Annotated in this window: 57 protein-coding genes and 1 riboswitch (1 of these 58 running past the window's edge); of the genes, 48 read left to right on the top strand and 9 right to left on the bottom strand. The window is 35.9% G+C overall.

Annotated features, from left to right (window positions below):
• The 3 genes in view from comGC to comGA are tightly spaced (at most 18 nt apart) and all read right to left on the bottom strand, a layout consistent with a single transcriptional unit that may run on beyond the window.
• On the bottom strand, window positions 1-134 hold the 5' portion of the coding sequence (gene comGC / locus HNQ94_RS13430; protein WP_174494678.1) for a competence type IV pilus major pilin ComGC. The gene continues 178 nt to the left of window position 1, outside the view; 134 of the gene's 312 nt are visible here — the first part of the coding sequence; its start codon is at window positions 132-134; the stop codon falls past the left edge of the window.
• An 18-nt stretch (window positions 135-152) separates the two neighbouring features.
• Window positions 153-1229 (bottom strand): competence type IV pilus assembly protein ComGB, encoded by a 1077-nt coding sequence (gene comGB, locus HNQ94_RS13425; RefSeq protein ID WP_174494679.1) that lies wholly within the window; start codon window positions 1227-1229, stop codon window positions 153-155.
• A complete protein-coding gene (gene comGA / locus HNQ94_RS13420) occupies window positions 1171-2181 on the bottom strand; it encodes a competence type IV pilus ATPase ComGA (protein ID WP_174494680.1) in 1011 nt (336 codons plus the stop codon). Before comGA ends, comGB begins: the two co-directional genes overlap by 59 nt.
• A 208-nt stretch (window positions 2182-2389) precedes the next feature.
• Between comGA and HNQ94_RS13415 the strand changes: the two genes are divergently transcribed.
• From HNQ94_RS13415 to HNQ94_RS13400, 4 genes are all read left to right on the top strand, one after another.
• Window positions 2390-2896, top strand: coding sequence for a shikimate kinase (locus tag HNQ94_RS13415; RefSeq protein WP_174494681.1), 507 nt, complete (start codon window positions 2390-2392; stop codon window positions 2894-2896).
• A 40-nt stretch (window positions 2897-2936) separates the two neighbouring features.
• Window positions 2937-3128: a YqzE family protein gene (locus HNQ94_RS13410; protein ID WP_174494682.1), complete on the top strand. Its 192-nt coding sequence runs from the start codon at window positions 2937-2939 to the stop codon at window positions 3126-3128.
• A 117-nt stretch (window positions 3129-3245) separates the two neighbouring features.
• Window positions 3246-4172, top strand: a complete 927-nt coding sequence (locus tag HNQ94_RS13405) for an ArsR/SmtB family transcription factor (protein ID WP_174494683.1) — start codon at window positions 3246-3248, stop codon at window positions 4170-4172.
• On the top strand, window positions 4169-5458 hold the full coding sequence (locus tag HNQ94_RS13400) for an MFS transporter (RefSeq protein WP_174494684.1): 1290 nt from the start codon (window positions 4169-4171) through the stop codon (window positions 5456-5458). Before HNQ94_RS13405 ends, HNQ94_RS13400 begins: the two co-directional genes overlap by 4 nt.
• A gap of 37 nt (window positions 5459-5495) precedes the next feature.
• Here the strand turns inward: HNQ94_RS13400 and HNQ94_RS13395 are convergent, their stop codons facing one another.
• Together HNQ94_RS13395 and HNQ94_RS13390 are read right to left on the bottom strand one after the other, a co-directional pair.
• Entirely contained in the window at window positions 5496-6314 is an 819-nt protein-coding gene (locus HNQ94_RS13395; protein ID WP_174494685.1) for a YqhG family protein, read from the bottom strand.
• Entirely contained in the window at window positions 6292-7959 is a 1668-nt protein-coding gene (locus tag HNQ94_RS13390) for a DEAD/DEAH box helicase (protein WP_174494686.1), read from the bottom strand. Before HNQ94_RS13390 ends, HNQ94_RS13395 begins: the two co-directional genes overlap by 23 nt.
• Window positions 7960-8127: 168 nt before the next feature.
• Window positions 8128-8217: riboswitch (glycine riboswitch) on the top strand.
• Window positions 8218-8367: 150 nt separating this feature from the next.
• Here HNQ94_RS13390 and gcvT point away from each other — a divergent pair.
• From gcvT to gcvPB, 3 genes are read left to right on the top strand one after another with little or no spacing between them, the layout of a single operon-like run.
• A complete protein-coding gene (gcvT, locus tag HNQ94_RS13385) occupies window positions 8368-9471 on the top strand; it encodes a glycine cleavage system aminomethyltransferase GcvT (RefSeq protein ID WP_174494687.1) in 1104 nt (367 codons plus the stop codon).
• A gap of 19 nt (window positions 9472-9490) precedes the next feature.
• Window positions 9491-10840: an aminomethyl-transferring glycine dehydrogenase subunit GcvPA gene (gene gcvPA, locus HNQ94_RS13380; RefSeq protein WP_174494688.1), complete on the top strand. Its 1350-nt coding sequence runs from the start codon at window positions 9491-9493 to the stop codon at window positions 10838-10840.
• Complete coding sequence (gene gcvPB, locus HNQ94_RS13375) at window positions 10833-12305, top strand: aminomethyl-transferring glycine dehydrogenase subunit GcvPB (RefSeq protein ID WP_174494689.1); 1473 nt, start codon at window positions 10833-10835, stop codon at window positions 12303-12305. Before gcvPA ends, gcvPB begins: the two co-directional genes overlap by 8 nt.
• Before the next feature lie 109 nt (window positions 12306-12414).
• On the opposite strand, the gene HNQ94_RS13370 is transcribed toward gcvPB, so the two are convergent.
• The gene (locus HNQ94_RS13370) at window positions 12415-12705 is read right to left on the bottom strand and encodes a YggT family protein (protein WP_174494690.1); all 291 of its coding nucleotides are present in this window, start codon (window positions 12703-12705) and stop codon (window positions 12415-12417) included.
• A 171-nt stretch (window positions 12706-12876) separates the two neighbouring features.
• Between HNQ94_RS13370 and HNQ94_RS13365 the strand changes: the two genes are divergently transcribed.
• Entirely contained in the window at window positions 12877-13830 is a 954-nt protein-coding gene (locus HNQ94_RS13365; protein WP_174494691.1) for a calcium/sodium antiporter, read from the top strand.
• A 148-nt stretch (window positions 13831-13978) separates the two neighbouring features.
• On the opposite strand, the gene HNQ94_RS13360 is transcribed toward HNQ94_RS13365, so the two are convergent.
• Window positions 13979-14353, bottom strand: coding sequence for a rhodanese-like domain-containing protein (locus HNQ94_RS13360; RefSeq protein WP_174494692.1), 375 nt, complete (start codon window positions 14351-14353; stop codon window positions 13979-13981).
• Window positions 14354-14805: 452 nt separating this feature from the next.
• Between HNQ94_RS13360 and HNQ94_RS13355 the strand changes: the two genes are divergently transcribed.
• The 3 genes from HNQ94_RS13355 to HNQ94_RS13345 all read left to right on the top strand — a co-directional run bounded on the left by HNQ94_RS13355 (window position 14806) and on the right by HNQ94_RS13345 (window position 18906).
• Window positions 14806-17370, top strand: a complete 2565-nt coding sequence (locus tag HNQ94_RS13355; protein ID WP_174494693.1) for a vitamin B12-dependent ribonucleotide reductase — start codon at window positions 14806-14808, stop codon at window positions 17368-17370.
• A 138-nt stretch (window positions 17371-17508) separates the two neighbouring features.
• A complete protein-coding gene (gene mntR / locus HNQ94_RS13350) occupies window positions 17509-17940 on the top strand; it encodes a transcriptional regulator MntR (protein WP_174494694.1) in 432 nt (143 codons plus the stop codon).
• 75 nt (window positions 17941-18015) lie between these two features.
• A complete protein-coding gene (locus HNQ94_RS13345) occupies window positions 18016-18906 on the top strand; it encodes a patatin-like phospholipase family protein (protein ID WP_174494695.1) in 891 nt (296 codons plus the stop codon).
• A 37-nt stretch (window positions 18907-18943) separates the two neighbouring features.
• Here the strand turns inward: HNQ94_RS13345 and HNQ94_RS13340 are convergent, their stop codons facing one another.
• The gene (locus HNQ94_RS13340; RefSeq protein WP_174494696.1) at window positions 18944-19315 is read right to left on the bottom strand and encodes an SA1362 family protein; all 372 of its coding nucleotides are present in this window, start codon (window positions 19313-19315) and stop codon (window positions 18944-18946) included.
• Window positions 19316-19670: 355 nt separating this feature from the next.
• Between HNQ94_RS13340 and HNQ94_RS13335 the strand changes: the two genes are divergently transcribed.
• From HNQ94_RS13335 to HNQ94_RS13195, 29 genes are all read left to right on the top strand, one after another.
• Entirely contained in the window at window positions 19671-20204 is a 534-nt protein-coding gene (locus tag HNQ94_RS13335; RefSeq protein WP_246199915.1) for a YqhR family membrane protein, read from the top strand.
• Window positions 20205-20260: 56 nt separating this feature from the next.
• Window positions 20261-20707, top strand: a complete 447-nt coding sequence (aroQ, locus tag HNQ94_RS13330) for a type II 3-dehydroquinate dehydratase (RefSeq protein WP_174494697.1) — start codon at window positions 20261-20263, stop codon at window positions 20705-20707.
• 1 nt (window position 20708) lies between these two features.
• A complete protein-coding gene (locus HNQ94_RS13325) occupies window positions 20709-21770 on the top strand; it encodes a M24 family metallopeptidase (RefSeq protein ID WP_174494698.1) in 1062 nt (353 codons plus the stop codon).
• Window positions 21771-21791: 21 nt separating this feature from the next.
• Window positions 21792-22349 carry an elongation factor P gene (gene efp, locus HNQ94_RS13320; RefSeq protein ID WP_174494699.1) on the top strand — a complete coding sequence of 186 codons (558 nt, stop codon included), beginning with the start codon at window positions 21792-21794 and terminating at the stop codon, window positions 22347-22349.
• A 221-nt stretch (window positions 22350-22570) separates the two neighbouring features.
• A complete protein-coding gene (gene spoIIIAA / locus HNQ94_RS13315; RefSeq protein ID WP_174494700.1) occupies window positions 22571-23545 on the top strand; it encodes a stage III sporulation protein AA in 975 nt (324 codons plus the stop codon).
• Window positions 23490-24002, top strand: coding sequence for a stage III sporulation protein SpoIIIAB (gene spoIIIAB / locus HNQ94_RS13310; RefSeq protein ID WP_174494701.1), 513 nt, complete (start codon window positions 23490-23492; stop codon window positions 24000-24002). Before spoIIIAA ends, spoIIIAB begins: the two co-directional genes overlap by 56 nt.
• A gap of 24 nt (window positions 24003-24026) precedes the next feature.
• On the top strand, window positions 24027-24251 hold the full coding sequence (spoIIIAC, locus tag HNQ94_RS13305) for a stage III sporulation protein AC (protein WP_174494702.1): 225 nt from the start codon (window positions 24027-24029) through the stop codon (window positions 24249-24251).
• 4 nt (window positions 24252-24255) lie between these two features.
• A complete protein-coding gene (gene spoIIIAD / locus HNQ94_RS13300; RefSeq protein ID WP_174494703.1) occupies window positions 24256-24645 on the top strand; it encodes a stage III sporulation protein AD in 390 nt (129 codons plus the stop codon).
• A 22-nt stretch (window positions 24646-24667) separates the two neighbouring features.
• Window positions 24668-25843: a stage III sporulation protein AE gene (gene spoIIIAE / locus HNQ94_RS13295; RefSeq protein WP_174494704.1), complete on the top strand. Its 1176-nt coding sequence runs from the start codon at window positions 24668-24670 to the stop codon at window positions 25841-25843.
• 15 nt (window positions 25844-25858) lie between these two features.
• Complete coding sequence (gene spoIIIAF / locus HNQ94_RS13290) at window positions 25859-26467, top strand: stage III sporulation protein AF (protein ID WP_174494705.1); 609 nt, start codon at window positions 25859-25861, stop codon at window positions 26465-26467.
• Complete coding sequence (spoIIIAG, locus tag HNQ94_RS13285; RefSeq protein WP_174494706.1) at window positions 26464-27087, top strand: stage III sporulation protein AG; 624 nt, start codon at window positions 26464-26466, stop codon at window positions 27085-27087. The genes spoIIIAF and spoIIIAG overlap by 4 nt, the downstream gene beginning before the upstream one ends.
• A gap of 19 nt (window positions 27088-27106) precedes the next feature.
• Window positions 27107-27694, top strand: coding sequence for a SpoIIIAH-like family protein (locus HNQ94_RS13280; protein ID WP_311771631.1), 588 nt, complete (start codon window positions 27107-27109; stop codon window positions 27692-27694).
• Between the two features lie 723 nt (window positions 27695-28417).
• Complete coding sequence (gene accB, locus HNQ94_RS13275; RefSeq protein WP_174494707.1) at window positions 28418-28921, top strand: acetyl-CoA carboxylase biotin carboxyl carrier protein; 504 nt, start codon at window positions 28418-28420, stop codon at window positions 28919-28921.
• Between the two features lie 13 nt (window positions 28922-28934).
• On the top strand, window positions 28935-30290 hold the full coding sequence (accC, locus tag HNQ94_RS13270) for an acetyl-CoA carboxylase biotin carboxylase subunit (protein ID WP_174494708.1): 1356 nt from the start codon (window positions 28935-28937) through the stop codon (window positions 30288-30290).
• Between the two features lie 77 nt (window positions 30291-30367).
• A complete protein-coding gene (locus HNQ94_RS13265; RefSeq protein WP_174494709.1) occupies window positions 30368-30769 on the top strand; it encodes an Asp23/Gls24 family envelope stress response protein in 402 nt (133 codons plus the stop codon).
• Window positions 30770-31417: 648 nt separating this feature from the next.
• Window positions 31418-31804, top strand: a complete 387-nt coding sequence (gene nusB, locus HNQ94_RS13260; protein ID WP_174494710.1) for a transcription antitermination factor NusB — start codon at window positions 31418-31420, stop codon at window positions 31802-31804.
• A gap of 14 nt (window positions 31805-31818) precedes the next feature.
• Window positions 31819-32664 (top strand): bifunctional methylenetetrahydrofolate dehydrogenase/methenyltetrahydrofolate cyclohydrolase FolD, encoded by an 846-nt coding sequence (gene folD, locus HNQ94_RS13255; protein WP_174494711.1) that lies wholly within the window; start codon window positions 31819-31821, stop codon window positions 32662-32664.
• Window positions 32665-32762: 98 nt separating this feature from the next.
• Complete coding sequence (gene xseA, locus HNQ94_RS13250) at window positions 32763-34124, top strand: exodeoxyribonuclease VII large subunit (RefSeq protein WP_174494712.1); 1362 nt, start codon at window positions 32763-32765, stop codon at window positions 34122-34124.
• The gene (locus tag HNQ94_RS13245) at window positions 34105-34341 is read left to right on the top strand and encodes an exodeoxyribonuclease VII small subunit (RefSeq protein WP_174494713.1); all 237 of its coding nucleotides are present in this window, start codon (window positions 34105-34107) and stop codon (window positions 34339-34341) included. The genes xseA and HNQ94_RS13245 overlap by 20 nt, the downstream gene beginning before the upstream one ends.
• A gap of 5 nt (window positions 34342-34346) precedes the next feature.
• The gene (locus tag HNQ94_RS13240) at window positions 34347-35225 is read left to right on the top strand and encodes a polyprenyl synthetase family protein (RefSeq protein ID WP_174494714.1); all 879 of its coding nucleotides are present in this window, start codon (window positions 34347-34349) and stop codon (window positions 35223-35225) included.
• A gap of 754 nt (window positions 35226-35979) precedes the next feature.
• Window positions 35980-36582 carry a hypothetical protein gene (locus tag HNQ94_RS13235; RefSeq protein WP_174494715.1) on the top strand — a complete coding sequence of 201 codons (603 nt, stop codon included), beginning with the start codon at window positions 35980-35982 and terminating at the stop codon, window positions 36580-36582.
• Window positions 36583-36598: 16 nt separating this feature from the next.
• Window positions 36599-38488 carry a 1-deoxy-D-xylulose-5-phosphate synthase gene (gene dxs / locus HNQ94_RS13230; RefSeq protein WP_174494716.1) on the top strand — a complete coding sequence of 630 codons (1890 nt, stop codon included), beginning with the start codon at window positions 36599-36601 and terminating at the stop codon, window positions 38486-38488.
• Window positions 38489-39310, top strand: coding sequence for a TlyA family RNA methyltransferase (locus HNQ94_RS13225; RefSeq protein ID WP_174494717.1), 822 nt, complete (start codon window positions 38489-38491; stop codon window positions 39308-39310).
• A gap of 99 nt (window positions 39311-39409) precedes the next feature.
• A complete protein-coding gene (ahrC, locus tag HNQ94_RS13220; protein WP_174494718.1) occupies window positions 39410-39859 on the top strand; it encodes a transcriptional regulator AhrC/ArgR in 450 nt (149 codons plus the stop codon).
• 25 nt (window positions 39860-39884) lie between these two features.
• Window positions 39885-41618: a DNA repair protein RecN gene (recN, locus tag HNQ94_RS13215; RefSeq protein WP_174494719.1), complete on the top strand. Its 1734-nt coding sequence runs from the start codon at window positions 39885-39887 to the stop codon at window positions 41616-41618.
• 264 nt (window positions 41619-41882) lie between these two features.
• Window positions 41883-43151: a SpoIVB peptidase gene (gene spoIVB, locus HNQ94_RS13210; RefSeq protein ID WP_174494756.1), complete on the top strand. Its 1269-nt coding sequence runs from the start codon at window positions 41883-41885 to the stop codon at window positions 43149-43151.
• Window positions 43152-43370: 219 nt separating this feature from the next.
• The gene (gene spo0A / locus HNQ94_RS13205) at window positions 43371-44159 is read left to right on the top strand and encodes a sporulation transcription factor Spo0A (RefSeq protein ID WP_174494720.1); all 789 of its coding nucleotides are present in this window, start codon (window positions 43371-43373) and stop codon (window positions 44157-44159) included.
• Window positions 44160-44303: 144 nt separating this feature from the next.
• Window positions 44304-45047 carry a CBS domain-containing protein gene (locus HNQ94_RS13200; RefSeq protein WP_174494721.1) on the top strand — a complete coding sequence of 248 codons (744 nt, stop codon included), beginning with the start codon at window positions 44304-44306 and terminating at the stop codon, window positions 45045-45047.
• A 294-nt stretch (window positions 45048-45341) separates the two neighbouring features.
• Window positions 45342-46700, top strand: coding sequence for an aspartate kinase (locus HNQ94_RS13195; RefSeq protein WP_174494722.1), 1359 nt, complete (start codon window positions 45342-45344; stop codon window positions 46698-46700).
• A gap of 44 nt (window positions 46701-46744) precedes the next feature.
• Here the strand turns inward: HNQ94_RS13195 and HNQ94_RS13190 are convergent, their stop codons facing one another.
• A complete protein-coding gene (locus HNQ94_RS13190) occupies window positions 46745-46990 on the bottom strand; it encodes a DUF2627 domain-containing protein (protein ID WP_174494723.1) in 246 nt (81 codons plus the stop codon).
• Window positions 46991-47135: 145 nt separating this feature from the next.
• Here HNQ94_RS13190 and HNQ94_RS13185 point away from each other — a divergent pair, with 145 nt between their 5' ends.
• From HNQ94_RS13185 to HNQ94_RS13150, 8 genes are all read left to right on the top strand, one after another.
• Window positions 47136-49220 carry a sigma-54 interaction domain-containing protein gene (locus HNQ94_RS13185; protein WP_174494724.1) on the top strand — a complete coding sequence of 695 codons (2085 nt, stop codon included), beginning with the start codon at window positions 47136-47138 and terminating at the stop codon, window positions 49218-49220.
• A gap of 180 nt (window positions 49221-49400) precedes the next feature.
• A complete protein-coding gene (yqiS, locus tag HNQ94_RS13180; protein ID WP_174494725.1) occupies window positions 49401-50324 on the top strand; it encodes a phosphate butyryltransferase in 924 nt (307 codons plus the stop codon).
• On the top strand, window positions 50324-51418 hold the full coding sequence (gene bcd / locus HNQ94_RS13175) for a branched-chain amino acid dehydrogenase (protein ID WP_174494726.1): 1095 nt from the start codon (window positions 50324-50326) through the stop codon (window positions 51416-51418). Before yqiS ends, bcd begins: the two co-directional genes overlap by 1 nt.
• Before the next feature lie 121 nt (window positions 51419-51539).
• Window positions 51540-52628, top strand: coding sequence for a butyrate kinase (buk, locus tag HNQ94_RS13170; protein ID WP_174494727.1), 1089 nt, complete (start codon window positions 51540-51542; stop codon window positions 52626-52628).
• Between the two features lie 26 nt (window positions 52629-52654).
• A complete protein-coding gene (gene lpdA / locus HNQ94_RS13165; protein ID WP_174494728.1) occupies window positions 52655-54076 on the top strand; it encodes a dihydrolipoyl dehydrogenase in 1422 nt (473 codons plus the stop codon).
• Between the two features lie 45 nt (window positions 54077-54121).
• Entirely contained in the window at window positions 54122-55114 is a 993-nt protein-coding gene (locus tag HNQ94_RS13160) for a thiamine pyrophosphate-dependent dehydrogenase E1 component subunit alpha (protein WP_174494729.1), read from the top strand.
• A 15-nt stretch (window positions 55115-55129) separates the two neighbouring features.
• Window positions 55130-56113 carry an alpha-ketoacid dehydrogenase subunit beta gene (locus tag HNQ94_RS13155; RefSeq protein WP_174494730.1) on the top strand — a complete coding sequence of 328 codons (984 nt, stop codon included), beginning with the start codon at window positions 55130-55132 and terminating at the stop codon, window positions 56111-56113.
• A 25-nt stretch (window positions 56114-56138) separates the two neighbouring features.
• A complete protein-coding gene (locus HNQ94_RS13150; protein WP_174494731.1) occupies window positions 56139-57416 on the top strand; it encodes a dihydrolipoamide acetyltransferase family protein in 1278 nt (425 codons plus the stop codon).
• The last annotated feature ends 255 nt before the right edge of the window (window positions 57417-57671 follow it).

Genomic DNA, 57671 nt, shown 5'->3' with positions numbered 1-57671 from the left:
AATGCTGCACAACTTTTTGTGTCTATTACTTCATTATTTTTCGTTACATTAGGAATTGTGATAAGTAGTAAGACGGAAATTATTAAAAGGACAACTAACATTTCGATTAGCGTGAAACCTTTTTCGTTATTCATAAAATCACCTTTTCTTTTTTATAAATGCTTCATGATTTCAAACATTGGATATAGAATGGAAAAATATATGGTCACGATAATGCCACCGAATAAAATGTAAATAATCGGTTGTATGAAAGAAATAATTCTAAGCATTTTTGTTGTAATGGTATCGACAAGGATATCAGCATAGTTGCGTAAATCTTTAGCAAGTGTTCCATCATGCAAATTTCTTTCAAAAATGATTCCTACCTCATTTTCTAACAACGTAAAATCTTCTATAGTTTCTTTAATGCTATCCCCTTTATAAATAGTCTGGATAAATGAAATGGAGTATTCTTTGATAATGGGTAGATGTTGTTGTTCACTCATAATTTGAAGAGCATTTTTAATGGAAATGCCACTGTCGAGCAAAGAACTAAAGTGATAACTGAATAGATAGGTTGATTCAAGACTTTTTAGCTTATTAACTATAGGTGTTTTCGAATATATTTTTATTTTTAACGAAGGGGAAATATTTATATTGAAGTATTTCCAAAACAGTGTAATGCCACAACAGAGGAAAAAAATGATAAAAAATGAGTTAATAAAATAATTAATACTATTAAATAACTGAACTAATTGACCTTGTCCAACGTTATATGATTGGAACCCTTTATATAAATTGTGTAGAGAAGGTATAACAAAAAGTTTTAAACTAATAAAGAGAAAGACCAAAAAAAGAAGGAGCATGGAAGGATATTGCATTACTTTTTTAAACTTTTCTTGAAAAGCCTGTTGATGCTTTAATAAATTCATACAATTGATTAGGGTAACGTCCATATTCCCCGTTGATCTAGAAAAATAAAGAAACGAAACTACAAAGTTTGAAAAGCCAAGATTTTTGAAAATGAGATCAAGAGGCTCCCCCTTTGATAGAGAATCCATAATAGCTTTTGCTAAATAGTGTTGATGTTGGTCTAAAGCAATTAGTTGAAGAGATTTGTTAAGGGAATATCCTCTTTTTAATAAAGAGGTTAAGCGATTTAATAATAGCTGCTGTTCACGTAGTGATAGTTTAACTCTTTTGCGTGGAGTATTTGTCGTACGTGTTTTCATCAATAAAACCAAGAGCACATGCTTTCCTCCTTAGTTTTTGGAAAGAATTAAAATGGATATTATTCTCTGGCGAAACCCCATTAATAGCTTCCATTAAACAATTTGATTCGAGTAGCTCTAAAATAGCAGCTCTTGATCCTTTCACTGGTAATAACTGTTGTGAAGCAATTCCAAGTATCGCTTGCTCTAAATCCACCTTTGAAATTCCCATATCTAAAAGGCGATAAATAGTACCAAAGGCATTTTTTGCATGAATTGTTGTGATAACTAGATGACCTGTAAAAGCTGCTTGAAAGGCAAACTTTGCAGTAGGGATGTCTCTAATTTCTCCTACCATTAATATGTCCGGGTCATGTCTCAGTGCTGCTTTCAATCCAGCGTCATAACTTATTCCAGCTTTTTCATTTACTTGGACTTGGAGAATATTGTCTAAGTCTTTTTCAATAGGGTCTTCTAATGTAATTGCTTGAAAAGGTTTATTTTTTACCAGTGCTTGTAATAAAGCATACATTGTAGTTGTTTTACCGCTCCCTGTTGGTCCAGTAATGAGAATAATTCCAAATTTTTGACCAATCCAATTTAAAAGCGTAGTTGCTTGTTTAGGGAATAGAAACAAATGATGGATGGAAGGGATAATTTTACGGGGCAATATTCTAATTGCTAAACTTTCGGAATATTCTACTGGAAGTGTTGATAAACGAAGGTCAAAAAAGTTATTTTGAAAGTGATGAGTAGAAGTTCCATTTTGTGGTTTTTGTAATTCACCTATTTCCATACCAGAAGTAAACTTAAAAAAAGATAATAAAGGAACATACTTTATTTTCGGTATGGAAAATTGATAGCTCCGTTCGCCATTAATTCGAAAAAATACATCTGTATCATTGGCTTGTGGTGAAAAATGAATATCCGTAGCGGAAAGATTTACGGCCTGATTTAATATTTTCTGGGACAACTGTTCTACTGTAGACATTTACACACCTCCTTTCTTTTCTGAAATAAAAATATATAATGTTTAAAAGGTATTTTATCTTGCTCTACCGAAAGAGTCACAATCGTAAAATGCAATACTGTTAGTCAAATTCATGTTAAAAATTAATTTAGTGGATGAAAATCACAAACTTACTAAATAAAGTTGAAAGATAATGTAAAGTTACTAATTTTTTATGGAGGTACGTAAAGTGAAGAGTATATGTTTAGTTGGATTTATGGGGAGTGGAAAAACAACTATTGGTAAAGAGTTGGCAAAGCAATTACATATAGACTTTTATGATACAGATGTAGAAATTGAGGCATGGAGAAAAATGTCTATTCCACAGATTTTTGAAAAAGAAGGGGAAGAATATTTCCGGCAATATGAAGCGGAAATATTGAGAAAGCTACCAACTAATTATGCAATCATCGCTACGGGTGGGGGAGTAGTTGAAAGGAAGGAAAATAGGAATTGGATAAAGGAGTCCTTGCTGGGTGTATATTTAAAACCTACATTTGATATTATTTCTAATCGATTAACGGATGATAAAAGCCGTCCATTGTGGAATAAACAGGAGGAAGAGAAAAGGGAATTGTTTATTAGAAGAATACCTCTTTATGAAGATTGCGTGAAAATATCAATTGATATAAAAACAGAATCAACAGTGAAGGAAACTGTTAACACTATTCTGAATAGCATAAACGACTTGAAATAAGGGTAAACTGTATTTAAAAACATATTTCGGAGTGAGGATCATGGCTGGTAACGATTTTGTAAAGTATATGACGCAGGAATTAGTAAAGTATGCTCATCTCCCTAAAGATGAAAAAATAAAAAGAAGACATGAACGAAAAATGAAAAGAGAAGAGTTAGATCGTACAACTAAATATTTTGGAATGCTTCCAGCAGCAATCAAAATGTGGAGAAGTGGTAAAAGAAAACATTAGGAACCTAAAGAGGTTCCTTTTTTAATGCAGTTATAAAAAGTTTTCTAGAGTACCGTTGCAATTTATTTATAGTTCGATTATAATCGAACTATAATATGTTCGATGGAGGTCGAAATTATGTCGTTCGAAATTGAAGTTGATTTTTGTCCAGCTTACGAATTGGTTAACAGTTTAAATGCTTATTTAAGTAAGCAAGACCGCAAATCAATAGATTTGGGTAAGAGGTGGTACGATGAAGTTAGTCAAACATTAACAGCTGAATTTAAAGCTTATTTGGGAGACTTGAAACCAGATATGACAAAAGGGCTTGAACATCTCATTTATAGTTGTCCAGGAAAAAGAAGTGAACAATCCTTTTTGAAATGGATGGATGACCAATCTTTTCAAAATATTTATGATATCCTACAACCTTACGATACAAAAATATTAAATACCTTAAAGGAACGTATTCATGATTGGGAATTTGTTTTAAAGGAATGGCACAAACAGTACTTTTCTAAAATTGATTCGCGAATTTTAATTGGACTTGAGCAAAAAGCAGCACAGATCAAAAATGATAGCAAATTATATTCACCTGAGGAAGTATTCGAGGAAGTAACAAATGGCATGCGTCAATCTCCAAATGACAAATTAAAAACCATAAGATTAATCCCACAATATCATCTTAGTCCTATCAATCGTTCCCATTACTACCAAAATTATGAGGAGATGTTTGTTTGTTTCTTTGCTTGTGATGTTATCCCACTAAAAGCAGGTGAACCATCCCCGCGTCTAATGAGAAAAATGAGATGTTTATCAGAAGAAATGAGAATGAAACTTCTCTACTATATGTCTGTTCAAGAAAGAACTTTTAACGAGTTATTGAACTATAGCGGCTTAGCTAAGAGTACACTCCATCATCATTTAGTTGTGTTGCGAGGAGCTGGGTTAATTTCCTTGGAAATAAGTGAACCTAACAACAAGTATTTTTTGCGAGCGGATGCTATTCATCAGCTAACAGCTGAATTAGGAGACTTCTTCCTATTACAGGAGGCAAGCAAGTGATTAAAAATAGGAAATTTTTCTACCTATTTCTTTCTCAAACAATTAGTTCTTTTGGAGATTTTTTTGGTCTTTTAGCTATTGAGTGGCTAGTTTATGAAATGACAGGTTCTTTGTTGTTAATGGGAAGTATATTAACAGCAATGGGTGTTACACAACTCGTAGTAGGATTTTTGGGAGGACCATTAATAGACAGAGTGAATCGCTATCATTTAATGTATTGTTTAGACATACTGAGTTTTATTGCTATTGGCATGCCTGCTTTACTAGGATTCTTGGGTTATTTAGAAATTTGGCATTTATTTATAGCTATTATTCTACTCGGTGCTTCTAGTGCTTTATTAAAACCAACTGGCATGGCTGTATTACCCGAAATCATCAATGATAAGGATGAACTAGTACGTGCTAACTCGATGTTAAGTATAGGAACATCATCTGCCGTAGTAATAGGTCCAGGTTTGGCTGGAGCAACAATCAAATATTTTGGAGCAAGTCAAAGTCTTGCAATAGATGCTATAAGTTTTCTTTTTTCAGCCTTTTTAATTTCCTTGTTAGCAAGGAAAGTGAGGAAAGAACCAAATGATAAGCCTCGTCAACAAAATGTTGCAAAGGTGAACGGATCAACGACAAAAAAATATTTTAGTGAGTTGATTGATGGATTAAAGTTTTTTCTGATTGCTCCATACCTATTAGTCATTATGATTATGGTCTCATTAAGAAATATGTCAGCTCTAGCAGTAGCAGCAATTACACTACCATACGGACTGGAAATACTCCACGTGGACGCTCTAGGTGTAGGGCTTTTAAGTTCTAGTTCAACAATAGGGATTTTAGTTGGATCATCTTTATTAATTTATATAGGAGACGTGAAAAATCGAAGGATTCCTATGTTAGGAAGTGTATGTCTAGGTGGAATTTTGTATTTAAGCTTAGCATTCATTTCTAGCTTTTGGTTAGCTATAATTGTTTTCTTTTTCTTAGGTATGACGGGTCCGTTTTTCGGATCATTTAGTTCCACTATATATGCACAAGTGGTTCCGAATCAATACCTTGGCCGCGTCATGTCTGCGAGATTGTTGGTTGGTGGCTCGTTGCAGCCGGTTGGTAGTTATTTAGGGGGAGCTCTTTCCCACTTATATGGTATACCATTTTTACTGTTCTTCATCGGTTTCATTCCCGCGCTTGCGGGTTTTGTAGGATACTTCTTACCTGTAACAAAGAAAATAGATGGAGAACTGAAAGAAATAGAAATAGATAAAGTAGATGCACAGAAGGGGATTGGAATATAAATAAACAGGTTGTCTGCAAATGACAACCTGTTTTTAATTATTTCCCTATAAATTGATTGGAGGTAGTTTCACTTAAGTAAAATAAGCCACCATTTATAATTTTTATTTGTATTTCAGGTAATAACCTTTTTTCTAAGTGATCTACTTCATTTTCATAACGTTCCTTGAGCAATTCTTTCTCATCATCCGAGGCGGTTTCCGTGTATGATTCATAAAAGTGGTTTAAGATCTCTTTCTCTTTATCAAAATGTTCATATGCTTCCTTCGCCCAATCGTCTTCCTGCTCACTTAAATAGTGTTGTAAATAATTGTTTATCCGATTAAATGCACTAGGAATTCGTACGATTGGGGAAATAGTGTAACTGTAATCCGGAATAACACTAGAAAAAGAAATCTTCTTTAAAAGTTCCATAAAATTAAAAACCATTGTTCCATTAATTAAGTGTAAACCAATAGATAATATTTCATCTTTCTTCTGTCTACCTTTGTAACTAATCATAATATTATTTACTAACCAAGGATTCAAAGCTGTTTGTCCAGCTTGTTCATATAACATAGTGTAACGCCCTTGTGCTAGCTGGGAATTGAAAATTTGATGGAGTCTAGGAGAACCGAAATGAATCCATTCGCCCTCTTCATGGCGCATGGAAGGACTGGAAATAAACGTAAGTGTTGCTGTCTCCCCCTCTTGTCCAATCTTTTTAATATATTCCCAGTAAAAAGGTCTATTTAATAATAGGCGATCAAGTTCTTCATTTAGTTTTACAGTAATTTTTCCTTGTCGACTTTCTTTTATTTCACATTGATTTAAGGAAAAGAAATTGTGAAGATAATTATGAATTGCTTGCTGTTCCATCTTCACTCATCCCTTCTTCTTGATTTTGCTGAAAAGCAGCTGTTAAATTCTCCATTTTTATTCTTGCTTCCCCTGGTGACTGTGATTCCGCAAAAATTTCTTTTATTTCATTTTCTAGGTTTGGAATATTTAATTGTTCTAAAATATCGTCTAAGTCACCAATTACACGTTCAAATAAATTTATCTTTTCATAAAGTAAAGAAATTAAATGTTCATCAATCGTATTCCGAATGGCTAAATAATAGATGTTCACATCTTCTTTTTGACCAAAACGATGAATTCTTCCTATCCTTTGTTCTAGTCGCATCGGATTCCAAGGAAGGTCATAATGAATCATATTGTTACAAAATTGTAAATTGATTCCCTCACCACCTGCTTCTGTTGCAATTAAAACTTGTGCATGATTTTGAAATAATTGCGTCATCCACTCTTTTTTGCCTCGTTTGAAACCGCCTCTGAATGGGACTGAAGAAATCCCGTGCTGCTGTAAATACCATTGCAAGTAATATTGAGTTGCGCGATATTCAGTAAAAATAATAAACTTTTCATCAGAATTACCAATTATGTCTATTACCTTTTTTGCTTTCGCGTGATGAGGGAGCTGTTCGATTTTTTGTATAACTTGCTCTCCCCATTCTTGTTTACTATTGTTCTCTTCATGTTGTTCAACCATTTTTTTCAAAGAAAGATAACATGCCTCTCTACTTGAACAAAATTCCCTCTTAAGCGTAATAGATGTAAAGGGATCTTTTGAAAATAGCTCATGATCCAAATCATCATATGCACTCTGTTCATCTTCACTGAAATTAATCCAAATAGTGTCTATTTTACGCTTTGTCCAGTCTATACCTGTATCTTCACGACGGTTACGTACCATAACATTTTGAACCAGTTGTTTTAGGTTTTCGTCTCGTTTTAATGCACTACGTTTATTTCCAAAAGTTTTAGAGAATTCATCGTAACTACCTAAATAACCTGGTTTAAGGATTGTGACTAGATTAAAAATGTCCGCTAACTGATTTTGGACAGGTGTTGCTGTTAGTAGCAGGCAATACGTTTTCTTCAAACTATTAACAAACTGATAGTTTTTCGTTTTGTGATTTTTTAACTTGTGAGCCTCATCTATAATAATAAAGTCGTATTTTTGACTTAAAACAATATCCTTATGTGGTGGTCTTTTTGCTGTATCGATAGAAGATACAACTACATCACACTGCTCCCAAACATAAGACTTTCTTTGAGAGACTGCTGGAATATAAAACTTTTCATTTAATTCTTTTACCCATTGATTAACTAAGGAAGCAGGGACTAGAATTAGTATCTTTTTTGCTAATCCTCTTACCATGTATTCTTTTAAAATAAGTCCTGCTTCTATTGTTTTTCCTAAACCAACCTCATCAGCTAAAATAGCTCGTCCGCTCATTTTTTCTACTACTTGTTTTGCACAATCTAACTGATGGTCCAAAAATTCCATATGAGGTAAATAGTTTGGAGACATTAATCCTTTGAAATTTGGTACAGCTAAACTTTTAGCTGTTTCATAGGCCATTTGAAACATATCAAAAGAACAAAAAGGTCCATTTTCTATTAGCTTTTTATCCAATTCATTCGGAAATTGTTTATCGAACTGATATTTTATATCCATATAACTCCCACCATTTTGTTTTTATCATAGAGATTAAATAATAATGAAAAATGAAAATGCTTAACACACAAAAAAGTTCGTGTGATATAATGAAAATCGATAGTCAAACTCATATACATACTCAGTTAAATTAGTATAACCGAAATAAATAATTTCATAACAAAGCGAATGATTACTTGAGGAGAGACTGTGTGAAACAGCGCCGAAGGAGCAAGCATTAAATGTGAATCTCTCAGGCAAAAAGACTCTTGTATGACGCAACTCTGGAGAGTGTTCACCATAGTGTGAACCACCCAAGAAGTAAATGATCAAAAGATCATGAAACTTTCTGGTCAAAAGGACAGAGAATTCTTTGATAGGAAGAATTCTCTTTTTTTGTTGGAAAAAAATTACATTAGGAGGATGAAGATGGCGGATTTAAAGAGGACACCACTTTATACAGTTTACCAAGACTACAATGGAAAAACGATTGACTTCGGTGGCTGGGATTTACCAGTACAATTCTCAGGAATAAAAAAAGAACATGAGGCAACAAGAAACGCAGCTGGGTTATTTGATGTTTCCCACATGGGTGAAATTGTCGTAACGGGACCAAATAGTGAGCAGTATTTACAAAAGATGCTAACGAATGATATTTCCAAACTTACGATAAATCGTGCTCAATACACGATAATGTGCTATGAAAATGGCGGAACTGTTGATGACCTTTTGGTATACAAAAAAGGGGACGAAGAATTCTTATTAGTTGTAAATGCATCTAATATTGAAAAGGATTTTAATTGGTTAAAACAACATTTAATTGACGGAGTAAACCTAAATAATATTTCGGAATCTATTGCTCAACTAGCTTTACAAGGACCAAAAGCAGAATTAATTTTACAGAAGTTAACAAATACGGATTTATCTGAAATTAAATTTTTCCGTTTTGCTGATCATGTAACTTTTAGTGGTATTAATAAAGGTGCCCTCGTATCCAGAACAGGGTATACAGGTGAAGACGGCTTTGAAATATACATTGACCATAGTGAAGCAATCGCGTTATGGGAAAAAATATTAGAAGCCGGAGCTGATGAAGGAGTAGAGCCTATTGGGCTGGGTGCTCGTGATACACTTCGATTTGAAGCAACCTTGCCTTTGTACGGTCAAGAATTAACAGCTGAAATTACCCCAATTGAGGCTGGGCTAGGATTCGCTGTTAAAACAAATAAAGAAGCTGACTTTATTGGAAAAGAAGTATTAAAAGACCAAAAAGAAAATGGTACGACAAGAAAAATTATTGGTATTGAAATGGTAGACAAAGGCATTCCAAGACACGGTTATGAAGTATTTAAAGGGGAAGAAAAAGTTGGTGTTGTAACAACTGGTACTCAATCACCAACTTTGGAAAAAAATATAGGGTTGGCAATTGTTGATATAAGGTTTACAAATATAGATGAGGAACTAGAAGTACAAGTAAGAAAACGTCGTTTAAAAGCAAAGGTCATTGCTACACCGTTTTATAAAAGAAAATAATTTAAGGGGGTTGAGATAGATGAGTTTTCGTTATCTACCAATGACAGAAACAGATAAGAAAGAAATGTTAGATACAATTGGTATTCAATCTACAGAAGAGTTGTTTCAGGATATCCCTGAGAAAGTGAGATTTAAAGGGAGACTTAATATTAAAGAGGCAACAAGTGAGCCTGAGTTAACCCAAGAACTTAAAGCTCTAGCAGATCAAAATGTAAACGTAAAATCCCACACATCATTTTTAGGTGCAGGTGTTTATGATCATTACATTCCTTCCATCGTAGATCATGTTATATCTAGATCAGAGTTTTATACAGCTTACACACCTTATCAGCCTGAAATTTCTCAAGGTGAGTTGCAAGCTATCTTTGAATTCCAAACGATGATTTGTGAACTAACTGGGATGGAAGTTTCTAACTCCTCTATGTATGATGGTGGCACAGCATTAGCAGAAGCAGTAAATCTAAGTGCTGGTCAAACAAAAAAGAAAAAAGTAATTGTTTCAAAAGCTATTCATCCAGAATCAATGGATGTAATTAAAACGTATGCAAAAGGTTTTGACCTAGAAATTGTAGAAATAAATCATAAAAACGGTCTTACAGATTTGGTTGCACTTGAAGCAGCCCTTGATGACGAAACGGCTAGTGTCGTTATTCAGTATCCAAACTTTTTTGGACAAATTGAGCCATTACAGGAAGTGCAAAAACTATTAGAAAATGCGAAAAAAGCAATGTTTATCGTTTCTAGTAATCCTTTAGCTTTAGGATATTTAACACCTCCAGCTGTATTTGGAGCTGATATTGTTACTGGTGATGCACAAGTATTTGGTATTCCCGCACAATTTGGTGGTCCACACTGTGGTTATTTTGCAACTACGAAAAAGTTAATGAGAAAAGTACCAGGACGTCTAGTAGGTCAAACAGTAGATGAAGAAGGACAAAGAGGATTTGTATTAACACTTCAAGCAAGAGAACAACATATAAGACGTGATAAAGCAACTTCTAACATTTGTTCCAATCAAGCTTTAAATGCATTGGCTGCTTCAGTAGCGATGACAGCTCTTGGCAAAAAAGGAATTAAAGAGATGGCTTATATGAATATGCAGAAAGCTCGGTATGCAAAATCGACATTTGAAAAAGCTGGGTTTGAGATTGCTTTTGACGGTCCATTTTTTAATGAATTTGTTGTGAGATGTAAGAAAGATGTTTCTGCTATTAATGACGAGTTAGTGAATAAAGGTATCATTGGTGGTTTGAATTTAAGAAAGATGGACCCAAGTATGACAGATCAAATGCTAGTAGCAGTAACAGAGCTACGTACAAAAGCGGAAATTGATCAATTTGTCAAAGAATTGAGTGATATCAATGGCTAATGAAAAAAACTATCCATTAATTTTTGAACTAAGTAAAGAAGGACGAATTGGGTATAGTTTACCTGAATTAGATGTACCAGAAGTAGACCTAACACAAGAGCTAGGCACGGAATATGTTCGTCATATTGAACCAGATTTACCAGAAGTAAGTGAACTGCAAATTATGCGTCATTACACAGGACTTTCTAGAAGAAACCACGGGGTTGATTCCGGCTTTTACCCATTAGGATCTTGTACGATGAAGTACAATCCTAAAATTAATGAAGATGTAGCGCGTTTTGAAGGGTTTAGCTTTGTTCATCCTCTACAGGAAGAAAAGACTGCCCAAGGTGCTTTAGCTTTAATGTATGATCTTCAAACATCATTACAAGAAATAACAGGGATGCATGAGGTAACATTGCAGCCTGCAGCTGGTGCTCATGGTGAGTGGACTGGATTAATGATGATTCGCGCCTTCCATGAAAGTAACGGAGATTTTAACCGTACAAAAGTAATTGTTCCAGATTCTGCACACGGTACGAACCCAGCATCAGCTACTGTAGCTGGCTTTGAATCTGTAACTGTAAAGTCTGATGAGCGAGGTTTGGTTGATTTAGACGATCTAAGACGTGTAGTAGGTTCTGACACGGCAGCGCTAATGTTAACAAACCCGAATACATTAGGGTTGTTTGAAGAACATATTCTGGAAATGGCTAGCATTGTTCATGAAGCTGGCGGTAGGCTCTATTATGATGGTGCAAACTTAAACGCGATTTTAGGATATACAAGACCAGGGGATATGGGCTTTGACGTTGTTCACTTAAACTTGCATAAAACCTTCACAGGACCTCATGGTGGTGGTGGACCAGGTTCTGGACCAGTAGGTGTTTCTAAGGAACTAGCACCATTTTTACCAAAACCTGTTTTGACGAAAAACAAACAAGGTTATTTCTTTGATTATGATAGACCAAATTCAATCGGTCGTGTAAAACCTTATTATGGAAACTTTGGTATAAATGTTCGTGCCTATACGTATATTCGTACAATGGGGCCAGATGGCTTAAAACAAGTTAGTGAGTATGCCGTTTTAAATGCTAACTACATGATGAGAAGATTACAATCAGAGTTTGACCTTCCATTTAAACAACATTGTAAGCATGAATTTGTTTTATCTGGAAAAAATCAAAAAAAATTAGGAGTTCGAACGTTAGATATTGCCAAACGATTATTAGACTTTGGATACCATCCACCTACTATTTACTTCCCATTAAACGTGGAAGAAGCTTTAATGATAGAACCAACAGAAACAGAGTCTAAAGAAACGTTGGATGAATTTATTGATGCTATGTTACAAATTGCAAAAGAAGCAAGAGAGAACCCAGAAATCGTTCAAGAAGCACCACATACTACGGTGATTAATCGTTTAGATGAAACGCTAGCAGCAAGAAAACCAGTCCTTCGATATGAAAAAGATAATATAGAATAAGGCACATTACTTTTAAAAAGGCTAACATAGGGTCGAAAATAAACGACTTTCATGTTAGCCTTTTTCTTTAGGAGCATGTATCAACATTATAGCAATGAGTTGAATAGGATCATTTATTAAAGAACAAAACCGCTCTCGTTAGAAAATAACCGGCAAGAGAATAGATTAGAACGGCAAACAAGGCTGAAAATTCAATAACAAAAGTCCCATCTAAGGAATGTGTTGGAAATATTTCTTCAAATGGGTATAGTAATGGTGAACTAGTTTCATAAATCCACTGCACAAATGGTGCAGCTTGATTAGCTCCAAATAACCTTAAAATGATTCTTAGTCCCAAAATAAGCTGGGCTATTCCAAATATGACATTAATGACATAAATAAGAATGGGTTTTCGTGTCATCATATCCCTCCTCTTATTTTCTAGAAAAGGTTTTCCCATTAACATACCTTTCTTAAACTTTTTTATTTATTTGGGTATAAATTTCAATAAAAAGGGTATTGTAAATAGTTCGTAAGTGGTTTTTCGGTTATCATATGTAAATACTAAGAGTCTCAAGGGTAGGTGATATGATTGACTTATATTATTTTAATTGTGGGTTTTGTTTTGCTCATTAAAGGTGCTGACTACTTTGTGGAAGGAGCTTCTAATATTGCAAAAGCCTTACGTATTTCTCCTTTACTTATAGGTCTAACTATTGTTGCGTTTGGAACAAGCTCACCAGAAGCAACTGTCAGTATAGTAGCTGCACTAGAAGAAAACGCAGGAGTGGCTATTGGTAATGTCGTTGGGAGTAATATTTTTAACATTACCTTTGTTGTTGGTATAACAGCTATTTTAAATCCTTTAAAAGTGGAAAATACCACGATTAGAAAAGAAATACCTTTTACATTATTAGCAAGTATTGCTTTATTAATATTAATTAGTGATGTAGCACTTCAATCAGTAAGTAGTAATTTTATTACAAGAAGCGATGGCTTGATTTTCCTACTTTTTTTCAGCATCTTTTTATATTATATATTTGAAGTTGCCAGAAACAGTAGAGAACAGATTAGAGAAAATGAAAAAGTAGAGTCCATATCATGGGTAAAAAATATACTATTTACTGTTGGTGGCCTTGTTGCTATTATTTTCGGTGGTGAATTCGTTGTAAGTAGTGCTACTGATCTTGCTATTTCCTTCGGGATGAGTGAAACGTTAGTTGGATTAACGATTGTTGCAGTTGGAACCTCTTTACCTGAACTAATCACTTCCATTACGGCAGCATTAAAGAAAGAGAGTGAAATAGCTCTAGGTAACATAGTTGGTAGTAATATTTTTAATATTTTATTCGTACTTGGTTCAGCATCTGTCATATCACCACTTGCAGTAAGTAATAAAATATTTATAGATATTATATTAATGATCATGTTAACGGTAATCCTTCTTGTTTTTTCCAGGACAAACTTTCGAATCGGTAAGATAGAAGGAATCTTGTTAACGGTTGGTTATATTCTTTACATGATTTATATTATTTTAAGAAATTAACGGTATATGTTTAGGGAATTTGAAAGAAGTATAGATGGTTTTGAACTAGTGGAGATTCACTTTTAAACAATAATTTATGATTGAAAAAGGCCATTACCAAACTATTTTCCTTTTGGTGATGGCCTTTTCATGTTAATTGTTGGTATTATTATTTCTTCGTTTTCACTTTCCCTGTCCATTTACGGAAACCACCTTTAAGGTGATTTAAATCCTCACAGCCTTTACGGTTTAACATATTTGCTGCACGTGCAGATCTTGCACCGCTTTGGCAATATAAATAAACAGGCTTGTCCTTACGTATTTCTACTAAACGGTGCTTCATTTGAGAAAGTGGTATATTTCGTGCTCCTAATATATGTCCTTTTTCAAATTCATTTGGCTCTCTTACATCAATAAGTTGAGCTTTTCTGTATCCTTCAACAAATTGATCTTCTGTTAGTGTTGTAAGATAGCGTTTTTGACGAAAATATTTAAATGCTCCATATAAAATAAATGCGACTAGAAATATTAGTATTAATTCCATAAGTATCCCCTTTCATCTCTACTGCACCTACTTACTATACCTATTATATGAATGTTGGACAAAAGATTCAAAGTATTTTCTTATAAAAATTTTGGTAGGTCCTACTTTTTACTCATTTTTTGATGTGTATAATAACTAAAATTTCCTTTCTTGTTGATAGAACAAGTGCTTGTTTATGTACATTAGTTTGCAAGTGATAAAAAACGCAAAAAACGCCACTTATTTGACATTTTTTTCAGTTTATCTCTGTTTATCTTTGTTTTTTTTACAAATTTGAAATTGACAAAATATTATATAGTGTTCTTTAATCACAATATATGGTATTAATTTTAAAAAATAATTACTATATATTGATTTTTTGTAATGGCATATGATAACTTATATATAACATAAATCAGAAAACATCGATGTAAAAATTTATCGAAAGATAGCGAAGTAAGGGGAGAGAGTTAATGCAGTTAGTAAAAGAAGAGCTAGTGAAGGTTGATGTGGACAGGTTAAACAAAGATATAAGCCTATTTAAACAGGTTCATCCTATTACAAATGACATGAAAATTTTACATAAAGGTGTATCTAGACTTGTAATGCTTGATCGGTATGCATTTAAGGATACGGAAAAAACAACTTTAGTCGAAGGGGATTTTGTTGTACTAACGATTAAAGAGGACCCTAAGTTTCCAGCAAGAGGACTTGGTTTTATTCAATCTATCGATTGGGAAAATAAGCAAGCAGAAGTTTTAGTAGAAAAAGAGTTTTTATCTGTACTAGATAATGAACGGGAAGCAGAGACGGGAATAGTAAAACGATCGTTAGATGTAATTGAAAAGCCATTAGAAATCTATTATGAACAAATTGCTCGTCGTAATGCTTATGGCTTATCTTCAGTTGAGACTACTCCAGAGAAAAGGCAGAAATCTTTTGAACAATTTTATGAGCAGTTAGCAAACCTTCATTTTGTACCTGCAGGTCGAGTTTTGTATGGAGCAGGTGCAGATACGGATGTAACTTATTTTAATTGCTATGTGATGCCTTTTGTTCAAGACTCACGTGAAGGTATTTCCGATCATCGTAAACAAGTGATGGAGATAATGAGTCGTGGCGGTGGTGTTGGAACTAATGGTTCTACATTACGCCCAAGGAACACATTAGCAAAAGGGGTAAACGGAAAATCGTCTGGTTCTGTTTCTTGGTTAGATGATATCGCTAAACTTACGCATTTAGTTGAGCAAGGTGGTTCTAGACGTGGAGCACAAATGATCATGTTAAACGATTGGCATCCAGATATTATTGAATTTATTATTTCTAAGATGCAAAATCCGCGTATCCTACGTTATTTAATAGAAAACATTGATGATGAACAAATACAAAAATTAGCAAAAGATAAATTGAAATTTACGCCTTTAACAGAAGCAGAAAAAGACTTATATCAAGGTGTATTAAATTATGAAAATATACCTGGTAACGGTGGATTTACACAAAAAGTAATCAACGATGCTCGTAATAAATTGAGAGACGGCGGGACATATAATGTTCAAAACTCGGAATTTTTAACGGGAGCAAATATTTCCGTTTGTATAACAAAGGAATTTATGGAAGCTGTTGAAAATGATGAAATATATGAATTGAGATTCCCAGATGTTGAGAATTATAATGCAGAGGAAATGAAAGCATACAATAGCGAATGGCATGAAGTAGGTGATGTTCGCGAATGGAATAAACTAGGATATGGTGTTCGGGTATACAGAAAGGTTAAAGCTAAGGATCTTTGGAACTTAATTAATATATGTGCAACCTATTCCGCTGAACCAGGTATATTCTTTATCGATAATGCCAACGACATGACCAATGCAAAAAGTTATGGACAAAAAGTAGTGGCAACGAATCCTTGTGGTGAGCAACCTCTTGCTCCGTATAGTGTGTGTAATTTGGCAGCTGTAAATTTAGCTGCAATGGCTGATAAAAACAATAAAACGGTTAACTATGAAAAGTTAAAACAATCCGTTGAAGTAGGCGTGCGTATGCAAGATAACGTAATAGACGCAACACCTTATTTCTTAGAAGCTAATCGCAAACAAGCTTTAGGTGAACGTCGTGTTGGTCTTGGTGTGATGGGCTTACATGATTTGCTGATTTATTGTGAAACAGAATACGGCTCTTCAGAAGGTAATGTACTGGTAGATAAAATCTTTGAAACAATTGCAACTACTGCATATCGTACATCTATTGAACTTGCTAAAGAAAAGGGTAGCTTCCCGTTTTTGGTTGGAAAAACAGAAAAAGAAACGCTACAATTAAGAAAAAGATTTATCGAAACGGGCTATATGGCAAAAATGCCTGAGGATATCCGTCAAGATATTTTGAAATATGGTATACGTAATTCACACCTTTTAACTGTTGCTCCTACAGGTTCAACTGGAACAATGGTGGGTGTTTCAACAGGACTAGAACCTTATTTTTCTTTCACCTATTATCGAAGCGGAAGATTAGGTAAATTTATTGAAGTAAAAGCAGATATAGTTCAAGAATATTTAGATGCAAATCCTCATCAGGATCCTGCACAATTACCGAAATGGTTTGTAACAGCAATGAGTCTATCACCAGAGGCACACGCAGATACACAATGTGTTATTCAAAAGTGGGTGGATAGCTCTATTTCTAAAACTGTAAATGCCCCACGAGGTTATACAGTAGAGCAAGTGGAAAATGTTTATCAAAGACTCTATCGGGGTGGAGCAAAAGGTGGAACTGTATACGTTGATGGAAGTAGAGATTCTCAAGTTTTAACATTAAAAGCAGAAGAAAACGAGCTTGATCAAGACGTAACGGTACAACAAGAAGTAAAAGCTGCCCCGAAGGTAGTATTGATGGACACCGTTCAGGAATTAGGTAAGACGAATGTAACAATCGGGTCCGAAGTAGGGGATACTTGTCCGGTATGCCGAAAAGGAACAGTTGAGGACATGGGTGGCTGTAATACATGTACCAACTGTGGTGCACAACTTAAGTGTGGACTATAAAATGAAACGAGACGGCTAATTAGCCGTCTTTTTTAAACTTAATTAAGATACTATAGCTTTTCTTGTCATGGTATGTAAACTATTGTATGATTTTTATATTAAAACAAAAAAGGTAACAATAGTTTGGAGTGTATATATATGCCGACCCCAAGTATGGAAGACCACATTGAACAAATATATCTATTAATAGAACAGAAAGGGTACGCTAGAGTATCAGACATCGCAGAATCTTTACAAGTACATCCTTCATCCGTGACAAAAATGGTTCAAAAATTAGACAGAGACGGTTATTTAAACTATGAGAAATACAGAGGACTTATTTTGACAGCAAAAGGTCAGAAAATCGGCAAGCGACTAGTCTATCGTCATGAGTTACTAGAACAATTCTTAGGAATTATTGGCGTTGATAAAGAAAAAATTTATGAAGATGTAGAAGGAATAGAACACCACCTTAGTTGGAATGCCATTGATCGGATTGGTGATGTAGTTCAATATTTTGAGGAAGACCCTTCTAGACTTGAAGCACTGAAAAAAGTTCAGGATGAAAATGAAAATCAATCAAATACATAATATAAAACCTTCCCTATGGTTCTAAATTTTTTAATCGCAGATTATACTTTTAGAAAAAATAGTGGGAGGTTTATTTTGAAAGTAGACGGTGTTTTTTCCGGTGGCGGGGTAAAATCATTAGCTTTTATAGGGGCATTAGAAGTAGCAGAAGAACAAGGAATACGATTTGAGCGTACTGCAGGTACATCAGCAGGAGCTATAATGGCTGCTCTATTAGCTGCGGGATATTCAACGAAAGAAATAAAACATTTATTTCTAGATTTAGATATGGGCTATTTTCTTCAAGAACCGACTGGAATAGGAAGGGCCCTACCCTTTTTAAAGTGGTTAACCCTTTATTTTAGTCTTGGGCTGTATAAAGGAAATAGATTGGAAGCTTGGATGAAAGAAAAGCTGTTAGCAAAAGGTATATATCGATTTAGTGACCTGAAACCAAACACATTAAAAATAGTAGCTTCCGATTTATCTTTAGGTAAAATAGTTGTATTCCCAGATGACTTGGAGCGACTTTACAATTTAGATGGCAACCACTACTCGATAGCAAGAGCGGTTAGGATAAGTGCTTCGATTCCATTTTTTTTTCGGCCAGTAAAGTTTTTAGGGCAAACTAAGCGAAAAAATGTCTTAGTTGATGGAGGTTTATTAAGCAACTTTCCTATATGGCTTTTTAAAGATGGAGAAAAGAAAAAGAGGCCGATTTTAGGAATGAAAATAAGCTCTTTATATGATCGAATTCCAGCTAGAGAAGTTAATGGGGCAATTGACATGTTTTATGCATTATTTACAACAATGATGCAAGCACACGATGCGCGTTATATATCAAAAACAACCTCGGATCAAATTATGTTCATTAATACAGAAGAAATAGAAGCTACTGATTTTCATATCGATTTAGAAACGAAAAAAAGATTAATCGATATTGGCCAAAGAAGTGCTGAAAAGTATTTAAAGAGATGGACTTATTAAATGATCGTTTGAGCCAATAAAAAAGAAGAACGAAGCATCAAAAAGATGCTCGATTCTTCTTTTTTTCTTTTTTTCCGTCAATCACTCTTAAGTGAGTTGTGCTTTTCTTTTGGCTTGTTTTCTTTTTTTGTTGAGCCTTTGCGGCTACAGAATACATTTTTTGGTCGTTACTAGTACCGTATTTCTGATTTGATTGCTTAACGGCTTTTTTATATTTATTTGAAAATCCACCAGAACCTCTTCTTCTCAAAAAGAAATAGAAGATTCCAAACAAAATAGCTGCAAATCCAACCGACATAACAACAAATCGGAAGAAATCTGCGGTATCAAAAAGTAGCTGACTAAAAACGCCGATAATTGCGAGCCCGATTAAAACATAAATAAGAGGATTTATTTTGCGTGGAGACATAGTGGACCTCCTTTCTTGTTCAATGAATCATTAACTACTATCAAACGATTTTCATTCTTTTTAATTAGTTAATGAAAAAATACAAAAACTAGGTAAGCGTGGTATTTTTTTCAAGATAACTTCTCTAAGATTGTTCCCTACTTTTAAGAAATTATTCTTTTTTTACTTGTAAAAATATAGATAACGGAGGCTTGATTTGATAAATCAGCAAATACTACGTGCTAATTTATATGTATGATGTATTTTGGATATTTATCTATATTTTACTAGAAAAAAGAATGAACGTACATTATTTGACATATGGAAGCATGTCTTTTTATTAAATGGGAAACGTTAACTATTGGAGGTGTTGTAATTGGAGAATAATCAAACAGAACCAAAATTAGAACAAAACCAACATAAAAAGCCAATGTCTCTTTTTCATAAAGCTATTTTAACTGGGTTCGTTGGCGGAGTATTTTGGAGTGGATTAGCTTCTTTAGCTTATTACTTTAATTTTATGGAAGTATCTCATGCCAGTTTTATTTTAAGATCTTTCTTTAATGGTACATGGACACAAGGGTTATTAGGGGAAGTTATTAGTATGGTTATTGTTGGAGTTTTGTCCATAGGTACTGCCCTTGTCTATTACTTGTTTTTCAAAAAAAGAGGTGGCATGCTTCCCGGTATATTGTTTGGATCAGTATTATGGATTGCATTTATGTATTTCCTAAACCCTATGTTTGAGGCAGTTCCTCTTTTCTCTGACTTAAAAATGGATACGGTTATTACGAGTATATGCTTATACGTGTTGTATGGAACATTTATTGGGTATTCCATTTCGTACGAATATGAAAATATACAATTAGCAAGTAGTAATAAGGGAAAAAGCTCACAAAATGCTGGTTGATATGATAAACTAAAAAATATTAGACTTTCTAGGAATGGAGGCACTGGGGGAGGCTTATGAATCAATTATTGTTATTAAATGGACCTAATTTAAACCTTTTGGGGAAAAGAGAGCCACATATTTATGGAAACTCTGGTTTAGATGAAATTGAAAATGAAGTACGTATGCTTCTTCAAAAACATGGTTGGGAATTAAGTAGCTTTCAGTCTAATCATGAAGGGGAATTGATAGAAGCAATACAAAAAAGTGATGGGAAATACAAAGGTATTATATTTAATCCGGCTGCTTATACACACACAAGTGTTGCACTACGGGATGCGATTAGTGCTGTTGATGTTCCTGTTATTGAAGTCCATCTATCAAATGTCCATAATAGAGAGCCATTCAGAAGAGAATCCCTACTTGCTCCCGTTTGCTGGGGGCAAATTTCAGGTTTAGGAGCAATTGGCTATAGTGTTGCTGCGCATGCATTCCTAGAAATGCATAAAAGAAAGGATGGGTAAAGTGGAGAAACTAGCAAAACTAAGAAATTCATTAAATGAAGAAAAGTTAGATGGTTTAATTCTTACAAGTGATAAAAACCGTAGATACATGACTAATTTCACAGGAACAGCAGGGGTTGTGCTCGTTACACAGGAAAATGCTCTTTTTATTACTGATTTTCGTTATACTGAGCAGGCAACAGAACAGGCAAAGGGTTATGACATTATTGAGCATAAAGCTCCGATTGTAAAAGAAGTTGCAGAACAAGTAGATAAGTTGGGATTAAAGCGTGTAGGTTTTGAGAAAGACCACATGACTTTTAGTACATATGAAGCGTATAAAAACGAGGTTAAGGCTGAACTTGTACCTGTTTCTGGAATTGTAGAAAAACTAAGGTTGATAAAGACAGAGGAAGAAATTAATATTATAAAGGAAGCTTGTGAAATAGCAGATGCAGCTTTTGATCATATTTTAGGTTTTATCAAACCTGGAGTAAAGGAAATCGAAGTTTCTAATGAATTAGAGTTCTTTATGAGAAGTAAGGGAGCTACATCTTCATCTTTTGATATTATTGTAGCTTCTGGATACCGATCAGCGTTACCACACGGTGTTGCTACCGAGAAAGTTATTGAATCTGGTGAACTCGTTACGTTAGATTTTGGTGCTTATTATAAAGGATATTGTTCTGATATTACTCGTACAGTTGCTGTTGGTGAAATCAATGACAAACTGAAAGAGATATATAACACTGTCCTTGAAGCACAACTTCTTGGTATGCAGGGCTTGAAAAGTGGAATAACAGGCAAAGAAGCAGATGCTTTAACGAGAGACTATATTACGGAAAAAGGATACGGAGACTATTTTGGCCATTCAACAGGACATGGTATTGGACTGGATGTTCATGAAGGACCAGGCTTATCATTCCGTAATGAACAGCCGTTACAACCTGGAATGATTGTAACAGTAGAACCAGGCATATATGTACCAAATGTCGGTGGCTGTCGTATTGAAGATGATGCACTTATTACGGAAGAAGGTAATGTCAGTCTAACAAAGTCTCCAAAAGAATTAATTATTTTGTAACAGTGAAAGGGGAAAAATAGCGTGATTTCTGTTAACGATTTTCGTACTGGTTTAACAATTGAATTAGATGGTAATATATATCAGGTTATAGATTTCCAACACGTAAAGCCTGGTAAAGGTGCTGCGTTTGTTCGTTCGAAACTTCGTAACCTACGCAACGGAAGTGTGCAAGAAAAAACGTTTCGTGCTGGTGAAAAAGTAGGCAAAGCGCACTTAGAAAGAAGACATATGCAATATTTATATGCTTCTGGAAATGTGCATACGTTCATGGATCAAGAATCATATGAGCAGTTAGAACTCCAATCTTCCCAACTAGAAGATGAACTAAACTATTTGAAAGAAAATATGTCCGTAACTATTCTAATATATGCTGGTGAAACACTCGGTGTAGAGTTACCAAATACAGTGGAGTTAAAAGTAGTAGAAACAGAACCAGGTATTAAAGGGGATACGGCTAGTGGTGGAACGAAGCCAGCAACGGTTGAAACTGGTTTAGTTGTTCAAGTACCTTTCTTCGTAAATGAAGGGGATACATTAATTATTAATACTAGTGATGGTAAATATGTATCACGTGGTTAATCGTGTGAAAGCCTTTGTCTTTAGTAGACAAAGGCTTTTTTTGTTGCGTTTGGTCTAGTCAAATACCAAGAGAATTCTAGATAGATGACTGCTGCCTCTTGATTCCCTTTCCCCCATTCCAAATTTTTTTCTCTACTAATCATTTCTATTCTCTAGTCATATTTTATCCTACTAAGCATAGATTGAAAGTAACTATTCCAACAGGTAAAGGAGAAATATCTTTGAACGAAGTATTGCGTATCTTTCCACGTGATTTGACAGAGAAATTACAAAACGAAATCGTTACATGGGACAACCTTGAGGAAATTAGAGTACGTGTAATGAAACCAGTTGAATTAGTTTTTTCAACATACTCTCGCATCATCAAAGATATGATTCCGACAGAGTCGGATGCTCAATTTATTTTAAGTCAGCTAAGTGAACATTCCATATACAGGTTTGAAGATGAACTAAGACAAGGTTATATCACGATAGAGGGCGGACATCGTGTTGGAATTTCAGGAAAAGTGAATACAGAGAACGGACTCGTAAAAGCGATTAGACATCTTACTTTTTTCAATTTCCGGATTGCAAGAGAAGTGAAAAATATTAGTCAATCCTATCTACCCTATTTGTTTGAACAAAACTATCTGAACACCTTGTTAATCGGCCCACCTAAATGCGGAAAAACAACATTTTTACGGGATATTGTTCGTTTTATGAGTAACGGCTATCAACACTTCCCACCTAAAAAGGTAGGCGTTATTGATGAGAGGTCTGAAATAGCTGCCTGTAAAAACGGTATACCACAGCATGATGTGGGAATTCGTACAGACGTGATGGATGCCTGTCCAAAAGCAGAGGGTATGATGATGATGATTCGTTCCATGTCTCCAGATATTTTAGTTGTGGATGAAATTGGGAGCGAAAATGATGTGAAAGCACTATTGGAGGCACTATATGCTGGTGTTACCGTTATTTGCAGTGTGCACGGAAGTAGTATAAAGGAAATTCGCAATCGGCCATCTTTATATCCTTTATTCCAAAATAAAGCATTTAAACGTTTTATTACATTTTCTAATCAACCAAAACCAGGAACGATTCAATCGATAGCTAATGAAAGTGGACATAATCAAATTTTGCAAACAAGGGGAATAAACAATGAAATGGATAGGGGCAATACTACTGCTTTGCGCCACCACATTAATCGGGTTTGATATCGCAAAGCGCCTTGAAAATCGTCCGAGACAAATAAGGCAACTTAAAAATGCATTACAAGTTATGGAAGCTGAAATTGTGTATGGACATAGTCCGGTTCAAGAAGTATTTCTTCGATTATCGAAGCAGGTCCCAAAGCCCTTAGCACTGTTATTCCATCAACTATACCTAGAGCTGGAAAATAAGCAATTATCCCTTTATGAAGTTTGGAAATCTACATTGGATAATTTTTGGCATAAAACAGCGATGAAAAAAGAAGAAAAAGAAGTGATGGAACAGTTTGGACAAACTTTGGGTCAACATGACTTTGTCCAGCAACAAAAACACATACGCCTTGCCTTATCCCATTTAGATCGGGAGCTTGAAAGTGCTGAAGAAGAAAAGAGAAAGTATGGGAGAATGGCAAGAAGCTTAGGTGTTTTAGGTGGTTTGTTCATTATTCTTCTTTTTATTTAATGGGGAAAGGAGTCGGCACCTACTATGATCAGTCAAGTATCTTTGTTGTTTCAAATAGCAGGAATAGGAATAATTGTTGCTATTATCCACACTCTTTTAAAGCAAGCGGGAAAAGAAGATATGGCACACTGGGCTACATTAATCGGGTTTATCATTGTTTTAATTGTAGTCGTAGAAAATCTAGCAGATCTCTTTCAACAAATAAAATCTGTATTCCTTTTTCAACTTATCTTTTTAGGAGGACTTTAAGCCTATGGAGATTTTTCAAATAGTCTCCTTCGGTGTACTAGCCGGCATTTTATCCATTATTGTTAAAGATCAAAATTCTGGTATTGCCTTTTTTATTGCTATTTTTACTGGAATTGTTATTTTTATCATTTTAATTCAGTATCTTTCCGATATCTTTCAGATGTTAACTTACATAACTTCTAAGGCCAATATAAACTTCATGTATATCGAAACAATTTTAAAGATAATTGGGATAGCTTATATAGCTGAATTTGGTGCTCAAATTACGAGAGATGCCGGACTTAATTCCATTGCTTCCAAGATCGAACTAGCAGGAAAAATATTTATTTTATTCCTAGCCGTACCTATTTTAACTGCAGTAGTAGAAACAATTCTTAGCTTTATTCCGCTTTAGACTTGGAAGGAGAGACAATCTTGTGAGGGTACCAGTTAAATATAAAATCATAACGACTCTCCTGTTTATTCTCATTGTCATTATCCCAACTGTCCATGCCGAGCCTAATCCTGACATGTGGGTTAATGATCAAATACAGGACAAGTCCTTTTCGAAAATAGGGGATGCTTGGGGTTCCGTAACACACCAGTATGGGGAGTTTCTTCCCGAGATGACTAATAAAGATTTAACAGACTTTGTAAAGGATGATGCACCTCTCTCTATTCAGAACTGGATCCAGGGATTAGTCAAATACTTGTTTCATGAACTCTTTTTAAATGGAAAATTACTTGGGTCTCTTATATTACTAACGTTATTTTCCGTCGTATTGCAGACTATGCAAAATGCATTTGAATCCAAAGCAGTGAACAAAGTTGCTTATGCTGTTATTTACTTAGTTCTTATTACATTAGCACTAAATAGTTTCCGTTTAGCTGCTTCCTATACAACCGATGCAATAGAAGCGATGTCTCATTTTATGAATGCCCTAATACCATTAATCTTAGCTATTATGGCTTCAGTTGGAAGTATCACTTCACTAGCATTTTTTCATCCTATTATCCTGTTTTTAATTCATACGAGTGGAGTGCTCATTTCTAAGGTTATTTTGCCATTACTATTCTTATCGGCATTACTACACATTGTAAGTTCCCTTAACGAGCATTACAAAGCTACTCAGCTAGCTAATCTATTAAGAAATGCTGCACTAACTATTATGGGTGTTTTTCTTACAATTTTCTTAGGAGTTATTTCTGTTCAGGGTGCAGCCACTGCAATTCAAGATGGTATTGCGTTAAAAACCGCAAAGTTTGTTACAGGGAATTTTATTCCTGTCATTGGAAGGATGTTTACAGATGCAGCAGGTACTGTTATGTCCGCATCCATGCTTTTGAAGAATACGATTGGATTAGTAGGAGTAGTTACGGTGCTTGCCATTGCACTATTTCCAGCTATAAAAGTTTTGGTAATTGGTATCATATATAAACTTGCAGCTGCTATTTTACAACCAGTAGGTGGAGGACCAGTAATTACAACACTAGATTTAATTAGTAAACACATTTTCTATATATTTGCAGCTTTACTTGTGGTGACAATGATGTTCTTTTTCGCGATTGTTATTCTTGTTGCAGCTAGTAATTTAACCTTAATGGTACGTTAGGAGGTTTGATGGAAATTGGACTTTATCCAACAATGGGTAACAGAAATTATTATATTTTTGCTGATTGCCATGATTGTAGATCTTTTACTTCCACAATCTACAATGCAAAAGTATGTCAAGTTTGCAGTTGGTTTAATTTTAGTACTCATTTTCCTTCAACCATTATTTCAATTATTTAAGGCAGATGCCTCTCAAATCTTTCAAAATGGACTTGCATATAACGAAGCTCAATCTGAAGAAATAAAAAATAGTATAGAAAAAGAAAAAATAGAAATACAAGCCTCTCAACGTGCATATATATTAAATCAGATGGCTGTCCAACTAAAAAAACAAGCTGAGGGGGAGTTGATAAACGACTATGGAGTAACAATTCAAGACATAACTTTTACCTTTCCAAATGATAGCGAGGAAGTGAATTGGGAGGACATGGAAGGTCTACATGTATTCCTAAAAAATGCTGATGATCCAAGGGGTGCTGAAGTAGAGGATGTGGTCATTGATTTTAATCAGGAAAAGCCTGCAGAAGAATTACCAATCGATGATATTAAACACGATTTATCCTCCCTCTGGGAGATATCTGAAGAACAAATACATCTTGAATGGGAGGGGGGCGATAACACGTGAAAAACATATGGTCACTTTTTAAAATCAAAAGGGATGAGAACGGAAAGCCTACAAAATTCTCATACATTATTATCTTAGGCTTAATAGGGTTATTACTTGTTCTACTAAGTAGTATGTTCCAAGAAGAAGATAGTGCGAACCCTTATCTAAATGAGGGAAACAATAGTATGGAGCAAAAACAAAATGAACCCCTATTAACAGAGGACGATAAGACCGCTATCATTTCAGAAATGGAAAGTAAGTTTGAAAGAGAACTAAAAGCTATTCTTGAAAGCTTGGATGGCGTTTCTAACGTTGATATTATGATCAACTTAGACGCGACGAATCTGAAAATATATGCAACAAATACAGTCGAAAGTCAACAAACAACGCAAGAGACAGATACAAATGGTGGAGAAAGAACGATTGAAGAACTTACCAAGGATGAACAAAGTGTGATCATTCGAAGAAATAATGAGGAATCGCCACTTTTAATACAGGTTAAAAAACCAGATGTACGTGGCGTTATGGTGGTGGCATCAGGCTTGCAAAACATAGAAGTAAAGAAAATGGTCGTTGAGGCCGTTTCAACAGTTCTAGATGTACCTACCCATAGAGTTACAGCAAACCCTAAATCGTAATGAGGAGGAGAATGAGAATATGATGTTAAAAAAACAAACAGTGTGGCTACTTACAATGTTGAGTCTACTAATTGTCTTGAGTGTGTATTATATGACTTCCCCAGGTGGTGAGCAAGTAGCATTCATTGATGACCAAAATAACGATGAGTCAGAAGAGATGGATACAGGAGATACAATTGAAACAAATGTAAATGAAGGGGCTACGGACGGAGTAGAAACGGATGAGAATGGCAATGTAAGTTCTGGTATATCATCTGATCAAGTATTTACAGCTATCCGAATGGACATCCAAGATGAAAGAAGCCGTAAGAAAGAACAATTAGAAGATATTGTTGCATCTAGCAGTGTTTCTTCTGAAGAAAAGAATCAAGCAATGGAAGAAATGGCTAGATTAGAGGAACTAAAAACAAAAGAAGCAATTTTAGAAAAAGTAATTCAAACAGAAAAAAATTATGAAGATGTTCTCGTACGTGCTGAAGACGACATGATTCATGTCACTGTTAAAGCATCTGAAGTTAGTGAAACAGATACAGTTCATATTATGCAAATGGTAAGAGATGAATTTGGTGACATTCCTGCTAATGTAAAGTTTCAACCAAGTGAATAATATTTAACCTGATCCCTTGTCGTCAATTGCGGCAAGGTTTTTTGTTTTTCTTTATTCTTTCAATAGATGGCGATTTTTTCACTAGTTCATAGTTGATGGATAATGCGACGTAACTAATATAGCTTGAAGCATGTGGTAGCAGGTCGCTGCTGCAGAATACTTCGCTTTCCATGGGTTCCCCGTGAGCCTCCTCGACTTCGTCTGCGGGGTCTCACATAGCTCACACTTCCCATAGGAGTCTGCGTATTCTGCCTCCGCTAAGGTTAAATGTTTTTAATTATGAGTAGTGAAAACACCAGGCTTTTGTTTTGGGATTTCTTCTCGCACGTAAAGACCACTAAACAAAGCAGCGGAAACATGCAAGACTCCAATGGGAGAGCAAGAGTCTGAAGGCCCCGCAGCGGCGTTTTCCCGCGAGGAGACTGAAGCCTTGCCCATGGAAAGCGAGTATGTTTCCGCGGCGTCGGATTATCTCTCAACATGTATAGAATGGTCGCTTTTTTTTGTCTTAATTGTGTCGCAGTTTCCATCTATTATGTAAAATAAAAATCTTGAGTAAACTGCCTTTATAAATTTTTTTAAAGGGAATTAACCGTTACTAATGGAAATAATTAAGGAAACGTTCTCTTTTCGAGTTGAAGTTTTATACTAACTTATAATAAAATGTTAAGAGGAGTTATTAGTACCTAATATTAAATTATAAAAAATGAAGGAGTGCCGGAAATGAAAGTACAAGAAATCCGAGAGCTCATTAAGTTAATTGATGAATCATCTATCGATGAGTTTAAGTATGAATCTAACGGAACAAAGGTAAAACTGAAGAAAAGAACTGTGGAAGCAGCAGCTCCAGTAAAAGAGCAAGTTGTTGTTTCTGAACCTGTTATTCAACCACAAAGAATGGAAACATCTACAGCACAAACAAATGATAAGCCACAAGTAGAACAAGCTGCACCTGTAGCGGAAGTTAAAGAACAGGCGCCTAACTATGATCAGGAAGTCACATCACCTATGGTTGGAACTTTTTATAGAGCGCCATCGCCAGACAGTGATCCGTATGTGCAAGTTGGAGACAAGGTGAAAAATGATTCAGTTGTTTGTATTGTAGAAGCAATGAAGCTATTTAATGAAATTGAAGCGGAAGTAAATGGTGAAATTGTGGAAGTACTCGTAGAAGATGGTGAACTAGTCGAATACGGCCAGCCATTGTTTAGAGTGAAGAGCAAATAAGGGGTTGACTTCTTTGATTAAAAGATTATTAGTTGCAAACAGAGGAGAAATAGCTGTTCGAATTATACGTGCTTGTAAAGAGATGGGTATTCAAACTATTGCTGTATACTCAACTGCTGATAAAGAAGCACTACATGTAAAACTTGCAGACGAAGCATACTGTATTGGACCAGTTACGAGTAAGGAAAGCTATTTGAATGTAACAAATATAATGAGTCTTGCTACTTTAACAGAAGCAGATGCTATCCATCCAGGCTATGGATTTTTAGCAGAGAACGCTGACTTTGCAGAAATTTGTAAAGAATGTAATGTTATCTTTGTTGGTCCAAGTGCTTATTCTATTCAGAAAATGGGTACGAAAGATGTAGCGAGAGAAACAATGAAAAGTGCTGGTGTTCCGATTGTTCCTGGTTCGGATGGGATTATCGAAAACGTTGATGAAGGAATAAAAATTGCAGATGAAATTGGCTACCCCGTCATCATTAAAGCGACTGCAGGTGGAGGCGGAAAAGGAATACGTGTTGCAAGAACAAAAGAAGAGCTAATAAAAGGCATTCGTGTAACACAAAATGAAGCAGAAACAGCATTTGGGAATCCTGGTGTTTATTTAGAAAAATACATTGAAGATTTCCGACATGTAGAAATTCAAGTAATTGCCGACCAACACGGCAATACTGTCCACTTAGGTGAACGCGATTGTACAGTACAACGTCGTTTACAAAAATTGATAGAAGAAACACCTTCTCCAGCTATTACACCTGAAATAAGAGAGAAAATGGGTCAAGCTGCTGTGCGAGCAGCAGAGGCAGTTGATTATCACGGTGCTGGAACTATTGAATTTATATTTGATCATAATACAAATGAATTTTACTTTATGGAGATGAATACTCGTATTCAGGTGGAGCATCCCGTAACAGAGATGGTAACAGGGATAGATTTAATTAAAGAACAAATTACTGTTGCCAATGGTGAAAAGCTTTCTTTTACACAAGATGATGTTACTTTTAATGGTTGGTCCATTGAGTGTAGAATTAATGCAGAGGACCCAAGCAAGAATTTTATGCCATCACCTGGGGAAGTAACAATGTATTTACCACCAGGAGGATTAGGGGTGCGTGTTGACTCCGCTGCTTATTCTGGATGGAAAATACCTCCGTATTATGATTCGATGATTGCAAAATTAATTACTTACGGAAAAACTCGTGAAGAAGCAATTGACCGAATGCATAGAGCTTTGGATGAATTTGTAATTGAGGGAATTAAAACAACTGTTCCATTTCATCAACGGATGATGAAGCATCCTGTTTTTAAGGAAGGAAATTTTAATACAAAATTCCTTGAAAAGTATAATATAATGGAAAATGAGTAAGAAAAGGGCAAAGCACCTTTTATATCTAAAATGCTAGGTGCTGGAGCTCGACATCTTGCGAAAAAGGAGTGACGTCAATGGCTGAACATAACTTACTTAATGTTAGTACTGACACATCTTTAGGAAGTGTGGAAATTGCACCAGAAGTTATTGAAGTGATTGCAGGTATTGCTGCTAACGAAGTTGCTGGAGTTGCACAAATGCGTGGTAATTTTGCATCCAGTATGACCGAGCGTTTCGGTAAAAAGAACCATGGTAAAGGTGTTAAAGTAGAATTATCCGATAAAGGTATTAAGATTGATATCTTTTCTGTTTTAAACTACGGTGTTTCGATTCCAACTGTAGCTCAAAAAATTCAAGATAATATTCGCCAAGCTTTAAAGAATATGACGGCCTTAGAAATTGAGGAAATTAATGTTCATGTAGTTGGTGTACAAATGGAGCATAAAGAAGACGAACCAAAATCAAATGATGCATAATGCAAAGGTCACAGAGTTATTTCTGTGACCTTTTCTTCTTTATATAAGCCTTTTTATGTATTTCGCAATAGAAGGAAACTGCGATGTAACTTATATGTATAAATCACAGCCGCTAAGGAAATACACTACCCGCACCTTTAGGGCTCGCGTTGAGCCTTCTCACTCGCACAGAACGCTCGCTGTTGGGGTCTCAACGTCTTCGCTGTCCTGAAGGAGTCTACGTGTATTTCCTTCGCTAAGCACGTGTCTGAAGACCCCACAGCGGTGGTTTTCCGCGAGGCGGCTGAGGCCGTGCCCGTGGAAAGTGAAGTATTCTGCCGAAGCGGCGGTGTAACACTCAACAGTCATAGCTATAGTTTGTCGTAGTTTACATAAACTGCGAAAATATCCTTATAAAGAGAACGATTTCTCTCTTGGTGATTGACCTTATGTGGCTAGGAGTTTCTCACCGGATAGATTCTTATGCCTAATGGATGCGGTTTTTTGGCTCACTATTTTAACGAATACCCCTTTAAATAGCTTTTATTTCTTTAAAATGTTATCATTCAAAGGAAAATGAAGTCATATTTTTCATCGTTTAAGGAAACGAATTACGGTGAAATTAACTAATGATACTATTTTTGATGATATAAAAAAGGAGCATGTAACATGATACGAAGAAATGCTAGGGTAAAAGCGTTTCAAATTTTATTTCAAATGGATATGAACGATATTTCACCAAAGGATGCCATTCTCTATGCAACAGATGAAGAATCTATTCATCCATTTACGTCTGAATTAGTATATGGTGTGTCAGAACATAAAGAAAAGATCGATCAAATGCTATCGGATAACCTCGTTAATTGGTCATTAAGTCGCCTTGCTTTAGTTGAAAAAACATTACTGCGAATTGCAACTTATGAAATAAAATATAAAGAAGAAATACCAATCAAAGTTTCCATAAACGAAGCAATTGATATTGCCAAGGAATATGGCGAGGAAAACTCTGGTAAGTTTATAAATGGTGTTCTGTCTAAATTAGTGGATGAGCAATAGGAAGGGGAAATAGCATGCCAGCTGAAGTCATATATGGAACAGAAATTGCTACGAAGTTAAGAAATGAATTGAGAAAAGAAATAATGTCATTACAGAAAAAAGGAATTCAACCTGGTCTGGCTGTTATTATTGTGGGCGACGATCCTGCTTCCAAAGTATATGTTAGAGAAAAAAAACGAGCTTCTGAGGCTATTGGTATACATTCTAAAGTCATTGAATTAAACGAAGCCACTTCCCAACAAGAGCTTTTGGATAAAGTATTAGAATTAAACAACGATTCATCAATACATGGGATATTAGTTCAATTACCTCTTCCAAAGCATATTGACGCAAAAATAATCATTGAAAGCATTACCCCTAACAAGGATGTGGATGGTTTTCATCCTATTAATGTAGGAAGATTAATTACGAATCAAGAATGCTTTGTCCCATGTACACCGTTGGGGATTTTATATATGATTAAGGATAAAAACATTCCAATAGAAGGGAAGCATGTAGTGGTTGTAGGGCGTAGCAACATCGTGGGTAAGCCTGTTGGTCACTTATTTCTTAATGAAAATGCAACTGTAACCTATTGTCATTCTGCTACAGAAGATTTGTATAACCATACAAAGAAAGCAGACATCCTAATTTCAGCTGTAGGAAAACCAAATCTTATAAATGAACAAGGCGTTAAGGATGGAGCAGTTGTAATAGATGTTGGGAACAGTGTCCTTTCTAGTGGAAAACTATCAGGAGATGTTAATTTTGATGTAGTAAAGGAAAAAGCGTCTTACATTACTCCTGTTCCAAAAGGTGTAGGTCCGATGACCATTACGATGTTATTAAATAATACAATCATAGCAGCAAAACAATCATAAAAAACTAGCCGATTTACAGAACCTTGAGACAGTTTATGTGTTGTCGTACAAGGAATAAAGATAATCTTTTAATATGGTGAAAAAGGGGATTAAGTATTGTGAAGGATCGGTACTTAACGGTTACAGCGTTAACAAGATATATAAGAAGAAAAATGGAAACAGATCCTAATTTGAAGCGGGTATATTTAAAAGGGGAAATTTCAAACTTTACGCAACACTCTAGAGGTCATATGTATTTAACCTTGAAAGATAATCAGTCTAAAATTCAAGCAGTCATGTTTGCTGGTCATAATAAACAGATAAAATTCAGACCTGAAAATGGGATGAATGTCCTCGTCGAAGGTGAAATAGGTGTCTATGAACCCCACGGACAATACCAGCTTTATATACACCAAATGCAACCAGATGGTATAGGTGCTCTTTATCTAGCTTATGAGCAACTGAAGGAAAAACTCGAAAATGAAGGGTTATTTCGTCAAGATAGAAAAAAGAAAATCCCTTTATATCCAGAACATGTCGGTGTCATTACTTCTCCTACGGGTGCTGCAGTACGAGATATTTTTTCCACAATAAATAGAAGGTATCCAATTGTGAAGAAAACGTTACTTCCCGTTTTGGTACAAGGCGATTATGCAGCAAAGTCAATTGTACAAGCTATTAAAAAGGCAAACGACTTAAATATGTTTGATGTGTTAATAATTGGACGAGGTGGAGGTTCCATTGAGGAATTGTGGAGCTTTAATGAAGAAATGGTAGCTCGAGCAATCGTTCAATCAAACGTACCTATTATCTCAGCTGTAGGACATGAAACAGACTTTACGATAAGTGATTTTGCTTCTGACTTAAGGGCTCCTACACCTACGGGAGCAGCAGAGTTGGCAGTTCCATCTTTGCTGGATGTACAGGACAGAATTACGATAATGACCAAGCGCATACAAAAAAGCGCTTCTATGCATATTTCCACAAGAAAAGAAAGACTTACTTCCATACAGCAATCTTATGCTTTTCGATACCCAGAGCAATTGTTAAAGCAGAAAGAGCAAGACTTAGACAGACTTTTTGATCAATTACAAAAGGTTTCCAAGCAATATGTTACATATAAGAAAGAAAAAAGTGATTTTATTTCTAAAAGACTAGCTCAACTTCATCCAGCTCGAAAAGTAGAACAGACAAAACTTGAGCTACAAAAGTTAACAGAGCGTCAACAACGAGCAATGGAACAACAAATAAAAACGAAACAACAATCCTTTACACATAAGATAGAAAAATTAACGCTTTTAAACCCACTGGAAATTATTCAACGGGGATATGCCATTCCTTATAATGAAAAGAGAGAAGTTGTCAAGACAATAAAGGATGTACAACCCGGGGACAAAATGTTTGTTAAATTGAAGGATGGATTAGTTGACTGCCAAGTATGGGGATTAGAGGAGGATAAAAATGACGGAAGATCAAAATAAAGAAGTAAGTTTTGAAGAAGCTATTATGAAGTTAGAAGCTATTGTAGAGAAATTAGAAGAAGGCGATGTTCCTTTAGAAAAAGCAATTGATTATTACCAAGAAGGAATGAAATTATCCAAATTTTGTAATGACAAACTAACAAAAGTAGAAAAACAGATGGAACAAATATTAAACGAACAAGGTGAGCTAAAGCCGTTTTCAGTGCAGGAGGAATAAGTAGCGTGACTTTTTTAAATTATGTAAAGGAAAAACAAGAATGGTTCAATTACGAGCTTGAGGCAATTGTAAACGAATTTAACAGTCCAAAGCGACTTAAGGAGTCCATGCTATATTCCATAAAAGCTGGGGGTAAAAGGCTTCGGCCAATATTAATGATGGCTGCTTATGAAGCATTTCGTCCGATAGATAAAAAAGTTGTACATCCAGCTGCTGCGTTAGAAATGGTTCATACATATTCTTTAATACATGATGATTTGCCTGCAATGGATAATGATGATTTTCGAAGAGGGAAACCGACAAATCATAAAAAGTTTGATGATGCAACGGCAATACTAGCCGGTGATGGATTACTTGCAGGGGCGTTTCATGTTATTACTACCTCTAATTTTCTTCATGCAGAAGAAAAAGTTTATTTGGTTAGGGAATTGGCTCAGGCTAGTGGACCAGAAGGTATGGTAGCAGGACAAATGCTTGACTTAGAAGGGGAAAAAAAATCCCTTTCCTTGCAAGAAATGGACCAGATTCATCTTCTTAAAACAGGAGAGCTTATACGGTTTGCTATACGGGCAGGGGCCTATTTAGGAGGAGCTATTCCACCACAAATAGAGGCTATTGATGAATATGCTACCTGCCTCGGACTCATTTTTCAAATTCAAGACGACGTATTAGACGTAATTGGTAATGAAGAAAAATTAGGTAAACCAATTGGTAGTGATGAGCAGAGTGAGAAGAGCACCTATCCAAAAATATTAGGGTTAGACGAGACGATAAAGAAAAAAGAATGGTATATGGAAAAAGCTGCACTAGCGTTAAAAACAGCAAAAGTTAATCATGAAATTTTATATGATTTCATTGATTATTTAGGTAATCGCGACTATTAATGAGAATAATTGTAATTGAGAACATGAAAGAACGTATGGTATATTAATAGTACTAAAGGGATGGTGTAGTATTCTAGTCAGTCCCCCGTTCTTGAAGGCGGGCCTAAAAATCCGCCAAAGGGCACATCGATGAAGTTCCTTGTGTCGGCTTGAGGCGCCCAGCCTTGGGTCGGTGCTGGGAGTTAAGGTTGTGGGGCGATCCACAAAGGCATGTGGGCGTTGACCCTACTTCCGCGGAGGCCCATTACTGTGGCATTAAGCTACCGCGAAGTGCTATGGGATGGGGTATGAACCTGCACGATAGGGTTGGGAATCTCTATCTGCAGCGTAGCCTGCCTTGAGTGGTGTTGAGGGGATAATGGTTTAATGCAGTAAAATAGCAGGCCACTATTTGCTGCCTTGTATACCATTTGAAATCAACACTGCAAAAGAGGCTAGGGAACGGTTAAAGGACTGTAGAGGAAAACTCCTAGACTACTCGATTGTGACATTTAATGAGGATTATAGTGCAGGCTAAGTGGTAATCCAGTCTAGCTTTCGGTGACGGAGCTAAGTTGAATTTAAAGGGGAACCGCCGTAGAGGCAACTCGCGGTATTCAATTGGGAAAACCTACTGGACCTAAGCTGCAATTTTTACTTATTAAATGACCATTCCTTTCTTTATATTTTATAAACAAAGATTATTTTTGACCAAAAGGCCAATTTTTTATTAACATACTGTTCATAACTATTTACATATAGAGGAAGTATAAAAATGAGTCAGCAATTTAACAAGTCGTTACGCTTTAGTATAGGAATTGCCGTTATCACTTTTGTGTTAGCGGCCCTTTTTTCAATTATTTCATCCATTTTATTAAATGGTGTCGGATGGTTTGCTGGTATTTTTATTGTTTTAAGCATCGTCTTAATTGGTGTCATTTTTGACATGTTTGGGATTGCTGCAACTGCTGCAGACGAAGTTCCATTTCACGCAATGGCAGCAGAAAAGGTTCATGGATCTAGGCAAGCGATTGTAATTGTAAGAAATGCGGACCGGTTTGCAAGTTTTTGTAATGACGTAATTGGAGATATATCTGGGATTATTAGCGGTACCGCCTCAGCAGTTGTTGTCCTTCAATTAGCACTCGGATTCGGTTATAATGAAGGTTCCACTAACCAATTTACCATTTCCATAATATTCACGAGTATTGTTGCAGCTTTTACGGTAGGTGGAAAAGCGTTAGGTAAATTTTTTGCTATCCATTCTTCTACCCAAATTATATTATTTGCAGGAAAAGTAATTGCCTTCATCGAGAAGCATTTACATATTAGAGTGCTTCCTGCGCTTAAAAGGAAGAACGGAAGAAATTCCCAATGAAGGTGAGTGATCCATCATGGATCTAAAGGAAATACAAGATCCAGCTTTTTTAAAGACGTATTCAACGAAACAGTTAGAGGAGCTTGCGGAGGAAATTCGTGAGTTTTTAATTGACACCTTATCTAAGACTGGCGGTCATTTAGGACCAAACCTTGGGGTTGTAGAATTAACTTTAGCTCTTCATAAAGCATTTAATAGTCCAGATGATAAATTTATTTGGGATGTAGGCCACCAATCCTATGTTCATAAAATTCTAACTGGCCGAACAAACCAGTTTGATACGTTGAAAAAACATAAAGGACTGAGTGGTTTTCCGAAGCGGTTAGAAAGCGAACATGATGTTTGGGAAACGGGCCACAGTTCAACTTCTTTGTCTGCTGCAATGGGAATGGCTATTGCTCGCGACTTAAAAGGAGAAAAAAGTTATATTGTTCCAATCATTGGAGATGGTGCCTTAACTGGTGGTATGGCCTTAGAAGCATTAAACCATATTGGACATGAAAAAAAGAATATAATTGTTATATTAAATGATAACGAAATGTCTATTGCCCCTAACGTTGGGGCTGTTCATAATATTTTGGGTCGATTACGTAGTGCGAATAAATACAATTGGTTTAAAGATGAAATGGAATATCTCCTGAAAAAAATTCCTGCAGTAGGTGGTCGACTGGCTCAAACCGCAGAACGCATAAAGGATGGTATGAAATCGTTTGTCGTTCCTGGGATGTTTTTTGAAGAATTAGGTTTTACTTATTATGGTCCAGTGGATGGTCATAATTTTGATAGTCTATTTGAGAATTTAAAATACGCGAAAAAAACGGAAGGTCCTGTTATTATTCACGTCCTAACAAAAAAAGGGAAAGGCTATCATCCAGCTGAAGCGGACAAGATTGGTACATGGCATGGTGTCGGTCCCTATAAGATTGAATCCGGAGAATCGATTAAAAAAAGGGCAAATGGACCCGCGTGGAGTAAGGTTGTAAGTGATGCGTTAGCCAAAATTGCTCGAACAAATAATAAAGTTGTAGCGATAACACCGGCTATGACAGTCGGGTCAAAATTAGAGGACTTTAAAAAGGAATTTCCCGATCGATTATTTGATGTTGGTATTGCTGAACAGCATGCGACAACGCTTGCTGGTGGATTAGCAACTCAAGACATGAAACCGTTTTTATCTATCTATTCTACTTTCCTTCAACGAGGATATGATCAGGTGGTACACGATGTTTGTCGCCAAAACTTAAACGTTATATTTGGAATAGATCGAGCCGGTCTTGTAGGAGCTGATGGGGAAACACACCAAGGAGTTTTCGATATATCGTTTTTACGTCACGTACCGAATATGGTACTTATGATGCCTAAAGATGAAAATGAGTGTCAGCACATGGTATATACAGCTGTGCAATATGATCAAGGTCCAATAGCACTTCGGTATCCAAGAGGAAATGCCGCCGGAGTACCAACAGATGAGGAAATGAAAGAAATTCCAATAGGTACTTGGGAAGTGTTAAAAGAAGGTAAGGATACTGTTATCTTAACTTTTGGTACCACAATAGATATGGCTTTAGAAGCAAGTCGAATTTTAGAGCAATCGGACTTGTCGGTACGCGTAGTCAATGCGAGGTTCATTAAACCTTTAGATGAAGCCATGCTCAAAACAATCCTTCATGAAGAAATTCCTATTTTAACGATTGAAGAACATGTTTTGCAGGGCGGATTTGGAAGTGCAGTTTTAGAATTTATCCAAGAAGCTGGAAAGATGAATACTAAAATTGCAAGAATGGGAATCCCAGACCAATTTATTGAGCACGGTAGTGTAAGTGAGTTGTGGAATGAAATTGATTTAACAACAGAAAATGCAATAAGAAAGATTACAGAAATGATTCCTAATAAACAGAGGGCTTGATTGTTCATGAAAAAAGTTAGATTAGACATGCTGCTTGTTGAAAGAGGGCTATTGGATACAAGGGAAAAAGCGAAGAGAACTATTATGGCAGGTCTGGTATTTTCAGAGCAAGTTAGACTGGACAAGCCGGGTGTAAAAGTTGATGAAAATATTCCGATAGAAATAAAAGGAAGAGCAATCCCTTATGTAAGTAGGGGTGGTCTTAAACTGGAAAAGGCTTTACACGAATTTGATGTTTCAGTTCGAGATAAAGTTGTTATCGACATCGGTTCGTCTACTGGTGGCTTTACTGATTGTGCTTTACAAAATGGTGCAAGGTTAAGTTATGCGATTGATGTAGGGTATAATCAACTTGACTGGAAGCTACGAAGCGATGAAAGAGTTGTCGTGATGGAGAAAACTAATTTCCGTTATGTCACAGAGGAGCAATTAAAGTTAGGCAAGCCAAACTTTGCAACTATTGATGTATCCTTTATTTCTCTTCGAATTATTTTGCCAGTTCTTAAAAACTTATTGCTTGAAAATAGTGACGTGGTTGCGCTAATTAAACCTCAATTTGAAGCGGGTAGAGAGCAGGTTGGAAAAAAAGGTATTGTAAGAGAGAGTAAAATTCATCGTCAAGTGTTGCGAGATATGTTAGAATTTGCAGTAAAAGAGGGATATTTAGTAAAAGCTTTAACTTTTTCTCCAATTACTGGAGGAGAAGGAAATATTGAATTTCTAGTCCATTTATCATGGAATCACGCAGAAGGAAGCATTTCCCCTAGTGTTAATATTAACGATACAGTAGATGAAGCACATGACACCTTAAAGAAGAACTAATACAACGAGTAGGGGCTACAAATTTTATGATGTAGTCCCTTTTTCTCTGTTAGATGGGGCAAAAATTACTTGAAACAGAATATAAGTGAGGGGTAAAGGATGAATAAGGGCCAAAGGCATATCAAAATTCGTGAAATCATTGCAGACAATGATATTGAAACGCAAGATGAGCTTGTCGATAAATTAAAAAGTCTTGGTTATAATGTGACACAAGCTACTGTTTCAAGAGATATTAAAGAGCTACATTTAGTGAAGGTCCCGATGTCTGATGGAAGATATAAATATAGTCTACCTGCAGATCAGCGATTTAACCCATTAAACAAATTAAAACGTCTAATGATTGATGCATTTGTAAAAATTGACACAGCAGGTCATTTTATTGTGTTAAAGACATTACCTGGAAATGCACAGGCAGTTGGCGTATTAATTGATAATCTGGACTGGAACGAAATATTAGGCACCATCTGTGGTGATGATACTTGTTTAATCATTTGTAGATCCGAAGAAAGCACCCAAGAATTACGCAAGCATTTTTTAGAGATGCTGTAAACTCCACAAAGTTGAGGTGGACATCGTGTTAGCTGAGCTTTCCATTAAGGATTTTGCCATAATTGATGAAATAAAAATACAATTTAAAGAAGGTTTAACTGTTTTAACAGGAGAAACTGGTGCTGGTAAGTCAATAATTATTGATGCTATCCACTTATTAGCTGGCGGTAGAGGGTCCGTAGAATTTATCAGACACGGAGCTAATAAGGCCGAAATCGAAGGCCTATATTTTATTGATAACCCTAATCATCTTGCCTATAAAAGAGGACAAGAATTTGGGATAGATGTTGAAAGTGATGGCATGCTTATTTTACACCGTACCATAACGTCCTCAGGAAAAAGCATATGTAGAGTTAATGGTAAACTTGTAACATTAGCGATCTTAAAGGAGTTTGGACAAACATTAATTGATATACATAGTCAGCATGAAACGCAATCGCTAATGGACACAGATAAACACTTGGTCTTATTAGATTTATATAACCGTGATAAAATTGCTCATGCGAAAGATGAGTATAAAAAACTTTATATTGAATACAAGCAATTAGAAAGACGCCATAAGGAATTAAGTGAAAGTGAAAGAGAACTTGTTCAGCGATTAGATTTATTGAAATTTCAACAAACAGAATTAGAAGAAGCTAACCTTCAGGTAAATGAAGATATCGAATTAGATGAAGAACGCAATACGTTAGCAAATTACGAAAAAATATATCAAGGACTTAATGATGCATATTATGCTTTATACGGAGAGCAAAAGGGCTTAGATTGGCTTGCACATGCTATGACTTCTCTTGAAAGTATAAAGGAATATGATCAAGATTTAAAAGAAAAAGCAGACGAATTATCTAATCAGTATTATATCGTCGAAGAGTTATCCTTTCATTTACGTAATAAACTGGATGAAATGGAATTTGATCCGGGACGTTTAAATGACATTGAGGCAAGATTAAATGATTTGAATCGTTTAAAAAGAAAATATGGGAAATCTGTTGCTGATATGTTGGATTATGCTGCTTCTATTGACGAAGAAATTGAACAATTAGAAAACAAAGATATCCATTTATCTAAAATAGAGAAAGAATTAGTAAGTAAAGGAAAAGACTTACTACTTGCTGCGGAACAGTTACATGAACTACGAAACGTAGCAGCAACTAATTTGAAAAAAGCGATTTTAACTGAATTGAAGGATTTATATTTGGAAAAAGCTAATTTTGATGTTCAATTTTCCTATTCTACAGGTAACGAGAAAGATCCTGAAAGAAATGGAAAAAGAATAAAACTTCATGAAAATGGATTTGACCATATACAGTTTTTGATCAGTACCAACTTAGGTGAACCACTTAAAGAAGTACACAAAATAGCATCTGGTGGGGAATTGTCCAGAATTATGTTAGCAATTAAGAAAAACTTTGCCCGTCACCAAGGAGTAACAAGTGTTATATTTGATGAAGTAGATACTGGAGTGAGTGGAAGAGTGGCACAAGCCATTGCAGAAAAAATTTACACAATATCGAACAGCTCTCAAGTACTATGCATTTCTCATCTGCCTCAAGTTGCATCCATGGCTGATACGCACTTATTAATTGAAAAATTGGTAAAAAAAGACCGGACCATTACGAAGGTCTCAGAGTTAACAGAAGCGGAAAAAGTTGATGAATTAAGCCGAATGATTACAGGTGCTGAACTGACAGAAACGACAAAAGATCATGCAAAAGAACTTATAATATTAGCTAATAAGTATAAACTAAAGCAGTCGTGACGTGACACGGCTGCTTTTTTATAGGGAAAAAATCCTTTAAAGGGATTTTTTTAATCTCTAAAACAAAAAACTTCCGATTTACCTCAACATCCTGTTATACATTAGTACTGCTAAAGAACTTTTAACATTACTGGAAAATGTATCTTATATTTCTGTACTTTACACTGTTTAAAACAACTAAGTTAAGGTCAAATTATAAATACAACAACATTTTGGTATGGGTTAGAAGCGAGGAGAGTGAAACAGTTGAAAAAGAGAGAAATCATGCGAATCATGATAGGCTTGATCCTCCTTGTTTCATTTCTGTCTATTCCGTTCATGTCACCTGTTAAACAATATTTTTCCATCCCTAATCAATTAACATTGTTTGAAAAGCAAAGTGGTTATGCTTTACCAACCTTTGCCAATACAAATGCAAATATCAAGCAAGATCAAGAATCATTAACTGCATTTTCAAACAATATTGTTCCAAAGGAATCTGGACAAAGTAGTGTGTTTTATGAATGGGCTGGCTTACCAATTAAGAAAGTTGATGTAAAGGTTTTAGAGGATTTTAAAGTAATACCTGGTGGTCAATCAATTGGGGTTCGTTTACACACTTTAGGTGTTCTAGTTGTGGGACATCACTTAATCCAGACAGCTGATGGTAAAATGTCTCCGGGTGAGGAAGCAGGAATAAAAGTTGGAGATGTCATTTTAGAGGTAAATGGGAAAAAAATTAAAAAAGTAGAAGATGTAGCAGCCATTGTAAAAGAAGAAGAGGGAAAAGCATTAGATTTGAAGGTTAAACGAAACGATGAGACATTCAATACAACATTGACTCCAAAGTATGATGAACAGGATGAAAAGCATCGAATTGGGCTATATATTAGAGATTCAGCCGCAGGGATTGGGACAATGACTTTCTACCATCCTGACTCCAAAAAATATGGTGCATTAGGACATGTAATATCGGATATGGACACTAGAAAGCCAATTGAAATTCATAATGGAAAATTGGTTAGATCAAATGTTACTTCCATTGAAAAAGGGTCTAATGGAGTGCCAGGTGAGAAGAATGCCGAATTTTCCGTGGAAGATGAGTCAATTGGAAATATAACAAGAAACAGTCCTTTCGGCATATTTGGTGAATTAAATCAAAATGTGAAAAACAATGTGATGGACAAACCAATGCCAATTGCACTATCCCATCAAGTAAAAGAAGGTCCTGCTAAAATCTTAACGGTTATAGAAGGACAAAAAGTGGAAGCCTTTGACGTGGAAGTTGTAAGTTCTGTTCCGCAAAAACACCCAGCAACAAAAGGGATGATTATAAAAATTACGGATAAAGAATTATTAGATGCTACTGGTGGAATTGTGCAAGGGATGAGCGGTAGTCCAATAATACAAGATGGAAAAGTTATTGGAGCGGTAACACACGTTTTTGTTAATGACTCTACAAGTGGATACGGCGTTCATATTGAATGGATGCTTCAAGAAGCAGGAATTGATATTTATAAAGATGGAAAAAGAGACGAGCAAAAAGCGAGTTAATCGCTTTTTCTCGTCTTTTTCGTAATATATATAAAGATATTTCGACATTTTTTATCGAAATATGTTGAAATATAACATAACAGTAAGAAAAACGAAGAAAAATCCATTTAAATACATATTTTTTAAAGTTTTTAACTAAAAAAAAGGGATTTTAACAGTTGTGTCGAAATTAATATGTGGAATACAAGGGAGTAATATAGAACTGAGGAGGAAAAATTTGTGGAAAAAATTAAAGTATGCTTGGCAGATGATAACAGAGAATTAGTACAATTATTGGAAGGTTACTTCGATGATCAACCTGAAATTGAAGTAGTCGGGACAGCTTACAATGGGAAAGAGTGTTTAGAAATTTTGGAGAATCAAGATCTAGATGTTTTGATTTTAGACATAATAATGCCTCATATAGATGGTTTGGCTGTTCTAAACAAAATGAAGGATTTAGATAAAACAAATCTGCCGAAAGTAATTATGCTAACAGCCTTTGGACAAGAAGAAGTTACTAAAAAAGCAGTCGATTTAGGAGCATCCTATTTTATTTTAAAGCCGTTTGATTTAGAAAGTCTTAAAGAACAAGTATTACAAGTTCATGGTATTCCAGCAGTTGTGAAAAACAATAGTGTATCACTACGTTCTAAGCAATTGAAAAACAAGAAAATTGATTTAGATGCTAGTATCACAAATATTATTCATGAGATAGGCGTTCCTGCCCACATCAAAGGATACATGTATTTACGTGAAGCCATTTCTATGGTTTATAACGATATTGAGCTTCTTGGCTCTATTACAAAGGTATTATATCCAGATATTGCAAAGAAATTTAATACGACAGCTTCAAGAGTTGAACGTGCTATTCGTCACGCGATTGAAGTAGCTTGGAACCGCGGGAATGTTGATTCCATTTCGTCTTTATTCGGTTATACAGTTAATATGTCAAAAGCAAAACCAACTAACTCAGAATTTATCGCGATGGTTGCTGACCGTCTGCGTTTAGAGCATAAAGTGAGCTAAAGTACTATAGATAAAAGCTGTAAAAGCCTTTTATTCGTTAATAGAATAAAAGGCTTTTTCTATGGCACAATGTTTATAAATTATACGTATTGCATAAAATAAGTTTGGACTTCTTTTTATCATTTTAGATGCAAAGGTGAATATATGGAAAATAACTTAAGAAACGAAATGAGTCGAGCGGAACGTTTTGAAATAGCTTTTAATCAAATTCACTCTCGTTTAAAAGAACTAACTAAAAATCGAAAAACTGATCGTTTTGTAGATTTATTACAAGTAAACAGTGAAAAGTATTCCTCGATAAGAGAGAATTTTTCACAATTAAAGCAATATGCCAAGCTAAGGAATGCAATTGTTCACGAGAAAGTGGATAATGGCTACTACATTGCTGAACCTCATGAGGATATTGTAGAAGATATTGAAAGGATTAGTCACTTAGTTTATCATCCGCCTTCAGCAGTTAAGTTGGCTTCAAAGCCTGTTATCTTTTTTGATATCTATACATCACTTCAAAAAGTTTTATCAACGATTGAAAAACATGGCTACTCACAATTTCCTGTTTACGAGGAAGGTCATTTTAAAGGACTATTAACGGAAGGTGGAATAGCAAAGTGGTTTTCCCAGCGAATAAAAGATGGGGTCATTACGATCAATAATGTTAGAGTAGCTGATATTTTAGAATTAGAAAAACGGAGAAATGTTGCCTGTTTAGAAAAAAAATCGTCGGTATATGACGTGGAAAATACGTTTGAGGAATATTATAAGAAAAAACAAAAGTTGGAAGCAGTTATTTTAACGGAAAATGGAGGACAAGATCAAGCCCCTATTGGTATCATTACTTCATGGGATTTAGTGGAATTCGATCATGATACGGCTTCTATGAAAACTTGAGCTATAGTGGCCAAAGCTATCGTAAGTGCTATAAGACCCCTTTAGCAGAATACTTTGAGAGACCCTTAGTGCTTGGTCTTAGCCTTATACTATCGCAGTTGAATGACGCTTGAAGCCCATTTGGTTACCCAATTTCAGAGGCATTATAGGCATATTTCAACTGCTTATTTCGTTTGTTGCGATTCCCAATAAGATGAACACAACAAGATATTAATTAATCTTTTCACCCTTTCATGTTAAAATGTATAGATGTAACAAAATACAATCGCATTTATGGGGTGAATTTATTTTATTATGAAGGTAGCTAAATTTGGAGGAAGTTCCGTAGCTGATGCCAACATGCTTAAAAAAGTGGCTAATATTATTGTGAGTGACCCGAAGAGAAAGTTTATTGTTGTATCTGCACCTGGAAAGCGAAATAAGGAAGATATTAAGGTCACAGATTTATTTATTGAATTGGGAAATAACTTTGCATCGGGCAAACCTATAGAGGATGCAAAAACAAATATTTTAGTTCGTTTTCAAACGATGTTAGAAAATTTAAAGCTATCAACAGAACTGTTAGATGAAATTGACGAATCCATTAATCAGGTTTTACATAATGACAGCCTGAAAACAAACAGATTAGATTCATTAAAAGCTATGGGTGAAGACACATTAGCAAAAGTTTTAAGTTTATATCTTCAATCATTAGGTTACGATGCTTCTTATGTGAATCCTAAAGAAGCAGGGATTCTTGTTAGTGATCAGCCAGGAGACGCACAAGTACTTGAGGAAAGCTATGATAGATTATTTGAACTAAATGATCGTGAAGGAATTTTGGTCATTCCCGGATTTTTTGGTTATACTCCCGATGGGGCCTTAATGACTTTCCCGCGTGGAGGATCAGATATAACTGGTTCTATTGTGGCAGCCGGAGTAAAAGCAGAGCTTTATGAAAATTTTACAGACGTAGACTCTGTTTACTGTGTAAATCCTAACATTGTTTCTAACCCTAGAGAAATTAAAGTTCTAACCTATAAAGAAATGCGTGAGTTATCCTACGCAGGCTTTTCCGTTTTCCATGATGAAGCCTTAATCCCAGCCTTTAAAGCAAAAATCCCTGTATGCATCAAAAACACAAATAATCCTAATCAACCAGGAACAATGATTGTTTCAGAACGAGAAGTAGATCCCAATACTCCCGTAATGGGAATTGCAAGTGACGCAGGATTCTTAAGTATTTATGTAAGTAAATATTTGATGAACAGAGAAATTGGTTTTGGGAAAAATTTACTTCAAATATTAGTAGATGAAGGTATTTCTTTTGAACATGCTCCTTCTGGAATTGATGACATGTCCGTGATTATACGCGAAAATCAATTGCCAATTGAAAAAGAAAAGGTTGTTATAGAAAGAATACAAAATGAACTGAAGGTGGACACTGTAACCATTGAAAGAGGTTTAGCGATGATAATGCTCGTTGGAGAGAAAATGAATAGTACTCCAGGAGTGGCAAGTAAAGCGACAACAGCTTTTGAAAATGCCAATGTTAACATTGTCATGATCAACCAAGGTTCCTCAGAAGTTTCCATGATGTTTGGTATTAAGGAAAAAGGATTAGAACCAGCTGTACAATCTCTTTATGAAATATTTTTTCAAAATTTAAATTAATTCCTAGTATTATTAGAAAGAGCTGAAAGCATTTACACATGCATTCAGCTCTTTTTTTGTTTTGAAAAACGCCCTTTAGTTAAGTTTCTTTTTCGATCACGGTGTAGAATGAATCCACCTATAAAGGTTAGACCGAGTATGAAAAAAGCTAATCCAATAACAAACTGTATAACAAAATGGAAGAAAACAGGATAAACAATATGAAATATAGCATCGCGCATTAACTTTATACCAATTGTAGCTATGATACCTGGAATGACAATGATTAATAATGCAATAAAACGTGACATAACAATAACTCCTTTTATCATTTCCCTAAAAAGAAGTATAGCAGAGGAATGGTTACTTGAAAATAAAGAAACGATTTATTGCAAAAAATGTCAAACTCTCTTATGATTGACTTGTGCAATAATTTGCAGGGTAAGGAGCTTAATAATGAAAAGTGTATTAATTGTTGGTGCAGGAAAAGGTGGAACCTCTTTACTTAAAGTATTAGCAGAATCAGATATGCTAAATGTCATGGCTATTGTTGATATACATAAAGATGCTCCTGGATTAAAGTTGGCTGAACAGTATGGTGTGCAGACAGGAGAAGATTTTCGTGATTGGCTTCCTTTAGGAGTAGACATTGTTATTGAGGCAACAGGTAATGAAAAGGTATTTCAGGAAATTATGAAAGAAAAAAACCAGAAAACAGTCGTTATACCTGGAGCAGTAGCGTTTATCACTTCTCAGTTGTTGGACGAAAAAGAAACATTATTACGTGAACTAGAGAGCCAGGCCCAAAATAGAGAGTTCATTTTAAATGCTATTCATGATGGGATGATTGTAATCAATGAAGAAGCAAAAATCGTTTTTGTGAATAAAAGTGCAGAGCGAATATTAGGTTACAAAATTAAAGATATGATGAATATTCCTGTAGAAAAGGTCATTCCTACCACGAGATTGCCGCACGTTTTAAATATTAGAAGAAAAGAAGTAAATCAAAAATTAACGTTAGAAAACGGCAAAAAAGTAATTACAACAAGGATTCCGTTAATCAGTCCGGAGGGAAAACTGATTGGCGCTTTTGCGGTGTTCAAAGATATTACGGAAGTGGTTGATTTAGCAGAAGAGATAACGGATTTAAAAGATGTAAAAACGATGTTAGAAGCTATTATTCATTCCTCAGAAGAAGCCATTTCTGTAGTAGATGAGAATGGAATTGGATTGATGATAAATCCAGCTTATACTCGTATAACAGGATTAACCAAAAGGGATGTTGTTGGTCATCCAGCTACAGCTGATATTTCTGAAGGAGAAAGCATGCACTTAAGGGTATTGAAAACGAGACGGGCGGTAAGAGGTGCTAGGATGCGAGTGGGACCTGCAAAAAAGGACGTCATCGTAAATGTTGCACCAGTCATTGTGGATGGGAAATTGAAAGGTAGTGTAGGGGTCATCCATGACGTATCAGAAATTGAGTCCTTAACCAACGAATTAAAACGAGCAAGACAAATTATTAGAAATTTAGAAGCAAAATATACATTTGATGATATTATCGCGGAGTCTGAAGAAATGAAGATTGCTTTGGAGCAAGCCAAAGTAGGAGCAAAAACCCCTGCTACTGTTTTACTTAGAGGAGAGTCTGGTACGGGTAAAGAACTGTTCGCACATGCTATCCATAACGAGAGTAACAGACGTCATAATAAGTTTATACGAGTGAATTGTGCAGCTATTGCGGAGTCTATTTTGGAAAGTGAGCTATTCGGTTATGAGGAAGGGGCTTTTTCTGGAGCAAAACAAGGTGGAAAAAGAGGATATTTTGAGGAAGCAAATTTTGGAAGTATCTTCTTAGATGAAATTGGTGAACTTTCCCTTCAAATGCAGGCGAAGCTTCTGCGTGTTTTACAAGAAAATGAAATTGTTCGTGTTGGTGGTACGAAGCCGATAGAAATAGATGTAAGAATTATCGCCGCCACTAACGTCAACTTAGAGAAAGCAATAATGAAGGCTGAATTTAGAGAAGACCTATATTATCGATTAAACAGACTTCCTATTTATATTCCTGCTTTACGAGAACGAATGACAGATTTACTTGCATTAGTAAATCATTTAATAGAAAAATTAAACCAAGACTATGGTAGACATGTAAAAACGATCAGTGATGAAGCAATTCAGTATTTGAAAGGTTATCATTTTCCTGGAAACGTTAGAGAGCTAGAAAATATTATTGGACGAGCGATGATTTATATGCAAAATCATGAAGATATAATAGGAATGGACCATATACCTACATTGCGTGAATCTGCCAAACAAGTGTCGGAAACGAAGACATTACCTGACTATACAGACCTACAGGGTACTTCGTTGCAAACTTCTTTAGATTTATATGAGAAGAATTTATTAATGAAGGCATTAAAGGGGAATAATTTTAATAAAACCGAGACTGCTAAGCAATTAAATGTTTCGATTCGTAATTTATATTATAAACTAGATAAACATAATATTGACAAAGATAGCACGCAAGATTTTTCATGAATGCAATAAATTGCATGATGTTTTCCACAATTAGTAAAGCGTTTTCATAAAATTGGTTTGGCATGATTTTTGCATATATAGTTTATGGGGACGAAAAATGTGCATAATATTATTTTTGCACTTTTATTACTGGTGGTATTCCCTCACTCAATTTTTCTTAACCAAAAGAGGTGGAAAGATATGAATTTAACATCGTTGTTAGACAAATTGAAAGAAAATAGTCACCAAAAAGTTGTTGCGGTAGCGCAAGCGGCTGATAAAGAAGTTTTAAAGGCAATAAAAAATGCTATAGAACATGGCATTGCGAAATTTATGTTGTTTGGTGACGTACAAGAAATAAGAGAATTAGCTTCAAATATTGGATTAGATGTAAACAATAAGCATATAAAAATTGTTCATGCTAAGTCTGATCAGAATGCAGCTGAACAAGCTGTAAAGAAGGTCCATTTTGGAGAAGCACACGTAGTAATGAAAGGGAAAGTACCTACTAAAGTGTTGCTAAAAGAAATCCTTCATAAGGATTATGGACTTCGAACAGGAAAGGTTCTATCCCATGTGGCTGTATTTGATGTTCCGAACCAGGACCGTCTTCTTATACTCACAGATGCTGGGATGAATGTGAATCCAGATTTAGAACAAAAAGCACAAATCACACAGAACGCAGTAGAGGTTGCCCACAAAATTGGTATTGACAACCCAAAAGTTGCCGCATTGTCAGCGGTTGAAGTTGTGAATCCTTCTATGCAAGCTACGCTAGATGGTGCTGCTTTAACTCAAATGCAAAAAAGGGGTCAAATCAAAGGGTGTATTGTTGACGGTCCTTTAGCTTTTGATAATGCTATTTCTCTAGAGGCTGCAAAAGAAAAGGGAATACATTCGGAAGTAGCAGGTAAGGCAGATATTTTATTAGTTCCGACAATAGAAACAGGGAACGCACTTTATAAATCATTTATTTATTTTGCAAATGCAAAGGTTGCCGCTGTCATTAGTGGTGCTGCTGCTCCAATTGTTTTAACTTCTCGTTCCGATAGTTTCGAGAGCAAATTATATTCATTAGTTTTAGCATTATTAACAGCAAAAAAAGACTCAGAGGAGGAAATATAATGGAATTATTCAAGTACTTAGAAATGTATGATTACGAAGAAGTGGTATTTTGCCAAGATAAAAATTCAGGGTTAAAAGCGATTATTGCCATTCATGATACGACGTTAGGACCTGCCCTTGGTGGTACTCGTATGTGGACATATGATTCTGAAGAAGATGCTATTGTAGATGCATTACGTCTAGCTAGAGGTATGACATACAAAAATGCAGCTGCAGGTTTAAATCTTGGTGGTGGAAAAACGGTTATTATTGGTGACCCGAAAAAAGACAAAAACGAAGCATTGTTCCGTGCATTTGGTCGTTATATTCAAGGTTTAAATGGTCGCTACATTACAGCTGAGGACGTTGGTACAACAGTTCATGATATGGATACCATTTATCAAGAAACAAGTTACGTAACAGGTATTTCACCTGCTTTTGGTTCTTCTGGAAACCCTTCTCCAGCTACAGCTTATGGTGTGTATCGTGGAATGAAAGCTGCTGCCAAAGAGGCCTATGGTTCCGATTCACTAGAAGGTAAGGTTGTTTCTATACAGGGAGTAGGAAACGTTGCTTTTAGTCTTTGCCGTCACTTGCATGAAGAAGGGGCAAAATTAATCGTAACAGACATAAATAAAGCAGCTGTACAAAGAGCAGTTGATGAGTTTGGTGCAAAAGCAGTAGATCCCAATGATATTTATGATGTAGAAAGTGATATTTATGCTCCATGTGCCTTAGGAGCAACTGTTAATGATTCAACTATTCCTAAACTTAAGGCGAAAGTTATCGCTGGTTCCGCTAACAACCAATTAGCTGAGTCTAAGCATGGGGATGTTCTATATGAAAATGGAATCGTTTATGCTCCTGACTATGTTATTAATGCCGGTGGTGTTATAAATGTAGCAGATGAACTATATGGATATAACCGTGAAAGAGCAATGAAACGTATCGAAACAATTTACGATAACATTGAAAAAGTATTTGAAATTTCTAAGCGCGATAACATACCGACAAACGTTGCCGCTGACCGTATGGCAGAAGAAAGAATTAATAGTATGCAGCAATCAAGAAGCACATTTTTACAAAATGGTCACCACATTTTATCCAGAAGATAAGAAAAGCAGTAAGGGATTTTTAGCAATCCCTTACTTTTGTTCTTTCAAATAGAATAGTAAATGTTAAGAAAAACAAAACAGACAAGTATAAGACAACTAGAAATAATGGAGGGCATTAAAGTTGCAGCAAAGCAATTATCGCATATTGGTAATTAATCCAGGTTCTACTTCGACAAAAATTGGTGTTTTTGAGAATGAACAGTGTATTTTTGAAAAAACAATCCGCCATTCTACGGAGGAAACATCCCAATATAACCGAATTATTGATCAATATGAATTTAGGAAAGAAATTATATTAGAAACATTAGATTATGAAGGAATTAACATCTCGAAATTAGATGCTGTTTGTGGTCGCGGTGGTCTTTTAAGACCGATAGAAGGTGGTACGTATTACGTTAATGACAAGATGTTAGAGGATTTAAGACAGGGTTATAACGGTGAACATGCCTCTAATCTTGGGGGAATTCTAGCACATGAAATAGCGACAGGGCTAAATATCCCATCTTTTATCGTTGATCCTGTAGTAGTAGATGAGTTAGACCCAATTGCCAGAAGGTCAGGCGTACCTGAAATTCCGAGAAAAAGTATTTTTCACGCGTTAAACCAAAAAGCAGTTGCAAGAAAAGCGGCAAAAGATTTAAACAAAGATTATAAGGATATTAACCTTATCGTGACACATATGGGTGGTGGTATTACCGTAGGTGCACATAGGTATGGTCGAGTTGTTGATGTTAACAATGGACTTCATGGTGATGGTCCTTTTTCCCCAGAACGTGCTGGAACAGTACCTGCTGGTGATCTTGTAGCTATGTGTTTTAGTGGAGAATTTTTTTATGACGAAATCATGAAAAAATTAGTAGGTAACGGTGGATTAATGGGGTACTTACAAACAAATGATGCAGTAGAAGTAGAAAAGCTTATTGCGCTAGGTGATAAACAAGCGTTGGAAGTGTATGAGTCAATGGCTTACCAAGTAGCCAAAGAAATTGCAGGAATGAGTGCAGTTTTAAAAGGTGAAGTAGATGCTATTGTTTTAACAGGTGGGCTTGCTTATGGGAAAGAATTTGTTGATCTTATTAAGCAAAGGGTTGAATGGATTGCTGATATTTTAACTTACCCAGGTGAAGATGAACTACAAGCTTTAACAGAAGGATCTTTACGTGTACTTAGAAATGAAGAACAAGCAAAAGAGTATCCAAATCCTGCATAACAACGATGAAAGGAGAGTGAATAAGTATGGCTGAAGAGTATGATTTAGTCATTCTTGGTGGGGGAACTGGTGGCTATGTAGCTGCAATTCGGGCTAGCCAGCTCGGAATGAAGGTTGCCGTTGTAGAAAAAGGGAAAATAGGAGGAACCTGTTTACATAAAGGATGTATTCCTTCTAAGGCCTTGCTTCGTAGTGCGGAGGTATTTCGCCAAACAACGGAAGCTGATAAGTTTGGAATCGAAGTTCAGGAACCTAAAGTTAACTTCCTAAAAGTTCAAGAACGAAAACAAAATATTGTGGACACGTTACATAAAGGTGTCCAGGGACTTATGAAAAAGGGAAAGATAGATGTGTTTGAAGGTTTTGGGCGAATTTTAGGTCCAAGTATTTTCTCACCAATGCCAGGTACTATTTCGGTGGAACTAAACAATGGAGAAGAAAATGCAATGCTAGTACCAAAAAATGTATTAATTGCAACAGGCTCGAAGCCACGTTCTTTACCTGGATTGGAAATAGACGGGGAGGCAGTTATGTCTTCTGATGAAGCGCTAGAAATGGAAACTCTTCCAGCCTCTATAGTAATTGTCGGTGGAGGCGTAATTGGAATAGAGTGGGCATCTATGCTAGCTGATTTCGGGGTAGAAGTAACAGTCCTAGAATATTTGGATCGCATTCTGCCAACAGAGGATCATGAGGTTTCCAAAGAAGTACAACGTTTAATGAAGAAAAAAGGAATTAAAATAGTAACAGGTGCTAAAGTGTTACCTGAAACTTTGAATAAGTCTGCTGGTATAGAAATCAAGGCTGAAAAGAACGGCGAAGAAAAAACGTTTCAAGCTGAAAAAATGCTCGTATCTGTTGGAAGAGCTGCAAATGTCAACAATATTGGAATCGAAAACACTGATATTGTAGTAGACAAAGGTGTTATTCAAACGAATAGCTATTATCAAACGAAAGAGTCTCATATTTATGCAATTGGTGATGTGATTGGCGGTATGCAGCTAGCACACGTTGCCTCGCATGAAGGAATTGTTGCCGTAGAACATATGGCGAATGAAAACCCATACCCTATGAATTATGAGCAAGTACCTACATGTATTTATTCAAACCCTGAAGTTGCAAGTGTTGGTTTGACAGAAGAACAAGCCAAAGAAAAAGGCTTCGATGTGAAAGTTGGAAAATTTTCTTTTAAAGCAATAGGAAAAGCGCTTGTTTTTGGAGAGTCAGATGGATTTGTTAAAATTGTTGCAGATAAAAAGACGAATGATTTATTAGGTGTTCATATGGTTGGACCACATGTAACGGATATGATTACAGAAGCTGCATTAGCGAAAGTATTAGATGCAACTCCGTGGGAAATTAGTCATACGATTCATCCTCATCCAACGTTATCTGAGGCAATCGGTGAAGCCGCACTAGCTGTTGAAGGCAAGCAAATTCACGGATAAATAAAAAAATATTCACATTGTCCACTTTTTAAAGGAGGGATTTTAATGGCGAAAAGCCGTCATGAAGCATTAGGCTTAAGCGATGACCAAGTTTTAGAAATGTTTAAAACAATGCTCTTAGCTAGAAAAATCGACGAAAGAATGTGGTTATTAAACCGCGCAGGTAAAATTCCATTTGTTATTTCTTGTCAAGGGCAGGAAGCAGCACAAGTTGGGGCAGCCTTTGCTTTAGATCGTGAAAAGGACTACGCAGCACCATATTATCGTGATATGGGAGTTGTACTTGCTTTTGGAATGACACCTCGTGAGTTAATGCTTTCGGGTTTTGCGAAGTCGGAAGATCCAAATTCAGGTGGTAGACAAATGCCAGGACATTTTGGTCAAAAGAAAAACCGTATATTAACAGGGTCTTCCCCAGTTACGACCCAGGTTCCACACGCAGTAGGTGTTGCACTAGCTGCAAAAATGGAAAAGAAAGATTTTGTTTCCTTTGTTACATTGGGGGAAGGTTCTTCTAACCAGGGTGATTTCCATGAAGGATTAAACTTTGCCGGGGTACACAAGCTTCCAGTAATTACAATGGTAGAAAACAATAAATATGCTATTTCTGTACCAATTGAAAAACAGCTTGGCTGTGAAAAAGTTTCAGATCGTGCAATTGGATATGGAATGCCAGGATTTACGATTGATGGTAATGATCCATTAGCTGTTTATGAAGCAGTGAAAGCAGCAAGAGAACGTGCAGTTAAAGGTGAGGGACCTACGTTAATTGAAGCGGTATCTTACCGTTTGACAGCCCACTCTAGTGATGATGATGACCGTACGTATCGTGAACGTGAGGAAGTAGAAGAAGCAAAGAAGAAAGATTCCATCATTACGTTTGCTAATTACTTAAAAGAAAATGGCATTTTAAATGATGAGCAAGAAAAAGCGCTACATGATGAAATGGCCAAAATCATTAATGATGCAACAGATTATGCAGAAAATGCACCATATGCGGAAGCAGAAAGTGCATTAAAATACGTTTACGCAGAGTAAGGAGGGGAAAATACTATGCCAATAATGTCTTATATTCAGGCTGTTACACAAGCCTTAAAAGAGGAAATGGAACGGGATGAAAAAGTATTTGTTCTAGGCGAGGATGTTGGGAAAAAAGGTGGTGTTTTCCGCGCAACAGATGGTCTATATGATCAATTTGGAGAAGAAAGAGTTATTGATACTCCTCTTGCGGAATCAGCGATTGCTGGGGTAGGTATTGGTGCTGCAATGTACGGATTACGTCCCGTAGCAGAAATGCAGTTTGCCGACTTTATTATGCCTGCAGTCAACCAAATTATTTCTGAGGCAGCTCGTATTCGTTATCGCTCGAATAATGACTGGAATTGCCCAATTACGATTCGTGCGCCATATGGTGGAGGCGTTCATGGTGCTTTGTACCATTCCCAATCTGTTGAGGCAGTATTTGCAAATCAACCAGGGTTAAAGATTGTTATGCCATCCACACCATATGATGTTAAAGGATTATTAAAAGCAGCCATTCGTGATGAAGATCCAGTTCTTTTCTTTGAGCATAAGCGTGCTTATCGTTTACTTAAAGGAGAGGTTCCAGAAGATGATTATGTATTGCCAATCGGAAAAGCGGATGTAAAGCGCGAAGGTTCTGATATTACTGTCATTACATATGGACTTTGTGTTCATTTCGCTTTACAAGCTGCAGAAAAGCTTGCCGAAGAAGGTATATCTGCTCATATTTTAGATCTGCGAACAGTCTATCCTTTGGATCAAGAAGCAATTATTGAAGCGGCGAAGAAAACTGGAAAAGTATTACTTGTAACAGAAGACAATAAAGAAGGTAGCATCATCAGTGAAGTATCTGCTATCATTTCGGAAAATTGCTTATTCGACTTAGATGCACCTATCCAACGTCTAGCAGGACCAAACGTCCCAGCAATGCCTTATGCACCACCGATGGAAAAATTCTTTATGATGAATCCAGACAAGGTGGAAAAAGCAATGAGAGAACTTGCTGAATATTAATTCGTTTTAGAAGGAGGGACTTCCATTGGCACAAGAAAAAATTTCCATGCCTCAGCTAGGTGAAAGTGTAACGGAAGGGACAATTAGTACTTGGCTCGTTAAAGAGGGAGATAAAGTTAATAAATATGACCCTATTGCAGAAGTAATGACGGATAAAGTAAATGCAGAGGTACCATCTTCTTTTACGGGAACAATTAAGGAATTAGTTGCAAAAGAAGGTGAAACGATAGCAGTAGGGGAACTAATGTGTTACATCGAGGTTGAAGGTGCTGCAGATGAAGCAGCAACAAAGTCAACAGCTAATACAAATGAAAAAGAAACGATTTCCAATGAAGATGCTTCAGGTGATCAGTCAATGAAAAAGCGCTATTCACCTGCCGTTTTAAGACTTGCACAAGAAAATGACATTGATTTAGATCAGGTAGTAGGAACAGGACGAGGTGGGCGGATTACGAGAAAGGACCTGGAGAAAATAATCGAAACAGGTTTGATTCCGAAGGCAGAAGCCCAATCGACAACTGCTGCTCAACCTACTTCTACACCTGTAGGTCAACCAACTAATGTGCAATCAGCTGCTCCAACATCTCAGGTAGAAACAGCTACAGGGGATATTGAAATTCCAGTTACAGGAGTCCGAAAAGCAATTGCACAAAATATGGTTCGGGCAAAACAGGAAATTCCACATGCTTGGATGATGGTTGAAGTAGATGTTACGAATTTGGTGGAATATCGCAATAGCCTTAAAAACGAATTTAAACAAAAAGAGGGCTTTGGCTTAACCTTTTTCGCTTTCTTTGTAAAAGCTGTTGCGCAGGCACTGAAAGAATTCCCACAAATCAATAGTTCATGGGCTGGGGACAAAATTATTCAGCGTAAAGATATTAACTTATCCATCGCTGTCGCGAAAGACCAAGAGTTATTTGTTCCAGTTATTCGAAATGCAGATGAGAAGAGCATAAAAGGAATCGCTAAAGATATTCATACACTTGCTGGCAAAGCTCGTTCTGGAAAACTTACATCAGCTGACATGCAAGGCGGAACTTTTACGGTGAATAACACGGGATCCTTTGGCTCTGTTCAATCAATGGGAGTTATTAACTATCCCCAAGCAGCTATTTTACAAGTTGAATCTATTGTTCAAAAGCCAGTAATTATTAATGGAATGTTTGCTGCTCGTCATATGGTGAACTTATGCTTATCGCTAGATCATCGTATTTTAGATGGATTAATTTGCGGTCAATTCTTAAAACGAGTAAAAGAAATTTTAGAGAACATGTCCAAAGACAATACATCTGTATATTAAACAAAAAAACAGTGGGGTGTTCCTCACTGTTTTTTGTTTCGTACAATCGTTTTTCTTTTTAAAGAAGACTTTCCGTAACCGTGTAGTTGCTTCTATTAAAGTTGATGGAAAATGCGACGTAATTTAATGTGTCAGAATTCCACCGCTACGGAAATACACAACGCGCACCTTTGGCTCGCGCTGTCTCGTAGGAGTCTACGTGTATTTCCTTCCTTAGCATGTGCTTATCTTTAATGTACAGATGAATTTGGAAAA

Source organism: Salirhabdus euzebyi (assembly GCF_014207435.1).
In the GTDB taxonomy this organism is placed as follows: Bacteria; Bacillota; Bacilli; order Bacillales; family Alkalibacillaceae; genus Salirhabdus; species Salirhabdus euzebyi.
This window is presented reverse-complemented; position numbering and strand designations above follow the sequence as displayed.

Coding starts and splice junctions, on each gene's coding strand:
- lpdA (WP_174494728.1), top strand. CDS start 52,655: ATGGCTGAAGAGTATGATTTAGTCATTCTTGGTGGGGGAACTGGTGGC.
- yqiS (WP_174494725.1), top strand. CDS start 49,401: ATGAATTTAACATCGTTGTTAGACAAATTGAAAGAAAATAGTCACCAA.
- HNQ94_RS13355 (WP_174494693.1), top strand. CDS start 14,806: ATGCAGTTAGTAAAAGAAGAGCTAGTGAAGGTTGATGTGGACAGGTTA.
- HNQ94_RS13160 (WP_174494729.1), top strand. CDS start 54,122: ATGGCGAAAAGCCGTCATGAAGCATTAGGCTTAAGCGATGACCAAGTT.
- spoIVB (WP_174494756.1), top strand. CDS start 41,883: ATGCGAATCATGATAGGCTTGATCCTCCTTGTTTCATTTCTGTCTATT.
- HNQ94_RS13185 (WP_174494724.1), top strand. CDS start 47,136: ATGAAAAGTGTATTAATTGTTGGTGCAGGAAAAGGTGGAACCTCTTTA.
- gcvPB (WP_174494689.1), top strand. CDS start 10,833: ATGGCTAATGAAAAAAACTATCCATTAATTTTTGAACTAAGTAAAGAA.
- HNQ94_RS13340 (WP_174494696.1), bottom strand. CDS start 19,315: ATGTCTCCACGCAAAATAAATCCTCTTATTTATGTTTTAATCGGGCTC.
- HNQ94_RS13245 (WP_174494713.1), top strand. CDS start 34,105: ATGACGGAAGATCAAAATAAAGAAGTAAGTTTTGAAGAAGCTATTATG.
- accB (WP_174494707.1), top strand. CDS start 28,418: ATGAAAGTACAAGAAATCCGAGAGCTCATTAAGTTAATTGATGAATCA.
- gcvT (WP_174494687.1), top strand. CDS start 8,368: ATGGCGGATTTAAAGAGGACACCACTTTATACAGTTTACCAAGACTAC.
- HNQ94_RS13395 (WP_174494685.1), bottom strand. CDS start 6,314: ATGGAACAGCAAGCAATTCATAATTATCTTCACAATTTCTTTTCCTTA.
- HNQ94_RS13155 (WP_174494730.1), top strand. CDS start 55,130: ATGCCAATAATGTCTTATATTCAGGCTGTTACACAAGCCTTAAAAGAG.
- spoIIIAD (WP_174494703.1), top strand. CDS start 24,256: ATGGAGATTTTTCAAATAGTCTCCTTCGGTGTACTAGCCGGCATTTTA.
- mntR (WP_174494694.1), top strand. CDS start 17,509: ATGCCGACCCCAAGTATGGAAGACCACATTGAACAAATATATCTATTA.
- bcd (WP_174494726.1), top strand. CDS start 50,324: ATGGAATTATTCAAGTACTTAGAAATGTATGATTACGAAGAAGTGGTA.
- HNQ94_RS13190 (WP_174494723.1), bottom strand. CDS start 46,990: ATGTCACGTTTTATTGCATTATTAATCATTGTCATTCCAGGTATCATA.
- HNQ94_RS13235 (WP_174494715.1), top strand. CDS start 35,980: ATGAGTCAGCAATTTAACAAGTCGTTACGCTTTAGTATAGGAATTGCC.
- spoIIIAC (WP_174494702.1), top strand. CDS start 24,027: ATGATCAGTCAAGTATCTTTGTTGTTTCAAATAGCAGGAATAGGAATA.
- HNQ94_RS13265 (WP_174494709.1), top strand. CDS start 30,368: ATGGCTGAACATAACTTACTTAATGTTAGTACTGACACATCTTTAGGA.
- HNQ94_RS13370 (WP_174494690.1), bottom strand. CDS start 12,705: ATGACACGAAAACCCATTCTTATTTATGTCATTAATGTCATATTTGGA.
- HNQ94_RS13405 (WP_174494683.1), top strand. CDS start 3,246: ATGTCGTTCGAAATTGAAGTTGATTTTTGTCCAGCTTACGAATTGGTT.
- nusB (WP_174494710.1), top strand. CDS start 31,418: ATGATACGAAGAAATGCTAGGGTAAAAGCGTTTCAAATTTTATTTCAA.
- folD (WP_174494711.1), top strand. CDS start 31,819: ATGCCAGCTGAAGTCATATATGGAACAGAAATTGCTACGAAGTTAAGA.
- gcvPA (WP_174494688.1), top strand. CDS start 9,491: ATGAGTTTTCGTTATCTACCAATGACAGAAACAGATAAGAAAGAAATG.
- HNQ94_RS13195 (WP_174494722.1), top strand. CDS start 45,342: ATGAAGGTAGCTAAATTTGGAGGAAGTTCCGTAGCTGATGCCAACATG.
- HNQ94_RS13280 (WP_311771631.1), top strand. CDS start 27,107: ATGATGTTAAAAAAACAAACAGTGTGGCTACTTACAATGTTGAGTCTA.
- spoIIIAB (WP_174494701.1), top strand. CDS start 23,490: ATGAAATGGATAGGGGCAATACTACTGCTTTGCGCCACCACATTAATC.
- HNQ94_RS13410 (WP_174494682.1), top strand. CDS start 2,937: ATGGCTGGTAACGATTTTGTAAAGTATATGACGCAGGAATTAGTAAAG.
- comGA (WP_174494680.1), bottom strand. CDS start 2,181: ATGTCTACAGTAGAACAGTTGTCCCAGAAAATATTAAATCAGGCCGTA.
- dxs (WP_174494716.1), top strand. CDS start 36,599: ATGGATCTAAAGGAAATACAAGATCCAGCTTTTTTAAAGACGTATTCA.
- ahrC (WP_174494718.1), top strand. CDS start 39,410: ATGAATAAGGGCCAAAGGCATATCAAAATTCGTGAAATCATTGCAGAC.
- HNQ94_RS13360 (WP_174494692.1), bottom strand. CDS start 14,353: ATGGAATTAATACTAATATTTCTAGTCGCATTTATTTTATATGGAGCA.
- aroQ (WP_174494697.1), top strand. CDS start 20,261: ATGAATCAATTATTGTTATTAAATGGACCTAATTTAAACCTTTTGGGG.
- HNQ94_RS13200 (WP_174494721.1), top strand. CDS start 44,304: ATGGAAAATAACTTAAGAAACGAAATGAGTCGAGCGGAACGTTTTGAA.
- HNQ94_RS13390 (WP_174494686.1), bottom strand. CDS start 7,959: ATGGATATAAAATATCAGTTCGATAAACAATTTCCGAATGAATTGGAT.